General features: G+C 72.3%; 51 protein-coding genes (1 of these 51 cut by a window edge). 29 read left to right on the top strand and 22 right to left on the bottom strand.

Going from position 1 to position 56128, the window contains the following annotated elements:
* The 4 genes from ACFYP4_RS23350 to ACFYP4_RS23335 form a co-directional block, all read left to right on the top strand.
* Positions 1-258 carry the 3' end of an RNA polymerase sigma factor gene (locus ACFYP4_RS23350; RefSeq protein WP_358854367.1) on the top strand. It extends 360 nt beyond the left edge of the window, so only the last 258 of its 618 coding nucleotides appear in the window; the start codon falls outside the window, past its left edge; it ends in the stop codon at positions 256-258.
* Between the two features lie 51 nt (positions 259-309).
* A complete protein-coding gene (locus tag ACFYP4_RS23345) occupies positions 310-1206 on the top strand; it encodes a hypothetical protein (protein WP_388787714.1) in 897 nt (298 codons plus the stop codon).
* A gap of 603 nt (positions 1207-1809) precedes the next feature.
* Positions 1810-2472, top strand: coding sequence for an RNA polymerase sigma factor (locus ACFYP4_RS23340; protein ID WP_358854369.1), 663 nt, complete (start codon positions 1810-1812; stop codon positions 2470-2472).
* A complete protein-coding gene (locus tag ACFYP4_RS23335) occupies positions 2472-3593 on the top strand; it encodes a hypothetical protein (protein WP_388787711.1) in 1122 nt (373 codons plus the stop codon). The genes ACFYP4_RS23340 and ACFYP4_RS23335 overlap by 1 nt, the downstream gene beginning before the upstream one ends.
* A gap of 255 nt (positions 3594-3848) precedes the next feature.
* Here the strand turns inward: ACFYP4_RS23335 and ACFYP4_RS23330 are convergent, their stop codons facing one another.
* A complete protein-coding gene (locus ACFYP4_RS23330) occupies positions 3849-4694 on the bottom strand; it encodes a L,D-transpeptidase family protein (protein WP_358854371.1) in 846 nt (281 codons plus the stop codon).
* 287 nt (positions 4695-4981) lie between these two features.
* On the opposite strand from ACFYP4_RS23330, the gene ACFYP4_RS23325 reads away from it, so the two are divergent.
* Both ACFYP4_RS23325 and leuE read left to right on the top strand, forming a co-directional pair.
* Positions 4982-6562 carry a methylmalonyl-CoA mutase family protein gene (locus ACFYP4_RS23325; RefSeq protein WP_358854372.1) on the top strand — a complete coding sequence of 527 codons (1581 nt, stop codon included), beginning with the start codon at positions 4982-4984 and terminating at the stop codon, positions 6560-6562.
* A 60-nt stretch (positions 6563-6622) separates the two neighbouring features.
* The gene (gene leuE / locus ACFYP4_RS23320; protein ID WP_388787706.1) at positions 6623-7279 is read left to right on the top strand and encodes a leucine efflux protein LeuE; all 657 of its coding nucleotides are present in this window, start codon (positions 6623-6625) and stop codon (positions 7277-7279) included.
* Between the two features lie 31 nt (positions 7280-7310).
* Here the strand turns inward: leuE and ACFYP4_RS23315 are convergent, their stop codons facing one another.
* Positions 7311-8774, bottom strand: coding sequence for an FAD-dependent monooxygenase (locus ACFYP4_RS23315; RefSeq protein ID WP_388787703.1), 1464 nt, complete (start codon positions 8772-8774; stop codon positions 7311-7313).
* Between the two features lie 39 nt (positions 8775-8813).
* Between ACFYP4_RS23315 and ACFYP4_RS23310 the strand changes: the two genes are divergently transcribed.
* Positions 8814-9464 (top strand): TetR/AcrR family transcriptional regulator C-terminal domain-containing protein, encoded by a 651-nt coding sequence (locus ACFYP4_RS23310; RefSeq protein ID WP_358854375.1) that lies wholly within the window; start codon positions 8814-8816, stop codon positions 9462-9464.
* Positions 9465-9488: 24 nt separating this feature from the next.
* Here the strand turns inward: ACFYP4_RS23310 and ACFYP4_RS23305 are convergent, their stop codons facing one another.
* From ACFYP4_RS23305 to ACFYP4_RS23295, 3 genes are read right to left on the bottom strand one after another with little or no spacing between them, the layout of a single operon-like run.
* Positions 9489-10631, bottom strand: coding sequence for an acyltransferase family protein (locus ACFYP4_RS23305; RefSeq protein ID WP_388787700.1), 1143 nt, complete (start codon positions 10629-10631; stop codon positions 9489-9491).
* Positions 10628-11962 carry an alpha-2,8-polysialyltransferase family protein gene (locus tag ACFYP4_RS23300; protein WP_388787697.1) on the bottom strand — a complete coding sequence of 445 codons (1335 nt, stop codon included), beginning with the start codon at positions 11960-11962 and terminating at the stop codon, positions 10628-10630. The genes ACFYP4_RS23305 and ACFYP4_RS23300 overlap by 4 nt, the downstream gene beginning before the upstream one ends.
* Entirely contained in the window at positions 11959-12939 is a 981-nt protein-coding gene (locus ACFYP4_RS23295; RefSeq protein WP_358854378.1) for a glycosyltransferase family 2 protein, read from the bottom strand. Before ACFYP4_RS23295 ends, ACFYP4_RS23300 begins: the two co-directional genes overlap by 4 nt.
* A gap of 198 nt (positions 12940-13137) precedes the next feature.
* Here ACFYP4_RS23295 and ACFYP4_RS23290 point away from each other — a divergent pair, with 198 nt between their 5' ends.
* The 12 genes from ACFYP4_RS23290 (at position 13138) to ACFYP4_RS23235 (ending at position 28351) form a co-directional block, all read left to right on the top strand.
* Positions 13138-14448, top strand: coding sequence for a DUF6716 putative glycosyltransferase (locus ACFYP4_RS23290; RefSeq protein ID WP_388787694.1), 1311 nt, complete (start codon positions 13138-13140; stop codon positions 14446-14448).
* Between the two features lie 32 nt (positions 14449-14480).
* Positions 14481-15788, top strand: a complete 1308-nt coding sequence (locus tag ACFYP4_RS23285) for a cytidylyltransferase domain-containing protein (protein ID WP_388787691.1) — start codon at positions 14481-14483, stop codon at positions 15786-15788.
* Between the two features lie 14 nt (positions 15789-15802).
* On the top strand, positions 15803-16741 hold the full coding sequence (locus ACFYP4_RS23280) for an N-acetylneuraminate synthase family protein (protein WP_358854381.1): 939 nt from the start codon (positions 15803-15805) through the stop codon (positions 16739-16741).
* A 46-nt stretch (positions 16742-16787) separates the two neighbouring features.
* A complete protein-coding gene (locus ACFYP4_RS23275) occupies positions 16788-17906 on the top strand; it encodes a hypothetical protein (protein ID WP_358854382.1) in 1119 nt (372 codons plus the stop codon).
* 429 nt (positions 17907-18335) lie between these two features.
* Positions 18336-19568 (top strand): amidohydrolase, encoded by a 1233-nt coding sequence (locus ACFYP4_RS23270; protein ID WP_358854387.1) that lies wholly within the window; start codon positions 18336-18338, stop codon positions 19566-19568.
* A gap of 386 nt (positions 19569-19954) precedes the next feature.
* Positions 19955-21001, top strand: a complete 1047-nt coding sequence (locus ACFYP4_RS23265; RefSeq protein WP_358854383.1) for a BMP family ABC transporter substrate-binding protein — start codon at positions 19955-19957, stop codon at positions 20999-21001.
* A 295-nt stretch (positions 21002-21296) separates the two neighbouring features.
* Entirely contained in the window at positions 21297-22343 is a 1047-nt protein-coding gene (locus tag ACFYP4_RS23260) for a BMP family protein (protein ID WP_388787686.1), read from the top strand.
* 271 nt (positions 22344-22614) lie between these two features.
* Positions 22615-24183 carry an ABC transporter ATP-binding protein gene (locus tag ACFYP4_RS23255; protein WP_358854950.1) on the top strand — a complete coding sequence of 523 codons (1569 nt, stop codon included), beginning with the start codon at positions 22615-22617 and terminating at the stop codon, positions 24181-24183.
* On the top strand, positions 24183-25313 hold the full coding sequence (locus ACFYP4_RS23250; RefSeq protein ID WP_358854947.1) for an ABC transporter permease: 1131 nt from the start codon (positions 24183-24185) through the stop codon (positions 25311-25313). Before ACFYP4_RS23255 ends, ACFYP4_RS23250 begins: the two co-directional genes overlap by 1 nt.
* Entirely contained in the window at positions 25310-26575 is a 1266-nt protein-coding gene (locus ACFYP4_RS23245) for an ABC transporter permease (RefSeq protein WP_358854946.1), read from the top strand. The genes ACFYP4_RS23250 and ACFYP4_RS23245 overlap by 4 nt, the downstream gene beginning before the upstream one ends.
* The gene (locus tag ACFYP4_RS23240; RefSeq protein ID WP_358854945.1) at positions 26572-27009 is read left to right on the top strand and encodes a cytidine deaminase; all 438 of its coding nucleotides are present in this window, start codon (positions 26572-26574) and stop codon (positions 27007-27009) included. The genes ACFYP4_RS23245 and ACFYP4_RS23240 overlap by 4 nt, the downstream gene beginning before the upstream one ends.
* Positions 27010-27067: 58 nt before the next feature.
* Positions 27068-28351, top strand: a complete 1284-nt coding sequence (locus ACFYP4_RS23235) for a thymidine phosphorylase (RefSeq protein WP_388787681.1) — start codon at positions 27068-27070, stop codon at positions 28349-28351.
* An 83-nt stretch (positions 28352-28434) separates the two neighbouring features.
* Here ACFYP4_RS23235 and ACFYP4_RS23230 read toward each other — a convergent pair whose 3' ends face one another.
* On the bottom strand, positions 28435-29355 hold the full coding sequence (locus ACFYP4_RS23230; RefSeq protein ID WP_358854943.1) for an AEC family transporter: 921 nt from the start codon (positions 29353-29355) through the stop codon (positions 28435-28437).
* A 145-nt stretch (positions 29356-29500) separates the two neighbouring features.
* Between ACFYP4_RS23230 and ACFYP4_RS23225 the strand changes: the two genes are divergently transcribed.
* A complete protein-coding gene (locus tag ACFYP4_RS23225) occupies positions 29501-29887 on the top strand; it encodes an STAS domain-containing protein (RefSeq protein ID WP_358854942.1) in 387 nt (128 codons plus the stop codon).
* Here the strand turns inward: ACFYP4_RS23225 and ACFYP4_RS23220 are convergent.
* Positions 29780-30787, bottom strand: coding sequence for a sigma-70 family RNA polymerase sigma factor (locus ACFYP4_RS23220; protein WP_358854941.1), 1008 nt, complete (start codon positions 30785-30787; stop codon positions 29780-29782). The two genes, ACFYP4_RS23225 and ACFYP4_RS23220, sit on opposite strands and share 108 nt — an antisense overlap.
* A 146-nt stretch (positions 30788-30933) precedes the next feature.
* Complete coding sequence (locus ACFYP4_RS23215) at positions 30934-32211, bottom strand: MFS transporter (RefSeq protein WP_388787677.1); 1278 nt, start codon at positions 32209-32211, stop codon at positions 30934-30936.
* A 62-nt stretch (positions 32212-32273) separates the two neighbouring features.
* Between ACFYP4_RS23215 and ACFYP4_RS23210 the strand changes: the two genes are divergently transcribed.
* On the top strand, positions 32274-33227 hold the full coding sequence (locus ACFYP4_RS23210; RefSeq protein WP_358854939.1) for a LysR substrate-binding domain-containing protein: 954 nt from the start codon (positions 32274-32276) through the stop codon (positions 33225-33227).
* Between the two features lie 78 nt (positions 33228-33305).
* Here the strand turns inward: ACFYP4_RS23210 and ACFYP4_RS23205 are convergent, their stop codons facing one another.
* A complete protein-coding gene (locus ACFYP4_RS23205) occupies positions 33306-34064 on the bottom strand; it encodes a prolyl oligopeptidase family serine peptidase (protein ID WP_358854938.1) in 759 nt (252 codons plus the stop codon).
* A 113-nt stretch (positions 34065-34177) separates the two neighbouring features.
* Between ACFYP4_RS23205 and ACFYP4_RS23200 the strand changes: the two genes are divergently transcribed.
* Both ACFYP4_RS23200 and ACFYP4_RS23195 read left to right on the top strand, forming a co-directional pair.
* Positions 34178-35326 carry an adenosine deaminase gene (locus tag ACFYP4_RS23200; protein WP_358854937.1) on the top strand — a complete coding sequence of 383 codons (1149 nt, stop codon included), beginning with the start codon at positions 34178-34180 and terminating at the stop codon, positions 35324-35326.
* 135 nt (positions 35327-35461) lie between these two features.
* Positions 35462-35815, top strand: a complete 354-nt coding sequence (locus ACFYP4_RS23195) for an ATP-binding protein (protein WP_358854936.1) — start codon at positions 35462-35464, stop codon at positions 35813-35815.
* Between the two features lie 111 nt (positions 35816-35926).
* On the opposite strand, the gene ACFYP4_RS23190 is transcribed toward ACFYP4_RS23195, so the two are convergent.
* The 5 genes from ACFYP4_RS23190 to afsQ1 all read right to left on the bottom strand — a co-directional run bounded on the left by ACFYP4_RS23190 (position 35927) and on the right by afsQ1 (position 39992).
* Positions 35927-36127: a PspC domain-containing protein gene (locus ACFYP4_RS23190; RefSeq protein WP_388787672.1), complete on the bottom strand. Its 201-nt coding sequence runs from the start codon at positions 36125-36127 to the stop codon at positions 35927-35929.
* A 90-nt stretch (positions 36128-36217) separates the two neighbouring features.
* Positions 36218-36769 (bottom strand): VanZ family protein, encoded by a 552-nt coding sequence (locus ACFYP4_RS23185; protein WP_358854934.1) that lies wholly within the window; start codon positions 36767-36769, stop codon positions 36218-36220.
* Between the two features lie 390 nt (positions 36770-37159).
* A complete protein-coding gene (locus tag ACFYP4_RS23180) occupies positions 37160-37771 on the bottom strand; it encodes a hypothetical protein (RefSeq protein ID WP_358854933.1) in 612 nt (203 codons plus the stop codon).
* Positions 37768-39318: a HAMP domain-containing sensor histidine kinase gene (locus ACFYP4_RS23175; protein WP_358854932.1), complete on the bottom strand. Its 1551-nt coding sequence runs from the start codon at positions 39316-39318 to the stop codon at positions 37768-37770. The genes ACFYP4_RS23180 and ACFYP4_RS23175 overlap by 4 nt, the downstream gene beginning before the upstream one ends.
* Entirely contained in the window at positions 39315-39992 is a 678-nt protein-coding gene (afsQ1, locus tag ACFYP4_RS23170) for a two-component system response regulator AfsQ1 (RefSeq protein WP_099505496.1), read from the bottom strand. Before afsQ1 ends, ACFYP4_RS23175 begins: the two co-directional genes overlap by 4 nt.
* Positions 39993-40263: 271 nt before the next feature.
* Here afsQ1 and ACFYP4_RS23165 point away from each other — a divergent pair, with 271 nt between their 5' ends.
* On the top strand, positions 40264-41022 hold the full coding sequence (locus ACFYP4_RS23165; protein ID WP_358854931.1) for a SigE family RNA polymerase sigma factor: 759 nt from the start codon (positions 40264-40266) through the stop codon (positions 41020-41022).
* Positions 41023-41170: 148 nt separating this feature from the next.
* On the opposite strand, the gene ACFYP4_RS23160 is transcribed toward ACFYP4_RS23165, so the two are convergent.
* Entirely contained in the window at positions 41171-41806 is a 636-nt protein-coding gene (locus ACFYP4_RS23160) for a uridine kinase (RefSeq protein ID WP_388787666.1), read from the bottom strand.
* 127 nt (positions 41807-41933) lie between these two features.
* Between ACFYP4_RS23160 and ACFYP4_RS23155 the strand changes: the two genes are divergently transcribed.
* A complete protein-coding gene (locus ACFYP4_RS23155; RefSeq protein WP_358854929.1) occupies positions 41934-42335 on the top strand; it encodes a hypothetical protein in 402 nt (133 codons plus the stop codon).
* Between the two features lie 116 nt (positions 42336-42451).
* On the opposite strand, the gene ACFYP4_RS23150 is transcribed toward ACFYP4_RS23155, so the two are convergent.
* Genes ACFYP4_RS23150 through deoC form a run of 3 tightly spaced genes read right to left on the bottom strand, consistent with a single transcriptional unit; the run spans position 42452 to position 45745 of the window.
* Positions 42452-43339 (bottom strand): aldehyde dehydrogenase family protein, encoded by an 888-nt coding sequence (locus ACFYP4_RS23150; RefSeq protein WP_388787663.1) that lies wholly within the window; start codon positions 43337-43339, stop codon positions 42452-42454.
* A complete protein-coding gene (locus tag ACFYP4_RS23145) occupies positions 43332-44783 on the bottom strand; it encodes an aldehyde dehydrogenase family protein (RefSeq protein WP_358854927.1) in 1452 nt (483 codons plus the stop codon). Before ACFYP4_RS23145 ends, ACFYP4_RS23150 begins: the two co-directional genes overlap by 8 nt.
* A gap of 5 nt (positions 44784-44788) precedes the next feature.
* A complete protein-coding gene (gene deoC, locus ACFYP4_RS23140; protein WP_358854949.1) occupies positions 44789-45745 on the bottom strand; it encodes a deoxyribose-phosphate aldolase in 957 nt (318 codons plus the stop codon).
* Positions 45746-45857: 112 nt separating this feature from the next.
* Between deoC and ACFYP4_RS23135 the strand changes: the two genes are divergently transcribed.
* Together ACFYP4_RS23135 and ACFYP4_RS23130 are read left to right on the top strand one after the other, a co-directional pair.
* Positions 45858-46499, top strand: a complete 642-nt coding sequence (locus tag ACFYP4_RS23135; protein ID WP_388787659.1) for a PH domain-containing protein — start codon at positions 45858-45860, stop codon at positions 46497-46499.
* 196 nt (positions 46500-46695) lie between these two features.
* Positions 46696-48345 (top strand): hypothetical protein, encoded by a 1650-nt coding sequence (locus tag ACFYP4_RS23130; protein WP_388787656.1) that lies wholly within the window; start codon positions 46696-46698, stop codon positions 48343-48345.
* Positions 48346-48447: 102 nt separating this feature from the next.
* On the opposite strand, the gene ACFYP4_RS23125 is transcribed toward ACFYP4_RS23130, so the two are convergent.
* The 3 genes from ACFYP4_RS23125 to ACFYP4_RS23115 all read right to left on the bottom strand — a co-directional run bounded on the left by ACFYP4_RS23125 (position 48448) and on the right by ACFYP4_RS23115 (position 51654).
* Entirely contained in the window at positions 48448-50079 is a 1632-nt protein-coding gene (locus tag ACFYP4_RS23125; protein WP_388787653.1) for a phospho-sugar mutase, read from the bottom strand.
* 141 nt (positions 50080-50220) lie between these two features.
* Entirely contained in the window at positions 50221-51045 is an 825-nt protein-coding gene (locus tag ACFYP4_RS23120) for a purine-nucleoside phosphorylase (RefSeq protein ID WP_358854923.1), read from the bottom strand.
* Positions 51046-51216: 171 nt separating this feature from the next.
* On the bottom strand, positions 51217-51654 hold the full coding sequence (locus ACFYP4_RS23115) for a gamma-glutamylcyclotransferase (protein ID WP_121405665.1): 438 nt from the start codon (positions 51652-51654) through the stop codon (positions 51217-51219).
* A 107-nt stretch (positions 51655-51761) separates the two neighbouring features.
* On the opposite strand from ACFYP4_RS23115, the gene ACFYP4_RS23110 reads away from it, so the two are divergent.
* Together ACFYP4_RS23110 and ACFYP4_RS23105 are read left to right on the top strand one after the other, a co-directional pair.
* Complete coding sequence (locus ACFYP4_RS23110) at positions 51762-53210, top strand: NAD(P)H-quinone dehydrogenase (protein ID WP_358854922.1); 1449 nt, start codon at positions 51762-51764, stop codon at positions 53208-53210.
* 216 nt (positions 53211-53426) lie between these two features.
* Entirely contained in the window at positions 53427-54407 is a 981-nt protein-coding gene (locus tag ACFYP4_RS23105; protein WP_358854921.1) for a DeoR/GlpR family DNA-binding transcription regulator, read from the top strand.
* A gap of 458 nt (positions 54408-54865) precedes the next feature.
* On the opposite strand, the gene ACFYP4_RS23100 is transcribed toward ACFYP4_RS23105, so the two are convergent.
* The coding region (locus tag ACFYP4_RS23100; RefSeq protein WP_388787648.1) for a biotin/lipoyl-containing protein at positions 54866-56128 on the bottom strand (1263 nt) is incomplete at its 5' end.

Genomic DNA, 56128 nt, shown 5'->3' with positions numbered 1-56128 from the left:
ACGCACGACCAGGCGCTGGAGTCCCTGTCCACCGAGTACGCCCTGGAACTGGTCGCCGGGCTGCCCCGCGACCAGGCCGAGGCCGTACTCCTGCGGGTGGTCGTGGGGCTCGACGGTCCCGCCGCCGCGCGCGTCCTCGGCAAACGGCCCGGCGCCGTCCGTACCGCCGCGCACCGGGGCCTCAGGCGCCTCGCCCGGCAGCTCGGGGCCGAAGGTGTGACGCCTGAGGGCCCCCGGACGCTGGGGGAGTCGGGATGAGCGCCGGGAGGACGGGCGCCGGGACGACGACGGCCGGGGACGGATGCGGACATGGGTGAACGGCAGAGCGACGGGAGGGCACCCGGCCGCCGGGCCGTACCTCCGGTCGCCGCGCGGCCGGTCGCCGCGCGGCCGGGCGCCGGGGGGCCGGGTCCGGCGGGTGCGGAGTCCGTGGCGCCCGCGGGGTCCGCGGAGGCGTCCGTCGAGGTGCTGCTCGCCGCCGTGCGGAGCCGGCCGGTCGATCCGCAGGGGGAGCGGCGTGCCGTCGCGGCGTTCCGTGCCGCCCGGGAGCAGGGGGCGCGCGACGGGCAGGACCGGAGCCGGGACGACTGGAGGCCGCGGGAGCAGCGGCGGGCGAGGCGGTCGCTGCGGACGGTGCTCGTGACGCTGTGCGCCGGCCTCGCGCTCGGCGGGGTCGCGGTCGCGGCCATCGGTCCGGCCGGTGTGTCGCCCGGCGACGGTGCGGAGCAGCGGAGGAGTGCCGAGCCGTCCCACAGCACCGCGGGTCCCTCGCGGGGGCGGCCGGGGGCGACTCCCGCACCCGGCGGCACGAGCCCGGCCGGGCGGTCGCCGGATGCGGGAGTCGGCCCGGACACGGAGGCGCACTGCCGTGCGTACGAGGCCGTCGCGGGCCGGGGCCGGGCCCTCGGCTCGGCCGCCTGGCAGCGGCTGGTCGCCGAAGCGGGCGGGGAGGACCACGTCGAGGCGTACTGCGCGGAGCGGTTGGGCGGAGCGGAGGCGAGCGTGGACGGTGACCCTCCGGGGGGTGGTGGCGCGGCCCGGGAGAAGGACCGGCCGACGCGCACGGGTCGTCCGACGCGGGCGGCCGAGCCCGTCGGACCTGGGTCGGCCGCCCGGCCCACGGCGTCGAAGAGCAACGGGAACGGGAACGGGAACGGGAACGGGAACGGGAACGGGAACGGGAACGGTAACGGTGGGCGGGGCTAGGTTCTGGTCGGTCGCGCTCCGCACGGGGTGGCCGCTCCCGCCGCGGGGCTCCGCCCCGGACCCCGCTCCTCAAACGCCGGAGGGGCTGATTCTTGCCCCGCGTCCCGGGTGCCGGAGGGGGAACTCTGCCGCGCGTCCTTGGTGCCGGAGGGGGTGAAGCCTGACCCGCTTCTCGGGCGCCCGTGACCGCTGCCGCCGCGGGGCTCCGCCCCGGACCCCGCTCCTCAAACGCCGGAGGGGCTGATTCTTGCCCCGCGCCCCGGGTGCCGGAAGGTGCACTCGGCCGTGTGCCGATGGCAACGGCCGGGGCCGCCACCCCCCACAGGAGAGGCCCCGGCCGTCGCGCGGCACGGGCCGCGCGGCCCGTACTTCCTACAGCGCCGTGAGTGCGCTTTCTGTCACACCTCACCGCGTCACGAGTTAGTTGCATGTTCTACGGTCATGGACGAGGAACGGTTTAACGCCGTAACGTGCCTTTCGCGCCGGACTGTGAACCGGCGCCACATCCACGAAGGGCCCACGACCGCGACCTTCGACAGAGGGACACGACGGCGAGAACCCGGTCCGCGAGAGCGGCGCCGGCCTAGGCGCAAGAGGGGCGCGGTGCTGGGGGACGACGCGGAGCTGACCGCCGCGGTGCGTGCGGCGCAGGACGGGGACGAGACCGCGTTCCGGACTGTGTACCGCGCGGTGCACCCGCGGCTGCTCGGGTACGTACGGACGCTGGTCGGCGACCCGGACGCCGAGGACGTGACGTCCGAGGCCTGGCTGCAGATCGCCCGTGACCTCGCGCGGTTCAGCGGTGACGCAGACCGGTTCCGCGGCTGGGCCGCCCGTATCGCCCGCAACCGCGCCCTCGACCACATACGCATGCGCGGCCGCCGCCCCGCGATAGGCGGCGACGAGACCGAGCTGACCGGGCAGGCGGCCGAGTCCGACACCGCGGGCGAGGCGATCGAGGCCCTGGCCACCGACAGCACCCTCTCCCTCATCGCCCGGCTGCCGCAGGACCAGGCCGAGGCCGTCGTGCTGCGTGTCGTCGTCGGACTCGACGCCAAGACCGCGGCCGAGACCCTGGGCAAGCGCCCCGGCGCCGTCCGCACCGCGGCGCACCGCGGCCTGAAGCGGCTCGCGGAGCTGCTCGGCGCGGATGCGGAATCCGCGGCCGCCCTCGGTGCCCTGCCCCCGCAAAGAGCGCCGCATACCCGCGCGGTGACGTCCGCCGGTGTGACGCATACGCGTGCGCGGACGCAGAAGGACATGTGATGGCCGACGAGCAGTACAGGTGGCTGGACCGTGAGGCCGCGGAGCGGCTGCTGCGCGGGGAGCCGCTGGAGACCGTCGACGCCGAGACCCGCGAGCAGGCGGACCGGCTGGCCGAGGCCCTGCTGGCGCTGGCCGCCGCACCCCCGCTGAACAGCGCCGAACTCCCCGGTGAGGCCGCGGCGTTGGCCGCCTTCCGCATGGCCCGCACCGGGGCGGACGCCGAGTCCGCGCTGTCCGGGGGCGAGCACCGTACGCGCGGCGCCGCCCGCTCCGCCGACGCCGGCCTGGTACGCCTCGGGCGCCCCGCGCAGGCCGGGCGGCGGACCCCCTGGGGCCGCCCGCTGCGGCTGGGGCTGGCCGCCGCGCTGGCCGCCGGGATGATCGGCGGGGTCGCCGTGGCGGCGGGAACCGGAGTGCTGCCCACGCCGTTCGGCGACCGCGAGCCCGCACCGGCCGCCACGGTCTCCGCGGCGTCGACACCCCGGCAGCCGCTCCTCTCCCCGTCACCCGGCGTCACCGGGGGCCGGTCCGGCGTGCCGTCACCCGACGGGTCCGCGGAGGGCTCGGCCCCGGGCGGCACCGGACGCGACGAGGCGCGCGGCGGCGGCGCCGCGAGCGGGCAGCCGGACGACGCCGAGGACACGGGCGTGTCCGGCCGCTCCGGCGACCGGCGGGGCAGCGTGCTGGCGTCCTGCCGCGATCTGCGCAGGGGCCGGCAGCTCGACGCGGACCGCAGACGGGTCCTGGAGGACGCGGCCCGGGGCTCCGGCCGCGTCAAGAAGTACTGCCAGGGCGTCCTCGGGGACGCGGAGGGCCGTTCCGGTGCCGACGAGGAGAGCGGCGGCAAGACGGACAAGGACAAGGACAAGGACAAGGACAAGGACAAGGACAAGGACAAGGACAAGGACAAGGGGGACAAGGGCGGCCGCGACGACGGCAAGCACCACGTGGTCCCGGGCGGCCACCGGGGGAACGCCGACGCCACACCGCCCGCGGGCTTCGCCCCCTCGTCGGCGCCGAAGCCGGCGAAGCACGTCACGGCCGGGGAAACCCGGGCGGCCTCCGACGCGTCCAGCCCCTCGCCCGGGTACAGCGCCCTGTCGGTGCCGGCACGCTCCTGAGCTGGAAGAACCCGGGGAGCTTGCCACCGTGCACCGCTCTGACCTGCGGTTTCGTAATTCATTGAAATTTTTCCCGCGGGGGTGTGACGTTTTCGGCCGCCGGGGCGCAGTAATGAGTGAGCCGACTGGTCATCGGCCCTCGCATCGAGCCGGGGTTCCCCCCGTACCCACGGCTCGGTGCACCGAGGCGCGGGCGGGACACGTTCCCCCGGTTCCGCCCGCGCCCCACTCCTTCCCGCCGTGGCGGGTCCCGCGTCACCAGTGGACGACGACCTTGTCCCCCGAGCGGACCTGCGCGAACAGCGCCGAGATCTTCGCCTCGTCCCGTACGTTGACGCAACCGTGCGAGCCCCCGGCGTAGCCCCGGGCCGCGAAGTCGGACGAGTAGTGGACCGCCTGGCCCCCGCTGAAGAACAGCGCGTACGGCATCGGCGAGTCGTAGAGCGTCGACACGTGGTGGCGGGACTTGAAGTAGACGGTGAACACCCCCTCGCGCGTGGGTGTGTACTGCGTGCCGAAGCGCACCGCCATCGTCGAGACCGTCCTGCCGTCGATCATCCAGCGCAGGGTCCTGCTGGTCTTGCTGATGCACAGCACCCGCCCGGTCATGCAGCGCGGGTCCGGTTCGGCGGCGGGCTGCCCGCCGAAGGCGTACAGCTCCCACTTCGTCGGCTCGTGCGTCATCCGGACCAGCCGCCGCCAGGTGGCGGTGTCCGTCACGCCGGTCGTCGGCAGCCCGCGCTTGCCCTGGAAGCCCCTGACCGCCGTGACCGTCGCGGTGTCGTACGTCCCGGTGGGCCCTTCGAACAGCCAGGCGAGCTGCCGGAGTCTGGCCTGCACCTCGCGGACGTCCGTGCCCCGGTCGCCCGAGGACCAGAGCACCCGTGCGGCGGCCGGCGCCGTGCCGGGCTTCCGCGTGCCGGGCTTCCCGGTACCGCCGTCCGCCCCCGGCGTGCCGTCCTGCTGCCGGCCCTTGGCGTCGGGCGTGCCCGTGACGTCGATCCGCACCAGCGGCTGCCGTCCGTCCCCGGCCCCGTCGGCCGCCGCCTTGCAGCCGGTGACGGCGGCGAGCGCCACGAGCACGGCGACGCCCCTCCTCATGCCCGTGCTTCGCATTCCGGCCCCTGTCGTCTCGGAGTTCCGCGCCGGCTCGGCTGTGTCACCTGAGATGCTCCCCTCACGCGTCCGGTTGCGAACCAGCCGCCATTGTTGACGGCCGGAGCGTGCGCCATAGTCGGGACAGGCGCACCGGGACCCTTGACGGGCCCGAACGGGTCTGTGAGCAAGGTCCCAGCGCGGTCCTCTCCACCGGGCGCACGGCCGCCGCTACAGTCCGTCGCGAGGGTCGTCTGTACTAGCGAGTAACCAAGCATGCGGAGGCACACACCATGGCGCGCGAGTCGGAGTCCGGACTGCCCATCGAGCCGGTCTACGGGCCGGACGCCCTTGCGGACTGGGATCCCGCGGAGAAGCTGGGCGCGCCCGGACAGTACCCGTTCACGCGTGGCGTGTACCCCTCGATGTACACCGGCCGGCCGTGGACGATGCGCCAGTACGCCGGTTTCGGTACGGCCGTGGAGTCCAACGCCCGTTACCAGCAGCTGATCGCGAACGGCACCATGGGCCTTTCCGTCGCCTTCGACCTGCCGACCCAGATGGGCCACGACTCCGACGCGCCGATCGCCTCCGGTGAGGTCGGCAAGGTGGGCGTCGCCATCGACTCCGTGGACGACATGCGCATCCTGTTCGGCGGCATCCCGCTGGACAAGGTCTCCACGTCGATGACGATCAACGCCCCCGCCGCCCTGCTGCTGCTGATGTACCAGCTCGTCGGCGAGGAGCAGGGCGTCCCCGCGGACCGGCTGACGGGCACGATCCAGAACGACGTGCTGAAGGAGTACATCGCCCGCGGCACGTACATCTTCCCGCCGAAGCCCTCCCTGCGCCTGATCGCCGACATCTTCAAGTACTGCAAGGCCGAGATCCCGAAGTGGAACACGATCTCGATCTCCGGCTACCACATGGCCGAGGCCGGTGCCTCCCCCGCGCAGGAGATCGCCTTCACGCTCGCGGACGGCATCGAGTACGTGCGCACGGCCGTCGCGGCCGGTATGGACGTCGACGACTTCGCCCCGCGCCTGTCCTTCTTCTTCGTCGCCCGTACGACGATCCTGGAGGAGGTCGCCAAGTTCCGTGCCGCCCGCCGTATCTGGGCGAGGGTGATGCGCGAGGAGTTCGGCGCGAAGAACCCCAAGTCGCTGATGCTGCGCTTCCACACGCAGACCGCCGGGGTGCAGCTGACGGCGCAGCAGCCCGAGGTGAACCTGGTCCGGGTCGCCGTCCAGGGGCTGGGTGCGGTGCTCGGCGGTACGCAGTCCCTGCACACGAACTCCTTCGACGAGGCCATCGCGCTGCCCACGGACAAGAGCGCGCGCCTGGCCCTGCGGACCCAGCAGGTGCTGGCGTACGAGACGGACGTCACCGCCACCGTGGACCCGTTCGCCGGTTCGTACGTGGTCGAGAAGATGACGGACGACGTGGAGGCCGCCGCCGTCGAGCTGATGGCGAAGGTCGAGGAGATGGGCGGCGCGGTCAACGCGATCGAGCGCGGCTTCCAGAAGGGCGAGATCGAACGCTCCGCCTACCGCATCGCCCTGGAGACGGACTCCGGCGAGCGCGTGGTCGTGGGCGTCAACCGCTACCAGCTCGACGCGGAGGAGCCCTACGAGCCGCTGCGCGTCGACCCGGCCATCGAGGCCCAGCAGGCGGAACGGCTCGCCACCCTGCGCGCCGAGCGCGACCAGGCGGTGGTCGACGCGGCCCTCGCGGACCTGAAGAAGGCGGCCGAGGGCACGGACAACGTCCTGTACCCGATGAAGGACGCGCTGCGCGCCCGGGCGACCGTGGGCGAGGTGTGCAACGCCCTCCGGGAGGTCTGGGGGACGTACGTGCCGACCGACGCGTTCTGACCGGACCGCGGCGCGGAAAGCCCCGAGCGGAGTGCCGTACGCCTGTGCGACACTCCGCTCATGCTTGGCGTCATCGACCTCCCCACCTACCTCGTGGGCCTCGTCCTGATCGTGCTGCTCCCCGGGCCGAACTCGCTCTACGTGCTCTCGGTGGCCGCCCGCCGCGGTGTGCGCGCCGGGTACCGGGCCGCTGCGGGCGTCTGGTGCGGGGACGCCGTGCTGATGACGCTGTCCGCCGCGGGAGTCGCCTCGCTGCTCCAGGCGAACGCGGTGCTGTTCGGGATCGTGAAGTACGCCGGGGCCGGCTATCTGACCTGGCTGGCGGTCGGGATGCTGCGGGCCGCGTGGGCGATGTGGCGGACCCGGCGGGAGCGGGCCGGGGCCGGGAGCGCACCGGCGGCGCCGGTCGCCGGGGAGCGGCCGTTCCGGCGGGCGCTGGTCGTCAGCCTCTTCAACCCCAAGGCGATCCTCTTCTTCGTCGCCTTCTTCGTGCAGTTCGTGGACCCCGGGTACGCCTACCCCGCGCTGTCCTTCGTCGTGCTCGGTGCCTTCGCCCAGCTCGCGAGCTTCCTCTACCTGACCGCCCTGATCTTCGGCGGCACGAAGCTGGCGGCCGCCTTCCGCCGGCGCAAGGCCCTCTCGGCGGGGGCCACCTCGGCGGCGGGCGCGCTGTTCCTCGGTTTCGCGGTCAAGCTGTCGCTGGCGAGCTCGGTGTAGGACGCGGCCCCGCCGTGCGCCGGAGGGGAGTTCAGTCCCGTCCGGTGGCCCCGGCGACCCGCGCCAGGTAGCCGGCCGCCCCGACCGCGGTGTCGCCCGCCCAGCCCACGTATCCGTCGGGGCGGACGAGGAACACACCGGTGCCGTACGCCTCGTACGCCGGTGTGCGGAGCGTGCGCACCAGGTCCCCGTCGAACGTCGGGAGCCGGGTGTCCGTGCCCACCGCCAGCAGGGTCCAGTGCGGTCCCCGGAACGCGTCGAAGAGCCGTACGCCGCCGGGCCGTCCGTCCGGTGCGCGGTCCCCGGCGTGCAGCGCGTCCTTCGCCGGCGCGGTCCTGGTCTCCTCGGTGAGCGCCGAGTCCCGGTAGCCGAGGCCCAGTTGCCCGGTCGCCTCGCCGCGCCTGACCTCTCCCCGGTGCACCCTGGTGGACAGACCGAGCATCTCGGCGGCGACGGGCCTGCGCTCCGCCTCGTAGGAGTCGAGGAGTTCCGCCCGGGCCCCGCCGCCCAGCACCGCCGCGAGCTTCCAGCCCAGGTTGTACGCGTCCTGGACGCTGGTGTTGAGGCCCTGGCCGCCGGCCGGGGAGTGCAGGTGCGCCGCGTCGCCCGCCAGGAGGACCCGCCCCTCGCGGAACCGGTCCGCCAGCGCGGTCCGCGCCCGGAAGACGGAGGCCCAGCGCACCTCCGTGACCGCGTCCGGTGTGAGGTGGGAGCGGGTGGCGACGACCTTGCGCAGGCCTTCGGGGGAGGGGTCGGGCGTCAGGTCCGCGGGGAACTGCGCGAGGACCTGGAAGTCCTCGGTCCCGGCCAGCGGGCAGATCGCCATGAGCTGCGCGCCGTCGGCCGGCGGGAAGAGGTGCCAGTGGTCGCGGTCCAGTCCGGTGATCCGGACGTCGGCGACCAGGGTCGGGTGCGGGTCGACACTCTCGCCGCGCATACCGATGCCGAGGGCCCGCCGCACGGCCGAGCGGCCGCCGTCGGCCGCGACGGCGTACCGGGCGCGGACCGGCGGCCCGGACGTGAAGGACGCGGTGACGCCGCCGGCGTCCTGGGCGAGGCCCGTCAGTTCGCGGCCGAACGCGACGTCCTCGCCGAGTTCCCGCAGCCGCGCGTGCAGGATCTCCTGGGTGCGCCACTGCGGCAGCATCCAGGTCCCCCGGTAGGGCTCCGCCTCGGTCGGCTCGGCCTCGTCGATCATGCGGTGCTCGCCCTGGCGCACCCCGTCCCGCCAGATCATGCCCATCGGGTAGGGGCCGCCGGCCGCCCGGACCGCGTCCAGGACCCCGAGGTCGTCCATGACCTCCAGGGTGCGCGGCTGGAGTCCCTTGCCGCGTGAGCCGGGGAAGAGCGCGTCGGCCCGCTCGACGACCAGGGCGCGCACCCCGCGCCGGGCCAGGTCGACGGCGAGGGCCAGGCCGGTCGGGCCGGCGCCGACGACGAGCACGTCGGTCTCGACGGCGTCCACGGGCAGCTCCTTAACGCTGTTAAGTTCCATGCGCCGCAGCATGCACTTAACAGCGTTAAACTGTCAACCGTGACTTCCCGGAGAACCCCCAGACTGGACAAGCGACTGGTCACCGACACCGCGCTGCGGCTGCTCAACGAGGTGGGCCTCGACGGCCTCACCCTGCGGGCCATCGCGAAGGAACTGGACGTCCAGGCCCCGGCCCTCTACTGGCACGTCAAGAACAAGCAGGCGCTGCTCGACGAGATGGCGACGGAGATGTACCGCCGGATGGTGGCCGGGGCGCGGCCCGCCCCGGACGGCAGCTGGCAGGAGCGGCTCCTCGCGGCCAACCGCGCCCTGCGCCGCTCCCTGCTCGGCTACCGCGACGGCGCCAAGGTCTTCAGCGGTTCCCGCTTCACCGGCACCGACCACGCGGTCCAGATGGAGGAGCACCTCCGCGCGTTCCTCGACGCCGGCTTCGACCTCCCGCAGGCGGTCCGCGCCATCACCACCGCCTACCTCTTCACCCTCGGCTTCGTCACCGAGGAACAGGGCGTCCAGCCCCTGCCGGGGGAGCGCCGCGAGGGCTTCGACGTGGCGGAGCGTGCCGCGCGCATGGCGGACTTCCCCCTCTCGGCCGCCGCGGGCGCCGAGCTCTTCCAGGATTACGAGCAGGGCTTCGAGGAAGGGCTGCGCCTGGTGGTCGCGGGGATCGAGGCGCGGTACCGGATCGCCTGAGCCCCGGGTGGCGGGGCCCGGGGCTCAGCGGGCGGAGGTGAGCAGCGCCCGCAGTCGGGGCGCCAGCCGGTCCTCGACGAAGTGGTTCAGCAGCCAGGCCAGGACCAGCATCGTGACGACGGTGAGCGGGAGGGTCCCGTACGACGGGATGTGCAGGGTCCGGTGGTAGGCCTCGACGGCGACCCAGCCTAGGTGCTCGTGGATCAGGTAGAAGGGGTACGTCAGCGCGCCCGCCAGGGTCAGCCGGTGCCAGTTCGCCCAGCCCAGCCAGCCCAGCGCGATCGCGGCCACGGCGAGGAACCCGAGGGTGACGACCAGGACGATGCCGTACGAGGTGCGGTACGAGAAGAAGTCCGGGTTCGGGGCGTGCCACAGGCGCATCACCGCGTAGTGCTGGCCCACCAGCCAGCTGACGCCGACGATGCCCCAGGCGTACGCGTCCCGCCGGTCGCGATGGACCAGGTACAGGCCGACGCCGCCGATGAAGAACGGCGCGTACTCCGGCATCAGGACGATGTCCAGCAGGGGCTGGTCCGCGGACTCCGCGATCGCCGCCGCCAGCGTCCAGCCCGCACAGAACAGGATGACGCGCTGCCGGTTCGCGCCCGGCAGCACGATGCACAGGGCGAACAGCGCGTAGAAGCGGACCTCGGCCCACAGCGTCCAGCAGACCCCCAGCACCCGGTCCACACCCAGCGGCTGCTGCAGCATCGTCAGGTTCACCAGGGCGTCGCTCGGCGACACCGCGCGGTAGGCGACGACCGGCAGCGCGAACACCGCCGTCACGAGGATCACCGCCGCCCAGTAGGACGGCAGCAGCCGGGAGGCGCGCGAGGCGAAGAACGCGCGCAGCGTGCGGCCCCAGCCGCTCATGCAGATCACGAACCCGCTGATCACGAAGAAGATCTGCACGCCGAGACAGCCGTACGCGAACCACGAGTGCAGGGTGGGGAACTGCAGCCTCGGCGAGCTGCCCCACGCCTCGGCGATCTCACCGTCCCGGCCGCCGTAGTGGTACGCGGCGACCATCAGCGCGGCGATCAGCCGCAGCCCGTCGAGCGCGCGCAGGCGGGGCGCGTGCACCCGGGGGCCTGTCCTGGGCGGGACGTCGGCGGCCTCCGCGGCCGGTGGCGCGAGGGCCGCCGGCTCCTTCGTGGACGCGGTCATCCGAGCGTCGCCCGCTTGAGGGAGCGCGCGCGGCGGGCCACCCGGCGGACGGTCGCGTTGCGTGGAAGGAACGCGAGCTGGGCGGGGACCGCGCCGGGCAGCGCCAGCGAGGTCAGGCGCCGCCGCTTGAAGTAGCGCCAGGTGTGCTGGTCCAGACGACGGGCCAGATACCGCTCGGCGGCGGGGCGCAGCCGCGGGTAGATCTTCGGCTGCATGGCGTACCCGACGGCATGGACGAGGCTCGTGAGGTCCGCCGCCTCGGGTCCCGGGCGCTGCGACGCGACCGCCGCCCGGTCCGTCAGTTCGGGCAGCAGCGCGTCCACGACGGTGACGGGAACGCGGTTGCTGTTCTCGTACGGTGTGAGGCGGTCGAGGAGCGTCTCCGTGCCGATCCGGGCGACCGGCAGGCCGTACAGCGCGGACGCCGTGAGCAGCGCGGTGGAGAAGCAGCCGACGACCAGCGCGGGACGCATCCGCTGGTACAGCACCTCGGCGAGGACCGGGGTGTCGAGCACCGTGAGGTCGGCGCCCAGTTTCTCCGCCTCCTTCTCCAGGAGACGCGACCAGCGGGCGGGCGCGGTGGGGTGCGGCTTGAACACCACGCGGGTGTGGCCGAGTTCGACGGCGCCCCTCAGCATCCGTACGTGCAGGTCCTCCTCCTCCTCGGCGGAGAGGATGCCGAGCGCCGAGAGGTACTGGCCGAGCAGCAGCGCCGGTTCCTCGACCTGCGGCAACGCGTCGCCGGTGTCCCCGAGTTCGGCGAGCACCTTCGCGAAGGCGTCCGTCGGCACGACCTCGGGGCCGACGCCGAACTCCGTGAGCAGCAGGGGCGTGAGACCCGGCACCAGGTCCAGGTGGAGCAGCCGGGTCACCCGCGTGCCGACCAGCGGGTCGATCTTGGAGCGGGTGGGTCCGTAGCTCATCAGGCCGTCCGCGTACACGGTGACGGGCGCGCCCAGGAAGATCTGCGCCACGGCGAGCGCCGGGTTCACCTGGATCGACTCGACGGCCAGCTCGACGTCGTCGTCCCCGAGCCGCCAGGCGAGCCGCAGATGCCGCTCCCAGAGCGGCACGTCGTCGGGCCGCGGTGCCCAGCCGCCCGGGTGGAAGGGGGAGATGGTCTCGTTCCACGAGATCACCTCGTCGAAGCGGCCGCGCAGCTGCGCGAAGCCCGGCATCTCGTCCACGGCGGGCGTCGTCTCGGGCGTCGCCGCGTTGTTCGACACGAGCAGGATGCGCCGGTCGACGGGTGCGAAACGGTCCGTGTCCAGGGCCGCGGCGAGCGTCGCCGTGCCGTACAGCGTGGACACCATGAAGATCTGCGTGGTCACGCGGCCACCCCCGTGGCCGGAACCGGACGCCGCCGCAGCCGGCGCAGCCGCGTCGCGCGCTGGACGTCCATCGAGTCGAGCGCCTCGTCCAGCACGTCCTGCGGCATGCGCCGCAGTGCGACGGCACTCATGGACTTCAATTTCCGTGCCACGGACGGCTCGAACCTTTCGATGGATCCCAGGTGGTGGGAAATGATCGCGCAATAGGTGCGCACGGCCTTGGGCAGCAGAATGTCCGCGTCGCGGTCCGCGGCGGTCTCCGAGACGACCTGGTCGAAGGCGCGGATGAAATCGAGCTGCCGCACGTCCCCGATCTGCGTGAGGGAAGAGGCGACCCCGCGCCGGTAGAACACTCCGAGCAGCCCCACCGTCGCGAATGATTCCGCCTCCCGGTGCAGCTTCCAGATCCACGGCCGGTCCTCCGCCGTCCGCAGTCCGTCGGTGAAGTGCAGCAGCCCCCGGTCGACCAGCCGGCGGTGATAGATGCCGGCCCAGGCGTAGGCGTAGTCGACGGAGGTGGACCGGTCGGCGGGCAGGATCGCGTCGCGGGGACGCAGGACGACCCCCCGCCGGCCGTGCGGGACCCGGTGGACGGTGCGGGCCCGCGCGGTGCACTGGACGTGGTCCGTACGGACGAAGTCGCAGCCCAGCTCCTCGATGGCGGCGAGGAGTTGCTCGTAGTAGCCGGGGGCGAGCCAGTCGTCCCCGTCGAGGAACGTCAGGTATTCGCCGCGCGCCGTGTCGATGCCGGTGTTGCGCGCGGTCGCAAGGCCTCCGTTCTTCTCGTGTCTGACATGCACCGCGCCCGGGAGCTCGCGCTCCGCACGCGCGAGAATGTCCGGCGTCTCGTCGCGGGAACAGTCGTCGACGAGGATGAATTCGAAGTCGTCGCGTGTGTTGGCACGCAGACTCTTCAGGGTGTCGGGCGCGTATTGCTGCACGTTGAAGAACGGCACGATGACGGAGAGCTTGACCACCCGAGTGACGTTAGGCGCCGGCCCGGCATTCGTCTTGACCGTTGGTGGGATGCAAGGTGAACGACGCGTGGCGAAGCCGTGAACCAGGCTGATTCACAAATGGATCGGGGCCCGGATCGCCATTCGTCGATGTGCTGTTAACCCTTTGTTGCATTCGGGTTGGGCCGCACATCTTTCTCGCTTCCTAGCGTCGTCGACGTGCCAGCAAGTACCAGGAAGTCCCTGCGGGTCGCCGTCCTCGCGGATTCCGATACCCGGTGGAAATGGGGCTCGCTCACCGCGAGCCGCGTCTCACCGGCCGAATCGGACATCCGGCTCGACGGCTTCCTGCTGCGCGGCCGTGCCACGCCCACCGCCCGCCAGCTCCAGGAAGTCGGCGTCCGCCCCGACTCGCTCCGCGAGGTCACCGGCGTCGAGTTCCTGCGCGCCATGGGCCGGGAGACGTACGACATCGTCGTGCTCGCCCTCGTCGGCGGTGCCGTCCAGGCGATGCTGCACGGGCTCGGGCGGGCCTGGGACGGCCGGACCCGGCGGCCCGTGGTCGTCACCGGCTACGTGGGCGTCGTGTACGAGAAGCTCGCCGACGGGCTGCTGCTGCGGCACGGCGCGGACCTCGTCCTCGCCAACTCCCGCCAGGACGCCGAGCGTTTCCGCGCCGTGTACGAGGGCGTGGGCGCCGACGCCTCGTCGGTGACGGAGGTGGCACTGCCCTTCCTCGGCGGCGCCGAGCACCGCGGGCACGACCCGTACACGGTCGTCTTCGCGGCCCAGCCCTCCGTGCCGGAGAGCCGCAAGGACCGTACGTACCTGCTGGACCGCCTGATCCGGCACGCACGGCTGCACCCGGACCGCCAGGTCCTGCTGAAGCTGCGGTCCAGGCCGGGCGAACACACCACGCACATCGAGGAGCTGCCCTACCAGAAGCTGGCGGAGAAGGCCGGTCCGCCCGCCAACTTCCGCCTGGTGTACGGGCACATGGGCGAGGTCCTGGACCGCACCGACCTGCTGGTCACCGTCAGCTCCACCGCGGCCCTGGAGTCCCTGCACCGCCGCGTCCCCACCGTCGTCCTGACCGACCTCGGGATCCGCGAGGCGCTCGGCAACCACCACTTCGTGGGCTCCGGCTGCCTGGCCTCCTGGGACCAGCTCGACGCCGGGTACGAGCCGGCACCCGACCCGGCGTGGGTGGCCCGGCAGGGCGTCGCCGTCGGGGGAGGGACCTACGAGAGGGCCTTCGACCCGGCGCGCGCCCGCATCGGTGAACTGCTCTCCGCCGCCCGGCTCCCGCGGCTCGCGCCCTTCTACACGCCCGTCACCGCGCCCGGTTACCTGCCCGGCATCCTCGCCCGCCACCACCTCGCCCCCGACGGCAGCCCGCTGCCCGGCGCACCCGCCGCCGACAAGGAGCCCAGCCCCGTACGGCAGATCGTGCGGCGCGCGGCCCGCGGCGCCTACCGCCACGGCGTCCAGCGCGTGGCGCCCGTCATCCGGCGGATGGGGGAGCTGTGAGCACCCCCGTCCCCTCCCAAGGAGTACAGCTGATGTCCCACCCGGAAGCGGGCCAACCGGCGCCCCCGCGCCGCGTGCTCGCGGTGATCCCCGCGCGCGGCGGCTCCAAGGGAGTCCCCGCGAAGAACCTCGCCCCGGTCGGCGGCGTGCCGCTGGTGGCGCGTGCCGTGCGCGCATGCCGCTCGGCCCGGCTCGTCACCGACGTCGTGGTCTCCACCGACGACACCGCGATCGCCGCGGCCGCCCGCTCGGCCGGCGCCGAGGTCGTCCTGCGGCCCGCCGCCATCGCCGGCGACACCGCGACCTCCGAGGCCGCCGTCCTGCACGCCATGGAAGCCCACGAGGCGCTGCACGGCAGCACGGTCGACGTCGTCCTGCTCGTCCAGTGCACCAGCCCGTTCATCGTCCGCGAGGACATCGACGGAGTCGTCCGCGCGGTCGTCGAGAAGGGCGCGGACACGGCGCTGACCGTGGCCCCCTTCCACGGCTTCGTGTGGCGCGACGGCGACGACGAGCCCGCCGCCCAGGCCCCGGCCGGCCCCGGGCGCACCGCTGCCGCGGGCGGTACGGACACCCTGCTCGCCGGCACCGCCACCAGCGGCGGCTACGGCATCAACCACGACAAGTCCTTCCGCCCGCGCCGCCAGGACCGCCCCCAGGACCTCCTGGAGACCGGCGCCGTCTACGGCATGGACGCGGCCGGCTTCCGCACCGCCGGACACCGCTTCTTCGGCCGTACGGAACTCGTCCGCACCGACCCCGCCCGGGTGCTGGAGATCGACGACCCGCACGACCTCGCCCGCGCCCGGGCCCTGGCCCCGCTCTTCGACACGGGCCGGCCCGGCGCCCTCCCGACCGCCTCCGACATCGACGCGGTCGTCCTCGACTTCGACGGCACCCAGACCGACGACCGGGTGCTGATCGACTCCGACGGACGGGAGTTCGTCTCCGTGCACCGCGGGGACGGCCTCGGTGTCGCAGCCCTGCGCCGCAGCGGCCTGTCGATGCTGATCCTGTCCACGGAACAGAACCCGGTCGTCGCCGCCCGGGCCAGGAAGCTCAAGATCCCGGTCCTGCACGGCATCGACCGGAAAGACCTCGCACTGAAGCAGTGGTGCGAGGAGCAGGGCATCGCGCCGGAGCGCGTGCTCTACGTCGGCAACGACGTCAACGACCTCCCGTGCTTCGCCCTCGTCGGCTGGCCCGTGGCGGTCGCGAGCGCCCACGACGTCGTGCGCGGCGCCGCACGCGCGGTCACCACCGTCCCCGGTGGCGACGGCGCGATCCGAGAGATCGCCAGCTGGATCCTCGGCCCTTCTCTCGACTCCCTCGACAAGTAAGGAACGTCTCCACCATGAGCTCCAACTCCCGCCTCCGCACCTTCGGTTCGAAGACCGCCGGCCCCGGCCACCCCGTCTACATCACCGGCGAGATCGGCATCAACCACAACGGTGACCTGGACAACGCCTTCAAGCTGATCGACGTGGCCGCCGAGGCCGGCTGTGACGCCGTCAAGTTCCAGAAGCGCACCCCGGAGATCTGCACCCCGCGCGACCAGTGGGACATCGAGCGCGACACCCCCTGGGGCCGCATGACCTACATCGACTACCGCCACCGCGTGGAGTTCGGCGAGGACGAGTACCGCCAGATCGACGAGCACTGCAGGAAGCGCGGCATCGACTGGTTCGCCTCCCCGTGGGACACCGAGGCCGTCGCCTTCCTGGAGAAGTTCGACGTGCCCGCCCACAAGGTCGCCTCCGCGTCGCTGACGGACGACGAGCTGCTGCGCGCCCTGCGCGCCACCGGCCGCACGGTCATCCTCTCCACCGGCATGTCGACCCCGAAGCAGATCCGGCACGCCGTCGAGGTCCTCGGCAGCGACAACATCCTGCTCTGCCACGCCACGTCGACGTACCCGGCCAAGGCCGAGGAGCTCAACCTCCGCGTCATCAACACCCTCCAGGCCGAGTACCCGAACGTGCCGATCGGCTACTCCGGCCACGAGACGGGCCTGCAGACCACGCTCGCCGCGGTCGCCCTCGGCGCCACCTTCGTCGAGCGCCACATCACCCTCGACCGCGCCATGTGGGGCTCCGACCAGGCGGCCTCCGTCGAGCCGCAGGGCCTGACCCGCCTCGTCCGCGACATCCGCACCATCGAGGCCTCCCTCGGCGACGGCGTCAAGAAGGTGTACGAGTCCGAGCTCGGCCCGATGAAGAAGCTGCGCCGGGTCTCGGGCGTCGTCGCGGAGGCGGAGATCGCCGCGGCGGCGGGCGAGCCGGTCACGGTCTGATCCCTCTCCCCACTTCCACCCTCACGGAAGCGACGGTCGTACGTCGATGAGCCCCCGCGCCGGTCTTGCCGGCACCCGCCCGAAGAAGCCGGACACCCTCGCGTTCGTCGAGAGCCCGGTGCAACTCCTCAACGTGCTGGAGTGGGCCCACACCCAGGGCCTGCGCACGCGGGAGGGCACTGCTCCGGCACCCGGCGCGGGGCTCACGCTCGTCGTCCTGTCCCCGACCGACCCGATGACCCGGGGACAGCTGCGCCGCATGGCGGAACTGGCCCGCGACGAGGGCTACGAGGTCCGGTGGGAGGAGGCGCGGGGCGGCACGACGGCCCCCTTCCACACGATCGGCGGCCTCGTCCCGCTGCTCCGCAGGGCCCGCCGGATAGTCATGGGAGACCCCTTCTCCCGTTACGTGCAGCTGCTGCTGACCATTACCCGCGCCCGCGACCTGGTGGTCGTGGACGACGGCACGGCGACGATGGAGTTCGTCGCCCAGCTCGGCCGCGGGGAGCGCCTGGTGCGCTGGCACCGGCGGGGCGGCCGGCCCGGCCCGCGCGACGTGCTGTTCGCCCCGGTGTCCGCCTCCGCCCGCCGCCGGCTGACCCCCACCGGCCACCGCTCGGTCGAGGTCTTCTCCTCCATGCCGATCGAATCGGCGCCCGACGGTGTCCGCGTCACGGACAACGACTTCGCCTGGACCCGGGCGCGCTTCGGCCCGCCGCGCATCACCAGGAGTGCCGACCTGGTGGGCACCTCCCTCGTGGAGACCGGCGTGGTCGACCCGGACCGCTACCTCGGCGCGGTCCGCTCCCTCACCAAGGCGCACGGCGCGACGCGCTACTTCGCCCACCGGCGCGAGAGCCCCGAGAAGCTCCGCCGCCTCGCCGCCGAGACGGGCCTGGAGATCGTCCGGCCCGACCTCCCGCTCGAACTGATCGCCCGCCGGGGCCCCATCGGGCGCACCATCCTGAGCTTCCCCTCGACCGTGGTCCACACGCTGCCGCTGGCCCTGGCCGGCACCGAGGTCCGTGTCGCCGTCTGTGACATCGACCCCACCTGGCTCACCGAGAACGCCTCCCCCCGGGCCCAGGGCTTCCTGTCCGGGGTGACCGGCACGGCCAAGGACGTCCACCGCCTCTCCGCGACGGCCCACCCGAGCCCGGCGTAGGCCGGCAGTCGCGGGAGTGGCCGCCCGTCTTCACGCTCTGTCCGGTTCCGGTCGCGGATCTGGAGTGTGACTCGGTCGTCGCTGGAGGCCGGGGAGGGGTGCGCGCGAAGTGTGGCACCGTGGAGTACGGGAATGGGCTCGGACACCCCGGGCGTTGTTCCCTGAGTGGGACTCCGCGGGTCAAGTGCCCGCGGAGCGGTTCGAGAACCGGCCGCCCGACCCGGCGGCGAGGTCGATGGAGACCGAAGGGCCTGATCAGAGGGCCTGGTTCAAGATCCAGCCGCCCGGAAAGCCGGGCGAGTTTACCCACCCCGGCCAATACCTATGCGCCGGGCGGCCAGGTTTTCTTCCCCTAACGGGTTGAAGTTTTGTTGATCGTGGGTCGGCTGGCCGCCCGATCGCCCTACCCTTCAGAGGGTGAACCAACTGATGTCCCGAGAGTCCGAGGCCGACAAGCCCGGGGAAGCAGTGCTTCCCGGCGCGCTGCCCGAGGCACTGCGCGCCGAGCTCGTGGCCTTCCGCCGCGACCTGCACATGCACCCGGAGCTCGGCAACCAGGAGTTCCGTACGACCGCGGCGGTCAAGGCCCGCCTGGAGCGGGCCGGTCTCGAGCCGCGCGTCCTCAGCGGCGGCACGGGACTCGTCTGCGACATCGGTCTCGGGGAGGGCGGACGGCACGACGCCCGCCCCATGCTCGCCCTGCGCGCCGACCTCGACGCGCTGCCCATCCCGGACACCAAGGCCGACTGCGCCTACCGGTCGACCGTCCCGGACCGCGCCCACGCCTGCGGCCACGACGTGCACACCACCGTCGTGCTCGGCGCCGGCCTGGTCCTCGCCGAGCTGCACCGCACCGGGCGGCTGCCCTGCCCCGTGCGGCTGATCTTCCAGCCCGCCGAGGAGGTCCTGCCCGGCGGCGCGCTCGACGCCATCGAGTCCGGGGCCCTGGAGGGCGTCGGACGGATCATCGCCGTGCACTGCGACCCGAAGGTGGACGCGGGGCGCATCGGCCTGCGGCACGGTCCCATCACGTCCGCGTGCGACCGGCTCGAAGTGGCGCTGGACGGCGCCGGCGGGCACACCGCGCGCCCCCACCTCACCACGGACCTCGTGACCGCCGTCGCCCGCGTCGCCACCGACGTCCCGGCGGTGGTCGCCCGCCGCATCGACGCGCGCAGCGGACTCTCCGTGACCTGGGGACGTATCGAGTCCGGCCACGCGTGCAACGTGATCCCGCAGCACGCCGAGCTGTCCGGGACGGTGCGCTGCCTGGACCTCGAGGCCTGGCGGCAGGCCCCCGACCTGCTGCACGCGGCGATCGACGAGATCGCCACCCTGCACCGGGCGAAGTCCGAGATCAACTACGTCCGCGGCGTCCCCCCGGTCGTCAACGACCCGATCGTCGCCGACCTGCTGCGGGACGCCATGACCGCCCGGCTCGGACCGCACTCCGTCGAGGACACCACGCAGAGCCTGGGCGGCGAGGACTTCTCCTGGTACCTGGAGCAGGTGCCGGGCGCCATGGCCCGCCTCGGGGTGCGCACGCCCGGCGAGCGCGGCGGCCGTGACCTGCATCAGGGCGACTTCGACGCGGACGAATCGGCGATCAAGGTGGGCGTGGAGCTCTTCACGGCCGCCGCGCTGCTCGACGCGAAGGCGTGAGCGCCGGGCCGGTGACGGACGCCGGCCCGGTGAGCGACGCCGGCCGGCGACCGACGCCCGCCGGTGAGCGGCGGGCCGAATCCTCCCGCGACACGCGTGGCCCACCCCGGTCGCGTCGCCCGCCCTCCCGCAGTACTTTGAGCACGGCTGGAAACAGCCACTCGCGCCGTCACGCAGACTTCACCCCCGCACGCAGAGCGTGGCGGCCGCGAGCGGCGTTGCATCCAGGAAGCGCACCATTCGCGCCCATGGTTCACCCGGACGTAACCGGCCATCGGCACGAATGGGTAACGGCCGGGGGAACCCCGTTCCCTCCACGGTCTACGCGCGTTAATGTGCGCCGAACTCAGCACCCACTGCGGGGCTTTGGAGAAGGGGAACTTCGGATGCGTCGTATTTCCAGCCTGACCCGTGTCGCGGTGGGGGTCGCGTCGCTCGCACTCGCGGCCACGGCCTGCGGCGGTACCAGTGACGAGGGTGACAGCGGCGAGAGCAAGGGGGACAAGGGTCTCGCCATCGCGTACGACGTCGGCGGCAAGGGCGACCAGTCCTTCAACGACGCCGCGTTCGCGGGCCTGGAGAAGGCGCGGAAGGAGTTCGGCTACAAGACGGCGGACATCGAGCCCACCGACGGTGAGACGGACGCCGACAAGGAGCAGCGCCTCGCCTCGCTGGCCAAGCAGGGCTACAACCCCGTCATCGGCGTCGGCTTCGCCTACGGCCCCGCGATGGAGAAGGTCGCGGCGAAGTACCCGAAGACCAGCTTCGGCATCGTGGACTCCGTGGTCGAGGGCAAGAACGTGGCGTCCCTCGTCTTCGCCGAGCAGGAGGCCTCCTACCTCGCCGGTGTCGCCGCCGCGAAGGCCACCAAGACGAACACGGTCGGCTTCGTGGGCGGCGTGGACGTCCCGCTGATCCACAAGTTCGAGGCGGGTTACAAGCAGGGCGTCCAGGACACCAACCCGAAGGTCAAGGTGCTGTCCCAGTACCTCACCCAGACCGCGGAGGAGGGTGGCTTCTCCAGCCCCGACAAGGGCAAGGCCGCAGCCGAGGGCCAGATCGAGAAGAAGGCCGACGTCCTCTACGCCGCGGCCGGTCTGTCCGGCCAGGGCGTGATCGAGGCCGCCGCGAAGAACAAGGTCTGGGCGATCGGCGTCGACTCCGACCAGTACAAGCAGAAGCCGCTGGCCGCCTACAAGGACTACATCCTGACCTCCGCGCTCAAGGACGTCGGCGGTTCGGTGTACGCGCTGGCCAAGTCGGTCCACGACGACAAGCCGCTGACCGGCACGCAGACGTTCGACCTCAAGGTCGACGGCGTCGGTCTCGCCGACAGCAACCCGAAGATGGCCGAGGTCCCCGGCCTCACCGACGCCGTGGCCAAGGCCAAGGAAGGCATCACCGCGGGCACCATCAAGGTCAAGTCCGAGTAGTCGGGTGACGGGCTCCGGCCCGTCGTCGCCCGAACGGGCGAACACCACCGAAGCGGTACGGAGCGGGCGGGCACCCTGGGTGCCCGCCCGCTTCCGTATGCCGCCCGGCAGGTCACCCACCGCCACCGTCCCTTTGCGGTCGGCAAGGCTCCGGGCGGTGAAACAGGTGGCATCGGGCACAGCCGCATAACAAGGTGGACAGAAGGGGTTTTCTAGAAGGTCTACGCGCGTTAATCTGCGGCGAAGCCAGCGCCGAAGACGATCCGCCAGGCGCTGTAAGACAGGAGCACAACACATGCGCCGGGTTCCCCGCATCGCGCTCGCAGGCGCTGCGACCGCCTCTCTCGCCCTCGCCCTCTCCGCGTGCGGAGGCACCTCGACCTCCGGCTCGTCGGAGTCGAAGGGTGACAAGGGCCTCGCCATCGCCTACGACGTCGGCGGCAAGGGCGACCAGTCCTTCAACGACGCCGCGTTCGCCGGCCTCAAGAAGGCGCAGAGCGAGTTCGGCTACAAGACCGCGGACCTCGAGCCCACCGACGGCGAGACGGACGCGGACAAGACCCAGCGCCTGGTCTCGCTGGCCAAGCAGGGCTACAACCCGGTCATAGGCATCGGCTACGCCTACGCGCCCGCCGTCGAGGAGGCCGCGGCCAAGTACCCCGACACCACCTTCGGCATCGTCGACGACTCCACGATCGAGGCGAAGAACGTCGCGGACCTGGTCTTCTCCGAGCAGGAGGCCTCCTACCTCGCGGGCGTCGCCGCCGCGAAGGCCACCAAGACGAACACGGTCGGCTTCGTGGGCGGTGTGGACATCCCGCTGATCCACAAGTTCCAGGCCGGCTTCGAGCAGGGCGTCAAGGACACCGCCCCCAAGGTCAAGGTGCTGTCCCAGTACCTCACCCAGACCGCGGACGAGGGCGGCTTCTCCAGCCCCGACAAGGGCAAGACGGCCGCCGAGGGCCAGATCGAGAAGAAGGCGGACGTCGTCTACGCGGCGGCCGGCCTGTCCGGTCAGGGCGTCATCGAGGCCGCTTCCGCCAACAAGGTGTGGGCGATCGGCGTCGACTCCGACCAGTACAAGCAGGAAGCCCTCGGCAAGTACAAGGGTGCCATCCTGACCTCCGCGACCAAGGACGTCGCGAAGGCGGTGTACAACCTCGCGAAGTCGGTCGAGGACGGCAAGCCCGAGACCGGTATCGTCAGGGGCGATCTGAAGTCCGGTGAGGTGGGTCTCGCCGACTCCAACCCGCAGTACAAGAGCAACACCGCTGTCCAGGACGCCGTCAAGGCGGCCGAGCAGAAGATCATCAGCGGCGAGATCAAGGTCAAGTCCAGCTGACGAGCAGGACCTCAGGAGCAGCTGTGCGGCCCCGGACGAGGTGCGAGCGGGTGCTCCACGCCCCCCGCGCCTCTCCGGAGCCGCTCAGTATCCGCGGGGTTGCGTCCGCTCGACGGGACACGGGGAGCCTCGCCCCCGTGTCCCGTCGCCGCGGCGCGTCGCCCCTTTCGTTGCCGTAGGGGCGCTACGCGCGTAGACGACCCCCTTTCCCTCAGGAGAGTGCGCCATCAACGCGTCCAGCAGCCCTCCGGCCGACGCGGTCAACGGTCAGCTGACCGCTGTCGAACTCGCCGGGATCACCAAGCGCTTTCCCGGCGTCGTGGCCAACCACGACATCCACCTCAACGTCCGCAAGGGCACGGTCCACGCCCTCGTCGGTGAGAACGGTGCCGGCAAGTCGACGCTGATGAAGATCCTCTACGGCATGCAGAAGCCGGACGAGGGGACCATCGCCGTCGACGGCACGCAGGTCACGTTCTCGTCGCCCGCCGACGCCATCGCCCGCGGCATCGGCATGGTCCACCAGCACTTCATGCTCGCCGACAACCTCACGGTCCTGGAGAACGTCGTCCTGGGCAGCGAGAAGCTGTACGGCATCGGCGGCAAGGCCCGCCGCAAGATCCTGGAGCTCTCCGAGCGGTACGGCCTCGGCATCCGCCCCGACGTCCTCGTCGAGGAACTCGGCGTCGCCGACCGCCAGCGCGTGGAGATCCTCAAGGTCCTCTACCGAGGCGCCCGCATCCTCATCCTGGACGAGCCCACCGCGGTGCTCGTCCCGCAGGAGGTCGACGCGCTCTTCGCCAACCTGCGCGAGCTCAAGTCCGAGGGCCTGTCGGTCATCTTCATCTCGCACAAGCTGGGCGAGGTCCTCTCGGTCGCCGACGACATCACGGTGATCCGCCGCGGTACGACGGTGGGGACGGCCGTCCCGTCCGAGACCACCCCGCGCCAGCTCGCCGAACTGATGGTGGGCAGCGAACTGCCGACGCCGGAGACCGCGGAGTCCACGGTCACCGACCGGCCGGTCCTGACGGTGCGGGACCTGCGCCTGGTCGCCCCCGGCGGCAAGGCGCTCCTCGACGACATCAGCTTCACCATCCACGCGGGCGAGGTCCTCGGCCTCGCCGGCGTCGAGGGCAACGGCCAGACCGAGCTCATCGAGGCGCTGATCGGCCTCAAGAGCGCCGACTCCGGCACCATCACCCTGGCCGAGGAGGAGATCACCTCCTGGGCCACCCGCAGGCGCCGCGAGCAGGGCATCGGCTACATCCCCGAGGACCGCCACCGGCACGGCCTGCTCCTGGAGGCCCCCCTCTGGGAGAACCGCATCCTCGGCCACGTCACCGAGCGGCCCAACGCGAAGGGTGTCTGGCTGGACCCCAAGGGCGCCCAGGCCGACACCCGCCGGATCGTCGAGGAGTACGACGTCCGCACCCCCGGCATCGACGTGACCGCGGCCTCCCTCTCCGGCGGCAACCAGCAGAAGCTGATCGTCGGCCGCGAGATGAGCCACAAGCCGCGCTTCCTGATCGCCGCCCACCCGACCCGCGGCGTGGACGTCGGCGCGCAGGCCCAGATCTGGGACCAGATCCGCGCGGCCCGCAGGGAAGGCCTCGCCGTCCTGCTGATCTCCGCCGACCTGGACGAGCTGATCGGTCTCTCCGACACGCTCCGGGTGATCTACAACGGCAAGCTGGTCGCGGACGCCGACCCGGCGACCATCACCCCGGAGGAACTCGGCTCGGCCATGACCGGCGCCGCCTCCGGACACCTCGAGAACGAAGAGCTCGCAGAGCAGCTCGAAGAGCAGGCAGACGCCCCCGAAGACGAGGCCCGCTGATGAAGAAGTTCGACAAGGAGCGCGTGCTCCTCGCGGTGGCCGGACCGGTCATCGCGCTCGTCGTGGCCGTGGCGCTGACCTCGGTCGTGCTGCTCGCCTCGGGGAAGAACCCGATCGAGCCGTACACGCTCATGTTCGAGCAGGCCACGTTCTCCGACATCCAGGTCCTGATCCTCAACCAGGCCTCGATGTACTACATCGCGGCGCTCGCGGTGGCCATCGGCTTCCGCATGAACCTGTTCAACATCGGTGTGGACGGGCAGTACCAGCTCGCCGCCATGATGGCCGCGATCGTCGGCGCGCACGTCGCGCTGCCGGCCGCGCTGCAGATCCCGCTGCTGATCCTGACCGCGATCCTCACCGGCGCCTTCTGGTCCGGCATCGCCGGTGTCCTCAAGGTCACCCGGGGCGTCAGCGAGGTCGTCGCGACGATCATGCTCAACGCGATCGCCACCGCCCTCATCGCCTACCTGTGGCTGCCCGACGTCTTCGGCGTCAAGGTCGGCAACAACAACACCACCGGCGAGATGCACGAGTCGGGCTGGGTGCCCGGATTCGGCATGGGCGACGCCGGAGAGATCTACGGCATGGTGGTCCTCGCCGTGCTGCTCGGCATCGGCTACTGGATCGTCCTCAACCGCACCCGCTTCGGCTTCGACCTGCGCGCCTCTGGCGCCTCGGAGAGCGCCGCCGCGGCCAGCGGCGTGGACCCCAAGCGCATGGTGCTCACCGCCATGCTGGTCTCCGGCGGCATGGCGGGCCTCGCGGGCCTGCCGATCCTGCTCGGCGCCACGCACACGTTCAGCCTGAACTTCCCGACCGGCATCGGCTTCCTCGGTATCGGCATCGCCCTGCTCGGCCGCAACAGCCCGACGGGCATCGCCTTCGCGGCCCTGCTCTGGGCCTGGCTGGACAAGGCATCGCCCGAGCTCGACTTCCACGGGTACGACAAGGAGATCGCGGTCATCATGCAGGGCCTGATCGTGATCGCGGTCGTCGTCTCGTACGAGGCCGTGCGCGAGTGGGGTCTGCGCCGCCAGCAGCGCCGCGTCGGCGCGGAACTCGCCGCGGGCCACGTCCTCGGCGCCTCCTCTGACCACAACACCGAGAAGGAGGTGGCGGGCCGATGACCACCGCAACCGCTGTCAACCAGCCCTCGCTGCAGCCCGCGGCACCCGGCGGCCGCCGGCTCTCGCTCCCCGTCCTGCTGCTCGTCATCGCGGGCGGCCTGGCGCTGACCTCGATCGTCCGCATCATCACCGGCGCCGACGGCATCACCAACGTCAGCCAGATGTCCACCGCGCTCCAGCTCGCCGTGCCGATCGGCCTGGCCGGTCTCGGCGGTCTGTGGTCCGAGCGCGCGGGCGTCGTCAACATCGGCCTCGAGGGCATGATGATCCTCGGCACCTGGTTCGGCGCCTGGGCCGGCTACCAGTGGGGCCCGTGGACCGGCGTGCTGGTCGGCATCGCCGGCGGCGCGATCGGCGGTCTGCTGCACGCGATCGTGACGATCACCTTCAACGTCAACCACATCGTCTCCGGTGTGGCCATCAACATCCTGGCGCTCGGTGCCACCCGCTACCTCGCCCCGCTCGCCTTCGAGGGCGTCCAGGGCGGTTCGGCGAAGCAGTCCCCGCCGGTCGAGTCGCTCGGCCACTTCACCGTGCCCGGACTCTCCGACTGGCTCACCACCCTCAACGGCAAGGGCTGGTTCTTCGTCTCGGACGTCGCGGGCCTGCTCGGCGGCCTGGTCACCAACGTCTCCTGGCTGACCCTGCTCGCCATCGCGCTGATCCCCGCCACCTGGTGGATCCTGTGGCGCACCGCGTTCGGCCTGCGGCTGCGCTCCTGCGGCGAGAACCCGGTCGCGGCCGAGTCGCTCGGAGTCAACGTCTACAAGTACAAGTACCTGGCCGTCATCATCTCCGGCGGTCTGGCCGGCCTCGGCGGCGTGTTCCTGTCGATCGTCGCCAACCCCTTCTACCTGGAGGGGCAGACCAGTGGCCGCGGCTACATCGGTCTCGCCGCGATGATCTTCGGCAACTGGATGCCGGGCGGCCTCGCCCTCGGCGCGGGCCTGTTCGGCTACACCGACAGCCTCAACCTGCGCGGCGGCTCCGCCAACGTCCACGCACTGCTGCTGCTCGGCGCGATCCTGCTGGTCATCGGTGCCGTCTGGCTGGTGGTCCGCAAGCAGTACGTACCGGCCGTGATCACCTTCCTCGTCGGCGTCCTGGTCTTCGCCTGGTACGCCGGCACCAACGAGGTGCCGAACCAGGTCGTGTCCGCCACGCCGTACGTCATCACGCTGATCGTGCTGTCGCTGTCCGCGCAGCGGCTGCGGATGCCGAAGGCGGACGGCCTGCCGTACCGGAAGGGGCAGGGCAAGTGACGTCGGCCGAGAGCGCTCCCGGGTCCGGCTCCGGGAGCGGCGGGTCCGAGGTCGACTGGGACGCCCTGCGCGAGACCGCCCGGGACGCCATGTCCCGGGCGTACGCCCCCTACTCGGGCTACCCGGTCGGGGTCGCGGCCCTCGTCGACGACGGGCGGACGGTCTCCGGCTGCAACGTCGAGAACGCCTCGTACGGGCTCGGGCTGTGCGCCGAGTGCGGTCTGGTCTCGCAGCTCCAGAACACCGGCGGCGGCCGGCTGACCCACTTCACGTGCGTCGACGGGCGCGGCGAGATCCTGGTGCCGTGCGGGCGCTGCCGGCAGCTGCTCTTCGAGTTCGGCGGGCCCGGCCTGCTGCTGGAGACCCCGGCGGGCATCCTGCCGCTCTCCGAGATGCTCCCGCAGGCCTTCGGCCCCGAGCACCTCACCAAGTAACTCCTCCGCGGCCCCTCCGGACTGTCCGGAGGGGCCGCTGCTCCTCGGAAGGAAAGTCATGGCCATGGACGCCATCTCCGTCATCCGCACCAAGCGGGACCGCGGTGAGTTCAGCGACGAGCAGATCGACTGGGTCATCGACGCGTACACCCGCGGCGAGGTCGCCGACTACCAGATGGCCGCCCTCAACATGGCGATCCTGCTCAACGGCATGAACCGCCGCGAGATCGCCCGCTGGACCGCCGCGATGATCGCCTCGGGCGAGCGCATGGACTTCTCCTCGCTGTCCCGCCCGACCGCCGACAAGCACTCCACCGGCGGCGTCGGCGACAAGATCACGCTGCCGCTCGCACCCCTGGTCGCGGCCTGCGGCGCGGCGGTCCCGCAGCTGTCCGGGCGCGGCCTCGGCCACACCGGCGGCACCCTCGACAAGCTGGAGTCGATCCCCGGCTGGCGGGCGCTGCTCTCCAACGAGGAGATGCTGGCCGTCCTGGACGGCGTGGGCTCGGTCATCTGCGCGGCCGGCGACGGTCTCGCCCCCGCCGACAAGAAGCTGTACGCCCTGCGCGACGTCACGGGCACCGTCGAGGCCATCCCGCTGATCGCCTCCTCGATCATGTCGAAGAAGATCGCCGAGGGCACCGGTTCGCTGGTCCTGGACGTGAAGGTCGGCACCGGCGCCTTCATGAAGACCATCGAGGACGCCCGCGAACTCGCCTCCACGATGGTCGGCCTCGGCACCGACCACGGCGTGAAGACGGTCGCGCTGCTGACCGACATGTCGACCCCGCTCGGTCTGACGGCCGGCAACGCCCTGGAGGTCCGCGAGTCGGTCGAGGTCCTGGCCGGCGGCGGCCCCGCGGACGTCGTCGAGCTCACCCTCGCGCTGGCCCGCGAGATGCTCGACGCGGCGGGCGTGAAGGACGCCGACCCGGCCAAGGCGCTCGCCGACGGCTCCGCGATGGACGCCTGGCGCCGCATGATCGCTGCGCAGGGCGGCGACCCGGACGCGCCCCTGCCGACCTCGCGCGAGCAGCACGTCGTCAAGGCCCCGTCCTCCGGTGTCCTGACCCGCCTCGACGCGTACGACATCGGCGTGGGCGCCTGGCGCCTGGGCGCCGGACGCGCCCGCAAGGAGGACCCGGTCCAGGCCGCCGCCGGTATCGAGCTGCACGCCAAGCCGGGCGAGACGGTCACGGCGGGCCAGCCGCTGCTGACCCTGCACACGGACACGCCCGAGCGCTTCGCGTACGCCCTGGAGGCGGTGGAGGGCTCGTACGACATCGCGGCGGCGGGCACGGACTTCACGCCGACCCCGATCGTGCTGGAGCGGATCGCCTGACCCGGACGTTCCCGGAAGGGGCCGGTGCCTTCGGGCACCGGCCCCTTTCTCCTGCGCACCCCTCTCGCCCGTGTGCGGACCCGTCAGCCCAGCAGCGCCGCGACCACCACCAGCACCGGCACCGACAGGACCGTCGACAGCAGGATCGACTCGCGGGCGAGCACCTCGCCGGTCCCGTAGCGGGAGGCGTAGGTGAAGAGGTTCTGCGCGGCGGGCAGCGCCGAGGTGACGACGACGTCGAGCAGCGGCGCACCCGTGAGCCCGAAGACCCCCGCGGCCAGCGCCCAGGCCACCAACGGCTGGCCCAGCGACTTCAGGGCGACGGACAGCAGCACCGGATGGCGGTCGGGACCCCGGCCGGGCAGCGTGCTGCCGCACAGCGAGATGCCGAACGCCAGCAGCACCGCGGGCACCGACATGTTCCCGATCAGCGTGAGCGGGTCGAGGACCGGACCCGGCACCCTCAGTCCGCTCGCCGACACCGCGACCCCGGCGAGGGAGCCCGCCGCGACCGGGTTGCGCAGCGGTGTGACGAGCCGCTGCCACCACGGGCCCTTCGCGTCCCGGCCCGCCAGGTCCAGCACCGTCAGCGCGACCGGTGTCACGCCGATCAGCTGGAACAGCAGCACGGGCGCCACGAGCGACGCGTCCCCGAGGACGTACACCGCGATCGGGATGCCGAGGTTGCCCGAGTTGACGTAGCTGGAGCACAGGGCGCCGATGGTCGTCCGCCCGACGCCCCAGCGCCGTACGACACCCACCGCGACGAAGACGCCGGCGGCCACGGCCGTGCTCATCGCCGTGACCAGCAGCCGGCTGGAGAAGACCACCGACAGGTCGGCCCCGGCGAGTGTCGTGAACAGCAGCGCCGGGGAGGCCACGTGGAAGGCGAGCTTCGTCAGTACCTCGCGCCCGCTCTCACCGAGGTGGCCGCGGCGGCCGATCACATAGCCGACCGCGATGACGACGGCGATGACGCCGAAGCCCGTCAGCACCCCTCGCACGGCACCCCCCACAGGGCGAAGAGGGCGTCGGGTATCGCAGGGGGAGTCGGTTCACGGAGCACGCGCCCCACCCTCCGGGGCCGCCGGGTCCCCGGTCAACGTGATCCCTGCCGCGGGCGCGCGGCACCGGCGGGGACGGCCTCCGATGAGTTCCGTGCCCGCCGCCGGTCTACTGAAGGTGGACACCACGACACCCGCCGTCATCGCGCTGCCGGGCCCGGTCACCCGTGACCAGGTGCCCCGGCTCTGCGACCGCGTGCGCGCACAGCTGGAGGCGACCGGGACCGGGGTCGTGGTCTGCGACGTCGCGGGTCTCGGGCCGCCGGGCCTGACCGCCGTCGACGCCCTGGCCAGGATGGAACTCACCGCCCGGCGGGCCGGCGGGCGGATACGGCTGCGGAACGCCGACCCGGCGCTGCGCGCGCTACTCGACCTGGTCGGCCTCCGCTTCGAGTCGGAGCGGCAGCCCGAACAGCGGGAACCAGCGGGCGGTGTCCAGGAAGCAGTGGAACCCGGTGATCCGCCCCTTTGAGATCTCCAGCGCCTGCACCGCCCACGGCACGAAGCCGCCCGACTCCGGGTCCGGCTTGTACTGGGCGAAGCCCGGCAGGCCGTTGACCTCGACCGGCACCAGACGCGAGCCCGCGCAGGGCGCGCCCAGTGTCGTCATGAAGCCGGTGATGTCGTCCGTGCCGCGCAGCCACAGGTCGAACGGCGGCATCGTCATGATCGCGTCTTCGTGCAGCAGGGCCGTCAGCGCGGTCATGTCGTACCCCTCGAAGGCGGCGACGTAGCGCTCCAGGAGTCTCTGCTGCTCCTCGTCCAGGGGGTCGGAGACGGCGGCCTCGGAGCCGTCGGCCGCGGTCTCGGCGAGGGTCGCGCGAGCCCGCTGGAGCGCGCTGTTGACCGAGGCGACCGTGGTGCCGAGCAGCTCGGCGACCTCGCTCGCCCGCCACGCGAGGACCTCGCGCAGGATCAGGACGGCCCGCTGCTTGGGCGGCAGCTGCTGGAGCGTGGCCATGAAGGCGAGGCGCACCGACTCCTTCGCGACCGCCGCCTCGGCCGGGTCGCTGACCGCGGGCAGTACGCGCCCGTCCGGCATCGGCTCCAGCCAGGTGTGGTCCGGGCGCGGGTTCAGCGCGGCCTGGGCGAGCGGGGAGGGAGCCGTCAGATCCATGGGGCGGGCTCTGCGGTTGCCCGCGTTCAGCATGTCGAGGCAGACGTTCGTGGCGATCCGGTAGAGCCAGGAGCGCATCGAGGAGCGGCCCTCGAACTTGTCGTAGCTGCGCCAGGCGCGGACCATCGTGTCCTGCACCGCGTCCTCGGCCTCGAAGGAGGAGCCGAGCATCCGGTAGCAGTACCCGGTGAGCTCGACTCGGTGCTTCTCCAGCCGGACGTCCAGGTCCGCCGTCGTCGCCGTACCTTCACTCATCGCCAACCCACCCCTGTGGCTCCGTCCGTCGCACCTTCGCGCGCCAGCACTTCGGAAGCTACCGCAGCCCACTGACAATGGCCCGCGGAGCGGGGAAGTCCCAGGTGGGAAGGGGGGTACGGGCGCATCGTCCGCAGGGGGGACGCTCAGCAGGTCAGGGCAGGCCCGCGGCGGGCCCGGACGCGGGCCGCGTGGGAGCCGAGCACCGTGACGGACACGACGCCGAGCACCGCGAGCAGACCGATCCCCACCGTGCCGGCCCAGCCGCCCGCGTGGAAGGCGACGGCGCCGAGCGTGCTGCCCGCGCTGGAACCCACGTAGTACGCGGACTGGTAGAGCGCCGAGGCCTGGGCACGGCCGTGCGTGGCCGTGTGGCTCACCGCGGAGGACGCGACCGCGTGGCCCGCGAAGAAGCCCGCGGTGATCAGGACCAGGCCGAGCAGGACGAGGGGCAGGGAGCCGGCCAGGGACAGCAGCAGACCGGACGCGGTCGTGCCGCCCGCCAGGTACAGCGAGCCGCGCCGGCCCAGCCGGGCGACCAGCCGGCCCGCCGTGGACGCCGAGACCGTACCGACGAGGTACACCAGGAAGACCGAGCCGACGATGCCCTGCGGGAGCGAGAACGGCGCCTCGGTGAGGCGGTAGCCGATGACCGTGTAGACCCCGCCGAAGACCGTCATGAACAGCGCGCCGATCGCGTACAGCCTGCGCAGCAGCGGGTTCGCGAGGTGGCCGCGGACCGTGCGGGCCAGGACGCGGGGCCGCAGGGATCCGGGAGTGAAGTGCCGCGGGGCCGGGAGCAGCAGCCGGAAGGCGACCGCGCAGGCCACCGCGAGCAGGCCGATCACGCCGACGGCGACCCGCCAGCCCCACTCCTGCGCGACCCAGCCGGTGATGACCCGGCCGCTCATTCCGCCGACACTGTTGCCCGCCACGAACAGACCGATCGCGGTGATCAGCGCCTTGGGCCGGACCTCCTCGGCCAGGTACGCGGTCGCCGACGCGGGCAGTCCCGCCAGCGCCGCGCCCTGCACGGCCCGCAGTGCCACCAGCGCGCCGAGCGAGGGCGCGAAGGGGACCAGCAGACCGACGGACACGGCGACCGCCAGGGACGCCGTCATCATCGTCCGCCGCCCGAACCGCTCCGACAGCGCGCTCATCGGCAGCACGAACAGCGCCAGCGCGCCGGTCGCGGCCGACACCGTCCAGCTCGCCTCGCTCGCGCTGACGCCGAAGTCGCCGGAGACGAGCGGGAGGAGGGCCTGCGTCGAGTAGAGGAGCGCGAAGGTCGCCACGCCCGCGAGGAACAGGGCGAGGCTCATCCGGCGGTAGCCGGGGCCGCCCGGGGCCAGGCGGGAGTCGGGAGCGGGAACGGTCGGGACGGCGCCCACGGGGGTGGACGCCTCGGTACTGGCGGAAGGCATGCTCCGAAACTAGGCAGTCCGCATTCATCCGTCCAATGCACGGAAACCGCATAATCGTTCCCATGGTGCATCAGCAGAGGTCAGAGGCTCACCTGTCACCGTCCAGTGACACAGAAGACATCGTGGCGGTGCTCGCCCCGCGGCTCGCGTACTTCGCCGGGGTCGCCCGCACCGAGCACGTGACGCGGGCCGCGCAGGAGATGCAGGTGCCGCAGTCGACGTTGTCGCGGGCGATGGTCCGCCTGGAACAGGACCTCGGGGTGGAGCTGTTCGCCCGCCGCGGCCGGACGGTCTCGCTCACCCCGGCCGGCCGTACGTTCCTCGGCTCCGTCGAACGCGCCCTCGCCGAGATCGAGCGCGCCGCCGACGAGGTGCGCGCCGACGCCGACCCCGCCACCGGCAAGGTCGCCTTCGGGTTCCTGCACACCATGGGCTCCGAGACGGTGCCCGCCCTCATCCGCGCCTTCCGCGCCGACCACCCGCGCGTCCGCTTCAGCCTCGTCCAGAACTACGGCGAGGCGATGCTCGAGCGGCTGCGCTCCGGTGAGCTGGACCTGTGCCTGACGTCGCCGGTGCCGGACGCGCCCGACCTCGTCAGCCGCCGCCTCGACGAGCAGAAGCTGCGGCTCGTGGTGCCCGCCGACCACGCGCTGGCCGCCCGCAGGCGGATCCGTCTCGCCGAGGCGGCCGACGAGACCTTCGTGACCCTCGAATCCGGCTACGGGCTGCGCCGCATCACCGACGACCTCTGCCGGCAGGCGGGGTTCAGGCCGCGGATCGCCTTCGAGGGCGAGGAGGCCGAGACGCTGCGCGGGCTGGTGGCGGCGGGCCTCGGAGTCGCCCTGCTGCCGCCACCGGCCGTGCCCCGCCCGGGAGTTGTCGAACTGACCGTCACCGCGCCGCGCGCGGCCCGCGAGATCGGCGTCGCCTGGCTCGACGGCCACCCGGACACGCCGCCGGTGGCGGCCTTCAAGAAGTTCCTGCTGTCCCGCCGCGGGCACCTCCTGCCGGACTGACGACCCCGCCCGCAGCGCCGCCGCGTGGTCGTACGGGACGCGGCACCGGCGGAGCGCGAACGCCCGGTCCGGGGCCGCCTACCGGCGCAGGGACCGGCCGAACCCGGCGGCCAGCGGCATCCGCAGGCCCAGCGGCGGCGGCGCGGCGAACGCGTCCCGCACCGGGCGGGAGAAGCCCCGCGCGAACAGCGCGCCCATGACGAAGTCCTCCGCGAGCGCGCGGACTTCGTTCCGGTGCTGGTGCAGCGAGTGTCCGTCCGAGTGGACCTCGAAGCGGCAGATGTCGCGGTGGGCCTTCTTCGCGCGCGCCGCGAGCCGGAACGACAGCTCCGGGTCCGTGCGTTCGTCGTTCGTGCCGTGCACGATCAGGACCCGTCGTCCGGCCAGGTGCTTCACCGGTTCGGGCGGCGCGGCCACGTCCTCCTCCGGCAGCCAAGGGGCTATCGCCAGCACGGAGTTGACGGCCGGGTGCCCGGCCGCGCGCAGCGCCGCGCGGGCGCCCATGTCCACTCCGGCGAGGCAGACGGGGACGTCGCCGTAGCGGCGTACGACCTCGTCGGCCGCCCAGGACGCGTCGTGCGCCAGGTGCGCCTCGGTGCCGTTCCAGCCGCGGTAGCGGTAGTGCACCACGTGCGTGGCCAGGCCCTCGGTGCGTGCCGCCCGGGTGAGGCGGCGTCCCAGTGCCCGTACGGTCGCCGCCGCCAGGGGGGACGGCTTCCGGCCGGAGGTCTCGTCGCCGCCCGGGAGCAGCAGCACCACCCCGCCCACCGCCGTCGGTTCCGGGCCGAGCGCCCGCCCCAGCCGGGCCCTGCGAACCGGCGTCGCTTGCTGTGCCATGACAGAACAGTGTCAGAAGCAAGGGTGTACGCCATCCGTCCAGGGGGTCACCGTTGGGTATCGACGGATCGTCACGCCGAGAGATCTACGCGCGTAGGCATTAGAGTGCGGAAATGACGAGCCAGCACCCGAACACCCCGAGCTCGGAGCAGATCCGCCGGGCGCCCAAGGTCCTGCTGCACGACCACCTCGACGGGGGCCTGCGCCCCGGCACCATCGTCGACCTGGCCCGGGAGACGGGCTACGCCGGTCTCCCCGAGTCCGACCCCGGCAAACTCGGCACCTGGTTCCGCGAGGCCGCCGACTCCGGGTCCCTGGAGCGGTATCTGGAGACCTTCGCGCACACCTGCGCCGTCATGCAGACCCGTGAGGCGCTGGTCCGGATCGCCGCCGAGTGCGCCGAGGACCTCGCCGAGGACGGTGTCGTCTACGCCGAGGTCCGGTACGCGCCCGAACAGCACCTGGAGGCAGGGCTCACCCTCGAAGAGGTCGTCGAGGCCGTCAACGAGGGCTTCCGGGAGGGCGAGAAGCGGGCCCGGGAGAACGGGCACCGGATCCGGGTGGGCGCCCTGCTCACCGCCATGCGGCACGCGGCCCGCGCCCTGGAGATCGCCGAACTGGCCAACCGGTACCGCGACCTGGGCGTCGTCGGCTTCGACATCGCCGGCGCGGAGGCCGGGTTCCCGCCCACCCGGCACCTCGACGCGTTCGAGTACCTCAAGCGCGAGAACAACCACTTCACCATCCACGCGGGCGAGGCCTTCGGGCTCCCCTCGATCTGGCAGGCGCTCCAGTGGTGCGGTGCCGACCGGCTCGGTCACGGGGTGCGGATCATCGACGACATCGAGGTCCGCGAGGACGGCTCGGTGCAGCTGGGGCGTCTCGCCTCGTACGTGCGGGACAAGCGCATCCCGCTGGAGCTGTGCCCCAGCTCCAACCTCCAGACCGGCGCCGCCGACTCCTACGCCGCCCACCCCATCGGGCTGCTGCGGCGGCTCCACTTCCGGGCGACCGTCAACACCGACAACCGCCTCATGTCCGGTACCAGCATGAGCCGGGAATTCGAGCACCTGGTCGAGGCGTTCGGTTATTCACTCGACGACATGCAGTGGTTCTCGGTCAATGCTATGAAATCAGCATTCATTCCTTTCGATGAACGACTGGCCATGATCAATGACGTGATCAAGCCCGGTTATGCCGAGCTGAAATCCGAATGGCTGTTCCAGCAGACCTTCTCCACCAGCGGTTCTGCGGGTAACTGAGGGCTGAGGAAATCGTTGGGAAGCGGCCGGGAATGCGTGACCCGGCCGCTTTTCGATGTTTGCGGCCCGCGGGCTCACGTGTTTACGGTCGGGGACCGCTCACATCCCCGCCACGCATTCAAGGACGCATCCCACATGAAGCAGTCTGCTGCCAAGACCCTCGGTGTCGCCGCCCTCGGCGCCGCCTTCGCCGCCGCAGGCGCCGGTGCCGCGAACGCGGCGCCGGCCGCGCCGGACGCCTCCTCGGCGCTGGACAACGTCACGAAGACGCTGCCGACGGAGAACGTCGGCAAGTCGCTGCCCGGCGGGAACGACACGCTCGCCCAGGGGAAGGACGCGCTGGGCCAGGTCGTGCGCGCCGCCCAGCCCGCGGTCGGACAGCTGCTCGCGGAGGGGCCGGCCGGGCCGGTGGCCGGGCTGCTCGGCGGACTGCCGCTCCAGGGACTGCCGACCCACGGTCTGCCCGTCAACGGCGTGCCGCTGGGCTGACGCCCCAACTCCTCCGTACGTACGCCGATGGGGCGCGCCCGGCTTTCCGGGGGCGCCCCACCTGTGTTTCGCGGCCTGTCCGTCGCCGGCCCGGGCGGGCCGACCGTGCCCTCACCACGCCGTGCGGATCTTGTCCTCCGAGGGGAACAGGAACCACAGCGCTATGTAGAGCAGGAACTGCGGGCCCGGCAGCAGGCAGGACACCAGGAAGATCACTCGCATCGTCGTCGCGGAGGTGCCGAAGCGCCGTGCCAGCGCTGCGCACACTCCGCCGATCATGCGGCCTTGGGTGGGGCGGACAATGGCGCTCATCCTGGCTCCTTCGTGAACCGTGTCGAGGCTTCCGGTGTGGCGGCCTCACTGACGTCAACGCTACGGTCACGAAAAGGGCGAAGCATCGCTCTACGGTGCGATCCCGACCCTGGGAATCGTCGGGGTCAGACCCTGAGACAGCTCCTCCGGGCGGACACTCGCGCGCCGCCGCGTGTCGGCCCTGCGGCGGAGGCGGGCCCGGACCGCGGGTACGACGGCCAGGTGGGCCAGGGCGACGCCCACGGTGTTCAGCAGCAGGGAGTCGATGTCGACGACCTGGCCCGGTACGCCGGTCTGGAGCAGCTCGATGGCCAGGGAGATCAGGGCGCCCGCGGTCATCGTACGGAACAGGGAGGCGAGGGGGGAGACGGCGAGTCTGCCGTCGGCCAGGGGGAGGAGTACGCCCAGGGGGGCGAGCAGGGCCAGGCCCTCGCCGATGCGGCGGGCCGCTTCCTGAGGGGTGAGGGCGAGGTCGGCTCTGATGCCGGCGAAGGGCCGCAGATTGGCGGCGCTCACCCATGGGACGTCCAGGGGGCGCAGCGTGATCCAGGCGACGAGCGCGAGGTGGGCGACGAGGAGGACACCTCCTGTCGCACGGACGCGGATCACGGCGCTGTCGCCGTTCGGACCTTGACGCTGCACGCACCCCTAGACGCGGGGGTCGGTGGGATCGGTTCCGGGTGGGGCGGGGGTCACATCCGTCCGCCTTCGGCATCGGCTCCGGTAGCGGCATCGGTTCCGGTGGCTCCGGTGGGGCGCCTCGGCTTCGGTGGGGCGCCCGCCTCGGCTTCGGTGGGGCGCCTCGGCTTCGGTGGGGCGCCCGCCTTGGCCCGGTGGGTGGGTCGGGGCCGCGCCGGTACATCCGCCCGTTGCATGTCGGGCGTGCACCTTGGTCACAGGGGTGGACCGGCGTTCCTGCCCGACCTGCAACGGGCATCTGATGTACCGGCACGGCCCCTTCTGCGGGAGGGCGGGTGCGGGTCGTGCCCCTTGCGGGTGGGCAGGTTCGGGGCGCCGGGGGAGGCGCGGGGGTCAGTTCGGGTCGACGGCCGTGGACGGTGGGGACTCCGTGCCGGGGCGGGAGCGGACTTCCGGGGTGCAGTCGTAGTGGTGGAGCGGCTGGGGCGAAGGGCCGCCCAGGATGACGGAGCCGTCGTCCGCCGCGGTCGCCTCCGAGTTGGCGAACGTGCAGATGATCTGGGCGAGAGCGTACGAGGTCAGCTCGTCCGGCGGCGTACTGAGCCGGAACGTGTTCTCGGGGTCCTTGCCCTGCGGCCCGCTCACCCGCGTACCGGCCCGCACGTCGGTCGTGTACCCGGCCTGCGTCTCCGGTGAGGAGGGCTGTTCGGCGAGCTGGTCCAGGAGACCCTGGGCGACGAGCACCCGCCGCTGCACCTCCGCCGTACCGTCCGGAATGCGCACCGAACGGTCCAGGGTGACCAGCTGCGCGGAGCACAGCAGGAAGACCTGGACCGGAATGCCGGGCGCCGACCGGGTGGAGATGTCGGACGCCGAGAGCGCGCACGGCACCCGGGACGGCGCGGGCCCGAAGTCCGTGGGGACCTGGGTCGAGCGGATCCCGCAGCCCGTGAGCAGCGCGGCCAGCACGGGCAGCGCGAGCCACGCGCGAAGTCGTCCCCTCATCCGGCGTCCTCCTCCGTGCCGTCCGCGTCCGGCGGCGTGGACGTGTCCCGGGGCAGCCGCAGGGTGAAGACCGCACCGCCCCCGGGCGAGTTGGCCGCGGTGATCTCGCCGCCGTGGATGTGCGCGTTCTCCAGGGCGATGGACAGGCCGAGGCCGCTGCCCTCGGAACGCGGCCGGGACGCGCTCGCCTTGTAGAAGCGGTCGAAGACGTGCGGAAGGACGTCCTCGGGGATGCCGGGTCCGTGGTCCTGGACCTCGATCACCAGATCGTCGGACTCCTTGCGGACGAAGACGCAGACCGGCGAGCCGCCGTGCTTGAGCGCGTTGCCGATCAGGTTGGCGAGGATGACGTCCAGCCGGCGCGGGTCGAGCCGGACCATCATGCCGCGCTCGGCGTTCAGCTCCACCGCGTCCAGCCAGGCGCGCGCGTCGATGCACGCCGTGATCTGGTCGGCGATGTCCACGTCGTCCAGGACCAGCCGGGCCGTGCCCGCGTCGAAGCGCGTGACCTCCATCAGGTTCTCGACGAGGTCGTTGAGCCGGCGGGTCTCGCTGACCACCAGCCGGACGGCGGGCTCGATCATCGGGTCCACGCTGCCCGTCTCGGCGTCGAGCTCCTCTTCCAGCACCTCGGTGACGGCGGTGATCGCCGTGAGCGGCGTCCGCAGCTCGTGGGACATGTCGGCGACGAAGCGGCGCGACGCCTCGTCCCGCGCGCTCATGTCCGCGACACGTTTCTCCAGCGACTCCGCCGTGCGGTTGAACGTGCGGGAGAGATCGGCCAGTTCGTCCGTCCCGGAGACCCGCAGCCGTGTGTCGAGCTTGCCCTCACCGAGCCTGCGGGCCGCGCTGCCCAGCCGGTGCACCGGCTTGAGGACCGTGGTCGCGGCGGCCTGGGCGAGCAGCGCCGAACCGATCAGTGCCAGACCGGTGGCGATGCCCAGCGACCAGGCGAGCGAGCTGAGGTCCTTGGCCTCCGGCTCCAGGGACTTGAGCAGGTAGCCCGTCGGTCCGCCGCCGATCACCTTCGTGCCCGCCACCAGGTACGGCTGGTCGTTCTCGACGATCCGCTGCCAGTACAGGTGGTAGGCGTACTTGTTGTGGGAGGAGACCGACTGCCTCCTGTTCACGGCCTTGCGCAGGGACTCCGGTACGTCCTCCAGCGTGAAGGCGTCCAGGTCCGAGTTGCCGGTGACGGCACGGCCGTCCTTGTCCTCGACGACCAGCAGCACGCTGAACCGCTGGCTGCTGCTCGCCATCTGCCCGGCCGTGTGCTGGAGTTCGTCCTGCGTCGGGTGCGGGCGCAGCGCGCTGGCGCGGTTCTGCATCTCCTGCTGGAAGTCGCGCAGCACCGCGTCCTGGGTGCGGGTGAGGACGGCCTCGCGGTTGAGCCAGTAGGCGATCGCCGAAGCCGAGACCGCCGCCGTGAGTGCGACGAGCCCGAACACCACGACCAGGCGCAGCCGCAGGCTCGTGAAGCGCAGTCCCGCCAGCCTCGCCCTGCGCGCCGCGGCCCAGCCGCGGCGCTCGTCCCGCGGTGGTGTCACTGAGGATTGTCCAGCCGGTAGCCGACTCCGCGCACGGTACGGATCAGGGTGGGCGAGGACGGAACGTCCTCCACCTTCGCGCGCAGGCGCTGCACGCACGCGTCCACCAGGCGCGAGTCGCCCAGGTAGTCGTGCTCCCAGACCAGCCGCAGCAACTGCTGGCGGGACAGCGCCTGTCCCGGCCGGCGGCTCAGCTCCAGAAGCAGCCGCAGCTCCGTCGGCGTCAGTTGCAGGTCCTCGCCGTTCTTGGTGACCGTCATGGCGGCCCGGTCGATGACCAGGGAACCGAACGTCGCCGAGTCGTTGGCCTCCCGCTCACCGCGCCGCAGCACGGCGCGGATCCGGGCGTCGAGGACACGTCCCTGCACGGGCTTGACGACATAGTCGTCGGCGCCGGACTCCAGCCCGACCACCACGTCGATGTCGTCGCTGCGCGCGGTCAGCAGGATGATCGGCAGCTGGTCCGTGCGCCTGATCCGCCGGCACACCTCGAATCCGTCGATGCCCGGCAGCATCACGTCCAGCACGATGAGATCCGGCCGTTGCTCCCGCAGCAGCTTCAGACCGTCCTCGCCGGTGGCAGCGGTGGCCACACGGTGTCCCTGGCGCGTCAAAGAGAGCTCCAGGGCCGTACGGATGGCGTCGTCGTCCTCGATCAGCAACAGGGAAGGCACGAACGTCATTCTGGCCCATGGCACGGTGGTCTATCGACCGTTGAAGCGCTCCCACTCATCTCTTGCACACATGGAAGGCGGCGGGAACCGTCTGCGTAGTCGTACGGCTCTGCTCCGTGAACAAGCCGTGAGCACGTCGTGACGCGCCCGGGGGCGCGCCCTGTGACAGGCCTGTGACAGTCGGCGGACACGGCCATGAAGTGACCGCGGCAAAGTTTTCGACACGAGCACGGCAGGCAGGGAACCGGGACTCCACGACGGGGGGCGCGAGATGAACACGCTGCACAGCACCAGCGCGAGCGCAGTGGTCACGCGTCTTCACGACGTCGGCAGGAGCACCGGGGGCGGCCGGGGCTGCGCTCGGAACGCCGGGCGTCAGCACACCGCGTACATGACGGTGGTCGACGCGTTCACGGGGGGAACCACGGCGCCGGACACCGTCGCCGCCGGCGGGGGAGCTCACGGGGGAGCCGCGTACGGGGAGGGCACGGGGGAGCGTCGCTCGGTGTCGGAGGCGGAGTTCACCGCCTACGTCCAGGAGCGCCGCGCCTCCCTGTACGCAACCGCCTACCACCTGACCGGTGACCGCTTCGAGGCCGAGGACCTGTTGCAGAGCGCGCTGTTCTCGACCTACCGGGCCTGGGACCGGATCAGTGACAAGGCCGCGGTGGGGGGATACCTGCGGCGGACGATGACCAACCTGCACATCAGTGCCTGGCGTCGTCGCAAGCTGAACGAGTACCCGACCGAGGAACTGCCGGAGACCGCCGGTGACACGGACGCGATGCGCGGCACCGAACTGCGCGCCGTGCTGTGGCAGGCGCTCACCCGGCTGCCCGAACTCCAGCGCACCATGCTGGTCCTGCGGTACTACGAGGGCCGCACGGACCCGGAGATCGCGGAAATCCTCGACATCAGTGTCGGCACGGTGAAGTCCAGCATCTGGCGGTCGCTCCGCCGGCTGCGTGAGGACGAGGTCCTCAGCTTCGGCCGTGACGAGGAGGAGTCCTTCGGCGAGCTCGTCGCCTGAAGGCAGCGGGGGGACCACGGGGGAGCGGTTCCGGGGGGAGCCGCTGTGGTCACGGGGGACCACGGGGGAAGCACGGGGGAGCACGGAAGAGCGGGACTGGAGGGCCGGGGGGCCCGTCCGGTCCCGCTTTCGTGTGCGCGGAAAGGGGCTACGCCGGGCTGCCGGCCTCCGCGCGGCGGCACGCCGCCGCGCCCGCCAGCCGCCCCAGCGCCTCGTCGCGGTCGCACGCGTACGCGCCCAGTGACGTCTGCCGGGCCACGATCGTCCGCTCGGCGCGCATCAGGCGCCAGCCGCGGCGAAGCAGGAACGGAGCCGACTTGCGGCCCTCCCTGAGGTCGCGCAGGAAGCGCCGGCGGAAGGTGGTGAGGGGGCCCCGGGTCAGGCACAGGGCGTCGGCCAGGACGCCGAGTTCGCGGCAGCGCCCGACGATCTCGGCGGCGAAGATGCCCTCGGCGATGAACCGCGGGGTCCGGTCGATGTGGAACGTCTCCGTGCCGGTGCGGGCGCTCAGCGAGAGGTCGTACACGGGGACGGTCGTACGGCCCGTGCGGCACAGCTCCGTGATGGCGGCGACCGCGGTGTCCGCGTCCCAGGACAGCGGGTGGTCCCAGTCGATGTCGGAACTCCCCTCCACCTGGGGCAGGGTCGGGTCCGTGCCCTCCTTGTAGAAGTCGTCGAGCCGCAGCACGGGCAGGCCCGAGCGGGCGGCGAGGAGGGACTTCCCGGAGCCGGACGGGCCGGAGAGCAGCACGACCCGGGCGGGTATGGGCGGATGGGAACTCACGAGAGTCCAGTGTGAGGCATCGGGCGGCCCCGGCGGACCCCGCGGGTCGGCGTTGGAGCGTACATCACACCTCAACTACCCTACGTGTCGACCCGATTACCTTGAGCACCAGAAGGTGGCACCAGCCATGGCTCGACACGCACTCTCGAACACCCCGACCGCCCGGCGCGCCCTGGTGGCCCTCGCGACGGCGGGTGCGGCGCTCGGGGCGGGGGCCTCCACGGCCGCCGCGGAGACCCAGGACGTTCTCGGTGTGGCGCACACCCGGCCCACCTCGCTCGGCAACGTCGACCCGCAGGCCGGTCTGCAGGCGCTGACCGGGATGGTCGGCTACGTCACCGGCCCGGTCGCCGGGCTCAAGCCCAACCCGCTGGCCGGTACCGGAGTCGACCCGCTCGACAACGGGGTCGGCACCCAGCTGGGCGACTTCCGGCCGCTGACCTCCCAGGCGCTGACGGGGCCGGTGGCGCAGGCGCCGTCCATCGGGTCCATCCCGGTGGTCGGGCAGGTGGCCGGACTGCTGCGCTGACAGGAGGAGAGCCGCGCTCCCCCTGGACGGAGGGGGAGCGCGGCTCTCCGGCGGACGGGACCCCGGCGGTGCGAGCCGGGATCAGGGGGCCGGGCAGGCCCCGGCCCGGTGGCGGCTCAGTACGAGGAGCCGGACGCGCCCAGTGAACCCGTCGGGTGCCAGACCGTCTTGGTCTCCAGGAACGCCGTGAGCCGCTCGATGCCCGGCGTCCGCGCGTAATCCACAGGCTGTGGACGCAGGACGCGCTTCAGGTTGTCCGCGGCGGCGACCTCCAGCTCCTTCGCCAGCGCCTCGTCGGCGCCCGCGAGGTCGATCGCGTTGACGTCCTGGTGCGCGGCCAGCGGTGCGGCGATCTCCGCCGTCCGGCCGGAGAGCATGTTGACCACACCGCCGGGCAGGTCGGAGGTGGCCAGCACCTCACCGAGGGAGAGCGCCGGCAGGGGCGACCTCTCGGAGGCGACGACGACGGCGGTGTTGCCCGTCGCGATGACCGGGGCGATGACGGAGACCAGGCCGAGGAACGACGACTGCTGGGGTGCCAGGACCGCCACCACGCCCGTCGGTTCCGGCGTGGACAGGTTGAAGAACGGGCCCGCCACCGGGTTGCCGCCGCCGACCACCTGGGCGATCTTGTCGGTCCAGCCCGCGTACCAGACCCAGCGGTCGATGGTGGCCTCCACCTGGTCGGCCGCCCTGGACTTCGACAGCCCCTCGGCGTCGGCCACCTCGTGGACGAACTGGGCCTTGCGGCCCTCCAGCATCTCCGCGACGCGGTAGAGGATCTGGCCGCGGTTGTACGCGGTCGCCCCCGACCAGCCGCCGAACGCCTTGCGGGCGGCCATGACGGCGTCCCGGGCGTCCTTGCGGGAGGACTGCGGCGCGTTGGCCAGCCACTTGCCCTTCGGGTCTGTCACCTCGTACACCCGGCCGCTCTCGGAACGCGGGAACTTCCCGCCGACGTACAGCTTGTAGGTCTTGAACACCGACAGTCGCGCATCAGACATCGAGGTACGCCTCCAGGCCGTGGCGGCCGCCCTCGCGGCCGAAGCCCGACTCCTTGTAGCCGCCGAAGGGCGACGTCGGGTCGAACTTGTTGAACGTGTTGGACCAGATGACGCCCGCGCGGAGTTTGCCGGCCACCGCGAGGATGCGGGAGCCCTTCTCCGTCCAGATGCCGGCGGACAGGCCGTACTGGCTGTTGTTGGCCTTCGCCACGGCCTCGTCCGGCGTGCGGAACGTGAGCACGGACAGCACCGGGCCGAAGATCTCGTCGCGGGCGACGGTGTGCGCCTGGGTGACGTTCGTGAAGAGCGTCGGGGCGAACCAGTAGCCCGCGGACGGCAGTTCGCAGGCCGGGGACCAGCGCTCGGCGCCCTCGGCCTCGCCCTGCTCGGTGAGCGTGGTGATGCGCGCCAGCTGCTCGGCGGAGTTGATCGCGCCGATGTCCGTGTTCTTGTCGAGCGGGTCGCCGAGGCGCAGCGTGGAGAGCCGGCGCTTGAGCGAGTCCAGCAGCTCGTCGTGGATCGACTCCTGGACGAGGAGGCGCGAGCCCGCGCAGCAGACCTGGCCCTGGTTGAAGAAGATGCCGGTGACGATGCCCTCGACGGCCTGGTCGACGGGGGCGTCGTCGAAGACGATGTTGGCGCCCTTGCCGCCCAGTTCGAGGGTGGCCTTCTTGCGCGTGCCGGCGATCTGGCGGGCGATGGCCTTGCCGACCGCCGTAGAGCCTGTGAACGCGACCTTGTTCACGTCCGGGTGCTCGACGAGCGCGGCGCCCGTGTCGCCGTATCCCGGGAGGATGTTGACGACACCCCGGGGCAGGCCCGCCTGGCGGCAGATGTCCGCGAAGAACAGGGCCGACAGCGGGGTGGTCTCCGCGGGCTTCAGCACGACCGTGTTGCCGGTGGCGAGCGCCGGGGCGATCTTCCACGCGAGCATCAGCAGCGGGAAGTTCCACGGGATGACCTGGCCGGCCACGCCGAGCGGGCGCGGGTTCGCACCGAAGCCGGCGTGGTCGAGCTTGTCCGCCCAGCCCGCGTAGTAGAAGAAGTGCGCGGCGACCAGCGGGAGGTCCGCGTCGCGGGTCTCCCGGATGGGCTTGCCGTTGTCCAGCGTCTCCAGGACGGCCAGCTCACGGCTGCGCTCCTGGATGATCCGCGCGATGCGGAAGAGGTACTTGGCGCGCTCGGAGCCGGGCAGCGCCGACCACTTCTCGAAGGCCCGGCGGGCCGCCTTCACGGCACGGTCGACGTCCTCGGAGCCCGCCTGCGCCACCTCGGAGAGGACCTCCTCGGTGGACGGGCTGACCGTCTTGAAGACCCTGCCGTCGGCGGCCTCGGTGAACTCGCCGTCGATGAACAGGCCGTAGGACGGCGCGATGTCGACGACCGCGCGGGACTCGGGCGCCGGCGCGTACTCGAATGCGGATGACCGCTTCTCGATGGTCATGGTGATCAGTCCACCGTCACGTAGTCGGGGCCGGAGTAGCGGCCGGTGGCCAGCTTCTGGCGCTGCATCAGCAGGTCGTTCAGGAGCGAGGACGCGCCGAAGCGGAACCAGTGGTTGTCCAGCCAGTCCTCGCCCGCGGTCTCGTTGACCACGACCAGGAACTTGATGGCGTCCTTGGAGGTGCGGATACCGCCGGCGGGCTTCACACCGACCTGGACACCGGTCTGCGCCCGGAAGTCGCGGACCGCCTCCAGCATGAGCAGCGTGTTCGCGGGCGTCGCGTTCACCGCGACCTTGCCCGTCGAGGTCTTGATGAAGTCGGCGCCGGCCAGCATCCCGAGCCACGAGGCCCGCCGGATGTTGTCGTACGTCGACAGCTCGCCGGTCTCGAAGATGACCTTCAGGCGGGCGGCGCCCGAGGCCTCCTTCACGGCGACGATCTCCTCGTACACCTTCATGAAGTCGCCCGCGAGGAACGCGCCCCGGTCGATGACCATGTCGATCTCGTCGGCGCCCGCGGCGACCGCGTCGCGCACGTCGGCCAGCTTCACGTCGAGCGCGGCACGTCCGGCCGGGAACGCGGTCGCCACCGAGGCGACCTTCACCCCGGAACCGGCGACGGCCTCCTTGGCGGTCGCCACCATGTCGGGATAGACGCAGACGGCGGCGGTACTGGGGGCCGACCGGTCCGTCGGGTCCGGACGGACCGCCTTGGCGCCGAGCGCCCGGACCTTGCCCGGGGTGTCCGCGCCTTCCAGCGTCGTCAGGTCGACCATCGAGATGGCGAGGTCGATGGCGTACGCCTTCGCCGTGGTCTTGATGGAGCGGGTGCCGAGGGAGGCGGCACGCGCCTCCAGGCCGACCGCGTCGACGCCGGGCAGCCCGTGGAGGAAGCGGCGCAGCGTGCTGTCGGACGCGGCGACGTCCGTGAGTGCATGAGCAGCGGATGCAGTGGTGGGCATGGTCACGACCTGAGCATATCTACGCGCGTAGCGGCTGTACACCCCACGGGGTCGAAGTGACCTCGGCCACCGGGGACGGGCGCGGCCGCCACTGTCGGGCACAATCGGGGCCATGACGACCCCGGACCACCAGTCTCCCGCACCGGACGCCGCGCACCCAGAGCTGAGCGACCGGATCTACCGGTCGGCCGCGGGTATCGCGGGCGGCGTGCTCCTGCTCGCCATCGCCGGCTGGCTCGGCGTCGACGCGCTGATCACCGGGCACGGGCGCACGCCCTGGCTGGCGCTCGCCTCGCTGATCCTGCTCGTCCCGCTGGTGGTCGCCTTCACGCTGCGCCCCGCCGTCTTCGCGAATGAGGACCGGCTGCGGGTGCGCAACCCGTTCCGGGTGATCGTGCTGCCCTGGGGCACCGTCGGCTCGCTGCGCTCCGGTTACTCCAACGAGGTCGTCGACACGTCCGGCACCAAGTACCAGCTGTGGGCCGTGCCCGTCTCCCTGCGCGCCCGCAAGCGGGCCGCCAGGCGGCAGACCCGCAACGCCGCAGCGGACACCAGCGGCCGCACGTCCGCCGTCCCGGCCGAACCGGTCCGTGCGCAGACCGACCAGATCATGGACGACCTCCGGGTGCTCGCCGAGGACCGGGCAGCGGCGCAGAGCGCCCGGGGCGAGGTCGGCGTGCGGTGGGCGTACGAGGTGATCGCCCCGGCGATCGCGGGGGCGGTGCTGCTCGCCATCCTGATCGCGACGGGGTGACGCCGCCCCGCTCCCGGCCGGGGCGGGCCGTGTGCCGCGATGTGCCCGGCAGACGGTTCCGGGGCCGCGGGCGGGCGCGTGGACCGGTGTCCGCCCACAGGCTCGTGGCCATGCGCCCCGACGGAGGCGGACGGCCGTACCGGACCGGTTCGTGTGGGCGGGCAACCGCGCCTGCGGCGGGAACGTCTGGGAGACGATGAGTACGAATCTCGAGGTGCCGGCGCGGCTGCCCGCGTCCGCCCTCCCCGACGGCTGCCGTGCCTGGGACGGCGAACAGGCCCGCCGCTGGACGCGTGCCCTGCCGCCGCGCTGGGTGCCGTCGCGGGTCCGGGCGCGCTTCCACCTGACGGCGAGCGTCCTCGTCCTGGTCGCGGGCTGCCTCCTGCCCCCGCTCGCGGAGATCCGCCCGTACGTCGTCGCGCTGCTCGCCTGCCACGTCGTCTGGGTGGCGGTACGGCCCGAGGTCGTACCGGTCGCGGCTCCGGTGCTCGCCGTCGTCGTTCTCATGCAGCAGCCCCGGCCGGCCTGGACGGTGACCGGGCCGGTGCTCGCCGTACTGGCGCTGACCTGCGTGGCAGCCGTCGTACGGCTGCGGGCCCGGGCGGGCCAGCGCGCGGCGGCCCTGGCCGCTGCCGGCGGCGTGACGGCGCCGCGGCCGGACGGGGACCGGCCGCTGGAGCGCGGGAAGTTCCTCATCGCCGCCGGGCTCTTCCTGGCGGCGCTCGGCGGTGTCGTGGCGGCGACGGCGGACGTCTGGGACCTCGTCGACGACCCCCGGCTGTCCCGCACGGCGGGCTGGTACGCCGTCGGGCTGGGGCTGACGACGTTCCTCTCCGGCCGCCTGGGCCGTCGCCGGAGCGCCGCGCTGCGCGACTCCCCGATACCGGTACTGCGTGTGCTCGTGCGCTACGACGGCACCGGGGACACGGAGGTCTTCGCCGCGGACGATCCACAGGCACGACGGCCGCTGTTCACCGTCGCCCTGCGCGAACTGCCCGACGACGACGAGGACGACGGGGACGACGAGCACGACGAGGAGCTCGAGGACCTCCTGCACGGTCTCGACTCCCCGGGTCCCCTGCGCGAGGCCGTCCTCCACGGGGTGCCCTGCGACGGCGCCGAGATCCTCCTCGTCGGCGCCGGGAAGCAGCCGGACGGGCCGCCGTCCGTGGCCTGGTCGACGGGTCCGGTGCGTCCGCTGTCGGAGGGTGCCGCACGGCGCCGGGCCGCCGCGCTGAGACGGTCCGCGGCCCGCGCGGCGCAGGACGAGGAGCGGCGCACGGCGGCGGCCGCGGCCGTGGCGGACCCGGACTCCGGACCGGTACCGGTACGGCGCTGGGGCGCGGGGTGGTGGGACCGCCTCGGCGCCGCCGGACTCGTGCTGCTCGGCTGGTGCGGCCTCCTCGGCCAGGACGGCGTCTGGCGCTACGTCCTCGGCGCGCTGATCGGCCTGATGGGCGTGCTGTCGCTGCCGCGCAAGCTGGCCTGGCGCATCACAGCCGACAGCTCGGGGCTGTGGCTCAGCGGCCTGCGGCGCGTCCAGCACGTCGCCTGGGACCACATCCGGGTGGTCGAGTGCCGGGAGACCGTTCTGCGGGTGGACAGCCGCCAGGCGTCCTTCCCCGGGTGGACGGTCCACGGCCCGCGGCTGCCGTGGCTGGAGCGCCGGCTGGGCCGGCTTCACCCGTACGAGAGGACGGCCGCCGAGATCACCGCCATGTGGCACGACCCCGCGCTGCGGCCGGCCGGCACGTGCGGCGAAGGGCAGCGGGGGCGACGGCTCTGGCCCCTGAGCGTGTTCCTCGCGGCGGCCTGGGCGGCGGTGCTGGTCCTCCTGCTTTCTTAGCGCCCGCCCGGGCCGGGTCACCGGGTGCCGGCGCGGAGTGGGCGAAGCCCCGGCTCCGAAGGTCCGGGGCCGGGGCTTCGCGCCGTCGTGCGGGGCGGTGACTCAGATGCCGGCCGCGGCCGACAGGTCCTGCTTGATCATCGCCAGCAGGCCGGTCGCCCTGGTGCGCGCCTCGGGCAGGTCGGCGTGGCCGGCGACCGGCACCACGACCTCCAGGTAGCACTTCAGCTTCGGCTCCGTGCCGCTCGGGCGGACGATCACCCGGGCCCCGTCCAGCGTGTACCGCAGTCCGTCCGTCGGCGGGAGCGTTGCCGTGCCCCGCGTCAGGTCCTCGGCCTTCTCGACCGTCAGGCCCGCGAGCCGCGTCGGCGGCTGTTCGCGCAGCCGCCGCATCGCGCTCGCGATGACCGAGAGGTCCTCCACCCGGACGGAGAGCTGGTCGGTGGCGTGCAGACCGTACTCGACGGCGATGTCGTCGAGGAGGCCGAGCAGCGTGCGGCCCCGCTCCTTGAGCTCGGAGGCCAGCTCCGTGACGGCGAGGGCGGCGGTGATGCCGTCCTTGTCGCGTACGCCCTCGGGGTCGACGCAGTAGCCCAGCGCCTCCTCGTACCCGTACCGCAGGTCCTCGACGCGGGCGATCCACTTGAAGCCGGTCAGCGTCTCCTCGTACCCGAGACCCGCCTTCTCGGCGATCCGGCCGAGGAGCGAGGACGACACGATCGACTCGGCGAACGTGCCGCGCACACCCCTGCGGACCAGGTGCTCGGCGAGCAGCGCGCCGACCTCGTCGCCGCGGAGCATGCGCCAGTCGGCGCCGTCCTTGACGGCCACGGCGCAGCGGTCGGCGTCCGGGTCGTTCGCGATGATCAGGTCCGGCTCGCTCTCGCGCGCCTTCGCGAAGGCCAGGTCCATCGCACCCGGCTCCTCCGGGTTCGGGAACGCGACCGTCGGGAAGTCGGGATCGGGTTCCGCCTGCTCGGCGACGAGCACGGGCTCCGGGAAGCCGGCCCGGGCGAAGGCGGCCAGCAGGGTCTCCTTGCCGACGCCGTGCATCGCCGTGTAGACGGTGCGGGCCGTACGGGGCGAGCCGGGCGCGAGTACGGCGTCCGTACGGGCCAGGTAGGCGTCAAGGACGCCCTCGTCGAGGGTTTCCCAGCCACTGTCCGGGCGCGGCACGTCGGCCAGGGAGCGCACGGCGTCGATTTGGGCCGCGATCTGCGCGTCGGCCGGCGGGACGATCTGCGAACCGTCGCCGAGGTAGACCTTGTAGCCGTTGTCGCGCGGCGGGTTGTGGCTGGCGGTGACCTCCACACCCGCGACCGCCCCGAGGTGCCGTATGGCGAAGGCCAGGACGGGCGTGGGCAGCGGCCGGGGGAGCACGGCGGCCCGCAGGCCCGCGCCCGTCATCACGGCCGCGGTGTCGCGGGCGAAGTCGGCGGACTTGTGGCGGGCGTCGTAGCCGATGACGACGAGGCCGTCGGTGCTGCCCTGCGCCTTCAGGTACGCGGCGAGGCCCGCGGCCGCCCGGATGACCACGGAGCGGTTCATGCGCATCGGACCGGCGCCGAGCTCGCCCCGCAGGCCGGCGGTGCCGAACTGGAGGGTGCCGCCGAAGCGTGCGGCGAGCTCGGTGACGTCCCCGGCCTCGATGAGCCCGGCGAGTTCCTCGCGGGTCTCCGCGTCGGGGTCCTCGGCCAGCCATGCCTCGGCCCGTGCGATGAGTTCGTCCTGCACGTGGGGTCAACCTCTCGTCTTCGTCTGCGTCGTACGTTGCCTTGTGCCCCGGGGGTCGCTGTCCCCCGAGCGCTCACTCCCCGGGCCCCGGCCGGCCCGGACGGCCTCGGCTCGGACGGGGGCCGGGGCGGCGCCCGTGGGTCAGATGCGGTCCAGCACCCGGGTGAGGAGCGCGCCCATGCGGGCGGCGGAGTCGCGGCCGGCCTGGAGGACCTCCTCGTGGTTGAGGGGCTCGCCCGTCATACCGGCGGCGAGGTTGGTGACCAGGGAGATGCCGAGCACCTCCGCACCCGCCTCACGCGCGGCGATCGCCTCGAGGACGGTCGACATGCCGACCAGGTCCGCGCCGATGACGCGGGCCATCCGGATCTCGGCCGGCGTCTCGTAGTGCGGGCCGGGGAACTGGGCGTAGACGCCCTCCTCCAGGCTGGCGTCGACCTCCTTGCACAGGGCGCGCAGCCGCGGCGAGTACAGGTCGGTGAGGTCCACGAAGTTCGCGCCGACGATCGGCGAGGTGGCCGTCAGGTTGAGGTGGTCGCTGATGAGGACCGGCTGGCCGGGGCGCATGCCCTCGCGCAGGCCGCCGCAGCCGTTGGTGAGCACGATGGTCTTGCAGCCGGCGGCCACGGCCGTCCGGACGCCGTGTGCGACGGCGGCGACGCCGCGGCCCTCGTAGTAGTGCGTGCGGCCCAGGAAGACCAGCGCCCGCTTGCCGCCGATGCGGTACGAGCGGATCTTGCCGCCGTGTCCCTCGACCACCGGCGGCGGGAAGCCGGGCAGCTCGGTGACCTGGAACTCGGCCTCGGGGACGCCGAGGGCGTCCACGGCCGGGGCCCAGCCGGAGCCCATCACGAGGGCGACGTCGTGGGTCTCGGCGCCCGTCAGTTCGCGCAGGCGCGCGGCGGCGGCGTCGGCGGCGGCGTAGGGGTCGCCCTGGATGTCGTCCGGAAGAAGAGATGCGTTCACGCGCATGAGGGTAGCCGGTCCGGGCCTACGCGCGTAGATGACAGAGCTCACGGTCTTGCGATCGTTGTCTTGTCGTTTCCGACGAAGGGTCCGGCAAAGAGAGGGGTGAGGGGCGGCGGCGGTGATGCGGGGCGCTGCGGACACAGAACCCGACCGCCCTGGCGCAGGCGCTCAGCAGGGGCGCTTGCGGAGTTCCATGACGTAGTCGTGCGGCGCGCCGGCCGACTCCGCCGCGTCGGCGATCTCACCCAGGTACCTGGCCGACGGCAGCCCGCCCTCGTACCCGTTCAGCACGTACACCCACGCGGGTTCCTCGCCCTCCAGGGTATGCACCCGCACACGCATACGGCGGTAGATGTCGAGGCCGACGCCCTCCCAGCGGTCCATCGAGTCCTCGTCCAGCGGCGCGACGTCGTACAGCGCCACGAACACCTGGGAACGCGGTGCCTCGACGATCGTCGCCAGCGCGCCCTCCCAGCCCATGTGCTCACCGGCGAAAGTCAGCCGCCAGCCGTTCAGCCAGCCGGTGGCGCGCAGCGGCGAGTGCGGGGCGCGGCGCGTCATGAGCCGCGGGTCGAGATTGCCGGCGTACGCGGCGTAGAGCGACATGGGGTCGAGGGTACGGCAGCGACGACCGACGCCTCCCGTGTAACAGAAGTCCCTCGAATGCACGGACGGCGGCCCCCGGGCGGAAGCACCTTGGCGCGTGCGGGACAATGGAGTACGTGACTCGGATCGTGATCATCGGTGGCGGACCCGGCGGATACGAGGCGGCCCTGGTGGCCGCCCAACTCGGCGCGGAGGTGACCGTCGTCGACTGCGACGGTCTGGGCGGGGCATCGGTGCTCACCGACTGCGTGCCGTCGAAGACCCTTATCGCGACGGCCGAGGTGATGACCACCTTCGACTCGTCGTACGAGGAACTGGGCATCATCGTCGCCGACGACACCCCGCCGCTCGAGCAGGCCGCCCGGGTGGTGGGGGTCGACCTCGGCAAGGTCAACCGCCGGGTGAAGCGGCTCGCCCTCGCCCAGTCCCACGACATCACCGCCTCCGTGACCCGGGCCGGGGCACGCGTGCTGCGCGGTCGCGGGCGCCTCGACGGGCAGCAGGCCATGGACGGCTCGCGCAAGGTCGTCGTACGGGCGGTCGACGGGAGCGAGGAGACCCTCGTCGCGGACGCGGTGCTCATCGCGACCGGCGGGCACCCCCGTGAGCTGCCCGACGCGCAGCCGGACGGGGAGCGGATCCTGAACTGGACCCAGGTCTACGACCTCGACGAGCTTCCCGAGGAGCTCATCGTGGTCGGCTCCGGTGTCACCGGTGCCGAGTTCGCCGGCGCCTATCAGGCGCTCGGGTCACGCGTCACGCTCGTTTCCAGCCGTGATCGCGTGCTGCCGGGCGAGGACCCGGACGCCGCGGCCGTGCTGGAGGACGTCTTCCGGCGCCGCGGCATGAACGTCATGGCCCGTTCGCGCGCGCAGGCCGCCAAGCGGGTGGGCGACCGGGTCGAGGTCACGCTCGCCGACGGGCGGGTCATCACCGGGTCGCACTGTCTGATGGCCGTCGGCGCCGTCCCGAACTCCACCGGCATGGGGCTCGAGGAGGCCGGGGTCAAGGTCAAGGACTCCGGGCACATCTGGACCGACAAGGTGTCCCGGACGACGGCTCCCGGTGTCTACGCCGCCGGGGACGTGACCGGGGTCTTCGCCCTCGCCTCCGTGGCCGCCATGCAGGGCCGCATCGCGATGTACCACTTCCTCGGCGACGCGGTCACCCCGCTGAACCTGAAGACGGTGTCGTCGAACGTCTTCACCGACCCCGAGATCGCGACGGTCGGGTACACCCAGGCCGACGTAGACGGCGGCAAGATCGACGCCCGGTTCGTCAAGCTGCCGCTGCTGCGCAATCCCCGCGCCAAGATGCAGGGCATCCGCGACGGTTTCGTCAAGATCTTCTGCCGGCCGGGTACGGGGATCGTGGTCGGCGGTGTCGTCGTCGCGCCGCGCGCGTCGGAGCTGATCCACCCGATCTCACTCGCGGTCGACAACAACCTGACCGTCGAACAGGTGGCGAAGGCGTTCACGGTGTATCCGTCCCTGTCGGGGTCGATCGCCGAAGTGGCCCGGCAGTTGCACACCCGGAAGAGTGCGGACGAGGGCTGACGCGACTGGGGCGTGGGCCGGCGCGGGCGTCCGGGCTGACACGGGGCGTCCGCCCGGCGCGGGCCGGGGCGGGCGAGACCCGGGCGGGCGAAGGTGAACGACGGGTGACGGGTCGGGGTGGCGCGTATACCACTCCTTGTCCTGCTGTGCGAACAACTTCTGCTATTCGGCGCAAACTGCTGAAAGCAGACGGTCGTTGGGGTTACTGTCAGTTTCGTGTTCGCTGCAGAACGTCGCCAATTGATCCTCGAAATGGTGCGAGCGAACGGGGCCGTGTCGCTCCGTGAGCTCGCCCGCGTCGTCCAGACCTCCGAAGTGACCGTACGGCGGGACGTGCGCGCACTGGAGGCAGAAGGACTCCTCGACCGCCGGCACGGCGGTGCGGTATTGCCGGGCGGGTTCACGCGGGAGTCCGGCTTTCCGCAGAAATCGCATCTCGCGACCGCCGAGAAGACGGCCATCGCCGATCTCGCCGCGGGTCTCGTCGAAGAGGGCGAGGCCATCGTGGTGGGGGCGGGAACCACCACCCAGGAGCTGGCCCGCCGGCTCGCCCGGGTGCCCGGTCTGACCGTCGTCACCAACTCGCTGCTGGTGGCCCAGGCGCTGGCCCATGCCAACCGCGTGGAAGTCGTGATGACCGGCGGCACCCTGCGGGGTTCCAACTACGCCCTCGTCGGCAGCGGGGCCGAGCAGTCGCTGCAGGGGCTCCGGGTGTCGCGGGCCTTCCTCTCGGGGAGCGGTCTGACCGCCGAGCGCGGGCTGTCGACGTCCAACATGCTGTCGGCGTCCGTCGACCGCGCGCTCGTGCAGGCGGCCGGGGAGGTCGTGGTCCTCGCCGATCACACCAAGCTCGGCACGGACACGATGTTCCAGACCGTGCCGACGGAGCTGATCACCCGGCTGGTGACCGACGAGCCGCCGGCGCACGACGACCGTGCGGCCACGGAGTTGCAGGCCCTGGCCGACCAGGGGGTGCAGATCGCGGTGGCCGGGTCGGCGTCCTCGGCGTCCTCCGCGAACGGCGGGAGTGGCGCGGGGGGTGACACGGGCCCGGCGGGGCGTCAGTCGCGCCGGGACATGCCGTTGCCCGGGCCGCGGCGGGGGCAGGTGCCGGGGGCGCAGTTGCGGAGCGCGACCGTGCTGGGGGAGCAGGCTCCGGGGGAGCGGGCTCGGGTGGCCGACTTGCGTCGTCGCTGACGGATTCTGGCGGGGGCGCCTTGACCGGGGGTGCCTGGGCCGGGGGTGCCTGCGCCCCGGGGGTTGCTTGACCGGGGGTGCCGTGCTCGGGGTGCCTGCGCCCCGAGGCTTTGGGCGGGGGCGCTTCGGCCCGGTGGGTGGGTCGGGGCGGCGCCGGTGCATCCGCCCGTTGCATGTCGGGCGTGCGCGTGGGTTGCCAGATGGACCGGGGTTGTCTGCCCGACCTGCAACGGGCATTTGATGTACCGGCACGGCCCCTTCTGTGGGAGGGCGGGTGCGGGTTCTGCCGGTTGCGGTGCGGGGCCGGCTCGGCTTCTTGTGTGGGAGGGCGGGTGCGGGTCGTGCCGGTTGTGGTGCGGAACCGGCTCGGCTCCTTCTGTGGCGGGCGTGCTGCTGGGTGGCGACGTGGAAGCGCCCGGCTCCTGTGAACAGGGGCCGGGCGCTTTCTGGTGTCGGGGTCAGTCCTTGATGTCGCAGATGGGGGCGCCGGAGGTGAGGGAGGCGCCGATTTCGGCGGTGAGGTTTTTGATGGTGCCGGAGCGGTGGGCGTTGAGGGGCTGTTCCATTTTCATGGCTTCGAGGACGACGATCAGGTCGCCTTCGTTGACCTGCTGGCCTTCTTCGACGGCGACCTTGACGATGGTGCCCTGCATGGGGGAGGCGAGGGTGTCGCCGGAGGCGGCGGGGCCGGACTTCTTGGCCGCGCGGCGTTTGGGGCGGGCGCCGGCGGCGAGGCCGGTGCGGGCCAGGGACATGCCCAGGCTGGAGGGCAGGGACACTTCCAGGCGCTTGCCGCCGACCTCGACCACCACGGTCTCGCGGCCCGCTTCGTCATCGCTCTCGCTTGCGGCGGGAGCGGCGAAGGCGGGGATGTCGTTGACGAACTGGGTCTCGATCCACCGGGTGTGGACGGTGAACGGTTCGGTGGAGCCGCTCAGTTCGGGAGCGAACGCCGGATCGGTGACGACCTTGCGGTGGAAGGGCAGCGCGGTGGCCATGCCCTCCACGGTGAACTCCTCAAGGGCGCGGGCGGCGCGCTGCAGGGCCTGTTCGCGGGTGGCGCCGGTGACGATGAGTTTGGCGAGCAGGGAGTCCCAGGCCGGGCCGATCACGCTGCCGGACTCCACGCCCGCGTCCAGGCGGACGCCGGGGCCCGAGGGCGGGTTGAAGGCGGTGACGGTGCCCGGGGCGGGCAGGAAACCGCGGCCGGGGTCCTCGCCGTTGATACGGAATTCGAACGAGTGGCCGCGCAGGACGGGGTCGCCGTAGCCGAGTTCCTCGCCGTCGGCGATGCGGAACATCTCCCGGACCAGGTCGATCCCGGCGACTTCCTCGGTGACCGGGTGCTCGACCTGCAGACGGGTGTTGACCTCCAGGAAGGAGATCGTGCCGTCCGCGCCGACCAAAAACTCCACCGTGCCGGCGCCGACGTAGCCGGCCTCACGCAGGATCGCCTTGGAGGAGGAGTACAGCTGCTCGACCTGCGCCTGGGACAGGAACGGGGCGGGGGCTTCCTCGACGAGTTTTTGGTGGCGGCGCTGCAGCGAGCAGTCACGGGTGGAGACGACCACGACGTTGCCGTGGGTGTCGGCAAGGCACTGCGTCTCCACGTGGCGGGGCCGGTCCAGGTAGCGCTCGACGAAGCACTCGCCGCGGCCGAACGCGGCGACGGCCTCACGTACCGCCGAGTCGTACAGCTCGGGTACTTCCTCCAGGGTGCG

This window comes from Streptomyces sp. NPDC005551 (assembly GCF_042871785.1).
In the GTDB taxonomy this organism is placed as follows: domain Bacteria; phylum Actinomycetota; class Actinomycetes; order Streptomycetales; family Streptomycetaceae; genus Streptomyces.
This window is presented reverse-complemented; position numbering and strand designations above follow the sequence as displayed.

Excerpts from the sequence above, each read along its gene's own strand:
- ACFYP4_RS23145 (WP_358854927.1), bottom strand. The coding sequence starts at position 44,783 with ATGACCATCGAGAAGCGGTCATCCGCATTCGAGTACGCGCCGGCGCCC.
- ACFYP4_RS23150 (WP_388787663.1), bottom strand. The coding sequence starts at position 43,339 with ATGTCTGATGCGCGACTGTCGGTGTTCAAGACCTACAAGCTGTACGTC.
- ACFYP4_RS23285 (WP_388787691.1), top strand. The coding sequence starts at position 14,481 with ATGTCCCACCCGGAAGCGGGCCAACCGGCGCCCCCGCGCCGCGTGCTC.
- ACFYP4_RS23135 (WP_388787659.1), top strand. The coding sequence starts at position 45,858 with ATGACGACCCCGGACCACCAGTCTCCCGCACCGGACGCCGCGCACCCA.
- ACFYP4_RS23200 (WP_358854937.1), top strand. The coding sequence starts at position 34,178 with ATGACGAGCCAGCACCCGAACACCCCGAGCTCGGAGCAGATCCGCCGG.
- ACFYP4_RS23115 (WP_121405665.1), bottom strand. The coding sequence starts at position 51,654 with ATGTCGCTCTACGCCGCGTACGCCGGCAATCTCGACCCGCGGCTCATG.
- ACFYP4_RS23265 (WP_358854383.1), top strand. The coding sequence starts at position 19,955 with ATGCGTCGTATTTCCAGCCTGACCCGTGTCGCGGTGGGGGTCGCGTCG.
- ACFYP4_RS23235 (WP_388787681.1), top strand. The coding sequence starts at position 27,068 with ATGGCCATGGACGCCATCTCCGTCATCCGCACCAAGCGGGACCGCGGT.
- deoC (WP_358854949.1), bottom strand. The coding sequence starts at position 45,745 with ATGCCCACCACTGCATCCGCTGCTCATGCACTCACGGACGTCGCCGCG.
- ACFYP4_RS23305 (WP_388787700.1), bottom strand. The coding sequence starts at position 10,631 with ATGACCGCGTCCACGAAGGAGCCGGCGGCCCTCGCGCCACCGGCCGCG.
- ACFYP4_RS23225 (WP_358854942.1), top strand. The coding sequence starts at position 29,501 with ATGAGTTCCGTGCCCGCCGCCGGTCTACTGAAGGTGGACACCACGACA.
- ACFYP4_RS23250 (WP_358854947.1), top strand. The coding sequence starts at position 24,183 with ATGAAGAAGTTCGACAAGGAGCGCGTGCTCCTCGCGGTGGCCGGACCG.
- ACFYP4_RS23275 (WP_358854382.1), top strand. The coding sequence starts at position 16,788 with ATGAGCCCCCGCGCCGGTCTTGCCGGCACCCGCCCGAAGAAGCCGGAC.
- ACFYP4_RS23345 (WP_388787714.1), top strand. The coding sequence starts at position 310 with ATGGGTGAACGGCAGAGCGACGGGAGGGCACCCGGCCGCCGGGCCGTA.
- ACFYP4_RS23205 (WP_358854938.1), bottom strand. The coding sequence starts at position 34,064 with ATGGCACAGCAAGCGACGCCGGTTCGCAGGGCCCGGCTGGGGCGGGCG.
- ACFYP4_RS23330 (WP_358854371.1), bottom strand. The coding sequence starts at position 4,694 with ATGAGGAGGGGCGTCGCCGTGCTCGTGGCGCTCGCCGCCGTCACCGGC.
- ACFYP4_RS23245 (WP_358854946.1), top strand. The coding sequence starts at position 25,310 with ATGACCACCGCAACCGCTGTCAACCAGCCCTCGCTGCAGCCCGCGGCA.
- ACFYP4_RS23220 (WP_358854941.1), bottom strand. The coding sequence starts at position 30,787 with ATGAGTGAAGGTACGGCGACGACGGCGGACCTGGACGTCCGGCTGGAG.
- ACFYP4_RS23315 (WP_388787703.1), bottom strand. The coding sequence starts at position 8,774 with ATGGAACTTAACAGCGTTAAGGAGCTGCCCGTGGACGCCGTCGAGACC.
- ACFYP4_RS23165 (WP_358854931.1), top strand. The coding sequence starts at position 40,264 with ATGAACACGCTGCACAGCACCAGCGCGAGCGCAGTGGTCACGCGTCTT.
- ACFYP4_RS23325 (WP_358854372.1), top strand. The coding sequence starts at position 4,982 with ATGGCGCGCGAGTCGGAGTCCGGACTGCCCATCGAGCCGGTCTACGGG.
- ACFYP4_RS23215 (WP_388787677.1), bottom strand. The coding sequence starts at position 32,211 with ATGCCTTCCGCCAGTACCGAGGCGTCCACCCCCGTGGGCGCCGTCCCG.
- ACFYP4_RS23210 (WP_358854939.1), top strand. The coding sequence starts at position 32,274 with ATGGTGCATCAGCAGAGGTCAGAGGCTCACCTGTCACCGTCCAGTGAC.
- ACFYP4_RS23190 (WP_388787672.1), bottom strand. The coding sequence starts at position 36,127 with ATGAGCGCCATTGTCCGCCCCACCCAAGGCCGCATGATCGGCGGAGTG.
- ACFYP4_RS23195 (WP_358854936.1), top strand. The coding sequence starts at position 35,462 with ATGAAGCAGTCTGCTGCCAAGACCCTCGGTGTCGCCGCCCTCGGCGCC.
- ACFYP4_RS23260 (WP_388787686.1), top strand. The coding sequence starts at position 21,297 with ATGCGCCGGGTTCCCCGCATCGCGCTCGCAGGCGCTGCGACCGCCTCT.
- ACFYP4_RS23270 (WP_358854387.1), top strand. The coding sequence starts at position 18,336 with ATGTCCCGAGAGTCCGAGGCCGACAAGCCCGGGGAAGCAGTGCTTCCC.
- ACFYP4_RS23110 (WP_358854922.1), top strand. The coding sequence starts at position 51,762 with ATGGAGTACGTGACTCGGATCGTGATCATCGGTGGCGGACCCGGCGGA.
- ACFYP4_RS23335 (WP_388787711.1), top strand. The coding sequence starts at position 2,472 with ATGGCCGACGAGCAGTACAGGTGGCTGGACCGTGAGGCCGCGGAGCGG.
- ACFYP4_RS23180 (WP_358854933.1), bottom strand. The coding sequence starts at position 37,771 with ATGAGGGGACGACTTCGCGCGTGGCTCGCGCTGCCCGTGCTGGCCGCG.
- ACFYP4_RS23280 (WP_358854381.1), top strand. The coding sequence starts at position 15,803 with ATGAGCTCCAACTCCCGCCTCCGCACCTTCGGTTCGAAGACCGCCGGC.
- ACFYP4_RS23155 (WP_358854929.1), top strand. The coding sequence starts at position 41,934 with ATGGCTCGACACGCACTCTCGAACACCCCGACCGCCCGGCGCGCCCTG.
- ACFYP4_RS23130 (WP_388787656.1), top strand. The coding sequence starts at position 46,696 with ATGAGTACGAATCTCGAGGTGCCGGCGCGGCTGCCCGCGTCCGCCCTC.
- leuE (WP_388787706.1), top strand. The coding sequence starts at position 6,623 with ATGCTTGGCGTCATCGACCTCCCCACCTACCTCGTGGGCCTCGTCCTG.